At 40.8% G+C, this 57671-nt stretch carries 56 protein-coding genes (1 of these 56 running past the window's edge); 27 read left to right on the top strand and 29 right to left on the bottom strand.

Going from position 1 to position 57671, the window contains the following annotated elements; all coding sequences use genetic code 11:
• The 7 genes from mnmG to VRK28_RS15820 form a co-directional block, all read right to left on the bottom strand.
• Positions 1 to 1448, bottom strand: partial view of a tRNA uridine-5-carboxymethylaminomethyl(34) synthesis enzyme MnmG gene (mnmG, locus tag VRK28_RS15850; RefSeq protein WP_332394141.1) — the 5' portion only. It extends 442 nt beyond the left edge of the window; only the first 1448 of its 1890 coding nucleotides appear in the window; it begins with the start codon at positions 1446 to 1448; its stop codon lies off the left edge, out of view.
• 429 nt (positions 1449 to 1877) lie between these two features.
• Entirely contained in the window at positions 1878 to 2327 is a 450-nt protein-coding gene (mioC, locus tag VRK28_RS15845) for an FMN-binding protein MioC (protein WP_054554800.1), read from the bottom strand.
• A gap of 586 nt (positions 2328 to 2913) precedes the next feature.
• The gene (locus VRK28_RS15840) at positions 2914 to 3654 is read right to left on the bottom strand and encodes an isocitrate lyase/PEP mutase family protein (protein WP_332394140.1); all 741 of its coding nucleotides are present in this window, start codon (positions 3652 to 3654) and stop codon (positions 2914 to 2916) included.
• Between the two features lie 287 nt (positions 3655 to 3941).
• On the bottom strand, positions 3942 to 4274 hold the full coding sequence (locus VRK28_RS15835) for an excisionase family DNA-binding protein (RefSeq protein ID WP_332394139.1): 333 nt from the start codon (positions 4272 to 4274) through the stop codon (positions 3942 to 3944).
• 64 nt (positions 4275 to 4338) lie between these two features.
• Entirely contained in the window at positions 4339 to 6030 is a 1692-nt protein-coding gene (locus tag VRK28_RS15830) for a DUF927 domain-containing protein (protein WP_332394138.1), read from the bottom strand.
• A 436-nt stretch (positions 6031 to 6466) separates the two neighbouring features.
• The gene (locus tag VRK28_RS15825) at positions 6467 to 6829 is read right to left on the bottom strand and encodes a hypothetical protein (protein WP_332394137.1); all 363 of its coding nucleotides are present in this window, start codon (positions 6827 to 6829) and stop codon (positions 6467 to 6469) included.
• Between the two features lie 29 nt (positions 6830 to 6858).
• Entirely contained in the window at positions 6859 to 7059 is a 201-nt protein-coding gene (locus tag VRK28_RS15820) for a hypothetical protein (RefSeq protein ID WP_024601501.1), read from the bottom strand.
• A gap of 285 nt (positions 7060 to 7344) precedes the next feature.
• On the opposite strand from VRK28_RS15820, the gene VRK28_RS15815 reads away from it, so the two are divergent.
• Entirely contained in the window at positions 7345 to 7494 is a 150-nt protein-coding gene (locus VRK28_RS15815; RefSeq protein ID WP_006793968.1) for a hypothetical protein, read from the top strand.
• A gap of 69 nt (positions 7495 to 7563) precedes the next feature.
• Here VRK28_RS15815 and VRK28_RS15810 read toward each other — a convergent pair whose 3' ends face one another.
• The 6 genes from VRK28_RS15810 to mnmE all read right to left on the bottom strand — a co-directional run bounded on the left by VRK28_RS15810 (position 7564) and on the right by mnmE (position 14389).
• Positions 7564 to 8430, bottom strand: coding sequence for a phage integrase N-terminal domain-containing protein (locus VRK28_RS15810; protein WP_290219148.1), 867 nt, complete (start codon positions 8428 to 8430; stop codon positions 7564 to 7566).
• A gap of 517 nt (positions 8431 to 8947) precedes the next feature.
• Positions 8948 to 9835 carry a hypothetical protein gene (locus tag VRK28_RS15805; RefSeq protein WP_332394136.1) on the bottom strand — a complete coding sequence of 296 codons (888 nt, stop codon included), beginning with the start codon at positions 9833 to 9835 and terminating at the stop codon, positions 8948 to 8950.
• Between the two features lie 9 nt (positions 9836 to 9844).
• On the bottom strand, positions 9845 to 10444 hold the full coding sequence (locus tag VRK28_RS15800; RefSeq protein WP_332394135.1) for a hypothetical protein: 600 nt from the start codon (positions 10442 to 10444) through the stop codon (positions 9845 to 9847).
• Between the two features lie 2 nt (positions 10445 to 10446).
• Positions 10447 to 11310 carry a TIGR04255 family protein gene (locus VRK28_RS15795; RefSeq protein WP_332394133.1) on the bottom strand — a complete coding sequence of 288 codons (864 nt, stop codon included), beginning with the start codon at positions 11308 to 11310 and terminating at the stop codon, positions 10447 to 10449.
• Between the two features lie 404 nt (positions 11311 to 11714).
• Positions 11715 to 12848, bottom strand: a complete 1134-nt coding sequence (locus VRK28_RS15790) for a tyrosine-type recombinase/integrase (RefSeq protein WP_332394132.1) — start codon at positions 12846 to 12848, stop codon at positions 11715 to 11717.
• 176 nt (positions 12849 to 13024) lie between these two features.
• Entirely contained in the window at positions 13025 to 14389 is a 1365-nt protein-coding gene (gene mnmE / locus VRK28_RS15785) for a tRNA uridine-5-carboxymethylaminomethyl(34) synthesis GTPase MnmE (protein ID WP_332394131.1), read from the bottom strand.
• A gap of 209 nt (positions 14390 to 14598) precedes the next feature.
• Between mnmE and VRK28_RS15780 the strand changes: the two genes are divergently transcribed.
• Positions 14599 to 16746 (top strand): TonB-dependent siderophore receptor, encoded by a 2148-nt coding sequence (locus tag VRK28_RS15780; protein WP_130166142.1) that lies wholly within the window; start codon positions 14599 to 14601, stop codon positions 16744 to 16746.
• Positions 16747 to 16755: 9 nt separating this feature from the next.
• Complete coding sequence (locus tag VRK28_RS15775) at positions 16756 to 17961, top strand: PepSY-associated TM helix domain-containing protein (protein ID WP_062564599.1); 1206 nt, start codon at positions 16756 to 16758, stop codon at positions 17959 to 17961.
• 57 nt (positions 17962 to 18018) lie between these two features.
• Here VRK28_RS15775 and yidC read toward each other — a convergent pair whose 3' ends face one another.
• The 4 genes from yidC to rpmH form a co-directional block, all read right to left on the bottom strand.
• Positions 18019 to 19650, bottom strand: a complete 1632-nt coding sequence (gene yidC, locus VRK28_RS15770; RefSeq protein WP_130166141.1) for a membrane protein insertase YidC — start codon at positions 19648 to 19650, stop codon at positions 18019 to 18021.
• An 8-nt stretch (positions 19651 to 19658) separates the two neighbouring features.
• Positions 19659 to 19931 carry a membrane protein insertion efficiency factor YidD gene (gene yidD / locus VRK28_RS15765; RefSeq protein ID WP_054563758.1) on the bottom strand — a complete coding sequence of 91 codons (273 nt, stop codon included), beginning with the start codon at positions 19929 to 19931 and terminating at the stop codon, positions 19659 to 19661.
• A 128-nt stretch (positions 19932 to 20059) separates the two neighbouring features.
• Entirely contained in the window at positions 20060 to 20482 is a 423-nt protein-coding gene (rnpA, locus tag VRK28_RS15760) for a ribonuclease P protein component (protein ID WP_058583673.1), read from the bottom strand.
• Between the two features lie 7 nt (positions 20483 to 20489).
• Complete coding sequence (gene rpmH / locus VRK28_RS15755) at positions 20490 to 20624, bottom strand: 50S ribosomal protein L34 (RefSeq protein WP_008488847.1); 135 nt, start codon at positions 20622 to 20624, stop codon at positions 20490 to 20492.
• A gap of 506 nt (positions 20625 to 21130) precedes the next feature.
• On the opposite strand from rpmH, the gene dnaA reads away from it, so the two are divergent.
• The 7 genes from dnaA (at position 21131) to VRK28_RS15720 (ending at position 30815) form a co-directional block, all read left to right on the top strand.
• Positions 21131 to 22528, top strand: coding sequence for a chromosomal replication initiator protein DnaA (gene dnaA / locus VRK28_RS15750; RefSeq protein ID WP_058583674.1), 1398 nt, complete (start codon positions 21131 to 21133; stop codon positions 22526 to 22528).
• A 13-nt stretch (positions 22529 to 22541) separates the two neighbouring features.
• Positions 22542 to 23645 carry a DNA polymerase III subunit beta gene (gene dnaN, locus VRK28_RS15745; RefSeq protein WP_054563760.1) on the top strand — a complete coding sequence of 368 codons (1104 nt, stop codon included), beginning with the start codon at positions 22542 to 22544 and terminating at the stop codon, positions 23643 to 23645.
• Positions 23646 to 23651: 6 nt separating this feature from the next.
• Positions 23652 to 24746 carry a DNA replication/repair protein RecF gene (gene recF, locus VRK28_RS15740; RefSeq protein WP_054563761.1) on the top strand — a complete coding sequence of 365 codons (1095 nt, stop codon included), beginning with the start codon at positions 23652 to 23654 and terminating at the stop codon, positions 24744 to 24746.
• Positions 24747 to 24758: 12 nt separating this feature from the next.
• Complete coding sequence (gene gyrB / locus VRK28_RS15735) at positions 24759 to 27185, top strand: DNA topoisomerase (ATP-hydrolyzing) subunit B (protein WP_054563762.1); 2427 nt, start codon at positions 24759 to 24761, stop codon at positions 27183 to 27185.
• 141 nt (positions 27186 to 27326) lie between these two features.
• Positions 27327 to 28226 (top strand): glycine--tRNA ligase subunit alpha, encoded by a 900-nt coding sequence (gene glyQ, locus VRK28_RS15730; RefSeq protein ID WP_054554789.1) that lies wholly within the window; start codon positions 27327 to 27329, stop codon positions 28224 to 28226.
• 8 nt (positions 28227 to 28234) lie between these two features.
• The gene (glyS, locus tag VRK28_RS15725; protein ID WP_332394130.1) at positions 28235 to 30304 is read left to right on the top strand and encodes a glycine--tRNA ligase subunit beta; all 2070 of its coding nucleotides are present in this window, start codon (positions 28235 to 28237) and stop codon (positions 30302 to 30304) included.
• A gap of 61 nt (positions 30305 to 30365) precedes the next feature.
• Complete coding sequence (locus VRK28_RS15720) at positions 30366 to 30815, top strand: hypothetical protein (RefSeq protein ID WP_332394129.1); 450 nt, start codon at positions 30366 to 30368, stop codon at positions 30813 to 30815.
• A 377-nt stretch (positions 30816 to 31192) separates the two neighbouring features.
• Here the strand turns inward: VRK28_RS15720 and VRK28_RS15715 are convergent, their stop codons facing one another.
• The 4 genes from VRK28_RS15715 to fadB form a co-directional block, all read right to left on the bottom strand.
• Positions 31193 to 31717, bottom strand: a complete 525-nt coding sequence (locus VRK28_RS15715) for an REP-associated tyrosine transposase (protein WP_332394128.1) — start codon at positions 31715 to 31717, stop codon at positions 31193 to 31195.
• Between the two features lie 135 nt (positions 31718 to 31852).
• Positions 31853 to 32092 carry a sulfurtransferase TusA gene (tusA, locus tag VRK28_RS15710; protein ID WP_054554785.1) on the bottom strand — a complete coding sequence of 80 codons (240 nt, stop codon included), beginning with the start codon at positions 32090 to 32092 and terminating at the stop codon, positions 31853 to 31855.
• A 153-nt stretch (positions 32093 to 32245) separates the two neighbouring features.
• Positions 32246 to 33412, bottom strand: a complete 1167-nt coding sequence (gene fadA, locus VRK28_RS15705; RefSeq protein ID WP_054554784.1) for an acetyl-CoA C-acyltransferase FadA — start codon at positions 33410 to 33412, stop codon at positions 32246 to 32248.
• A gap of 5 nt (positions 33413 to 33417) precedes the next feature.
• Positions 33418 to 35577, bottom strand: coding sequence for a fatty acid oxidation complex subunit alpha FadB (gene fadB / locus VRK28_RS15700; RefSeq protein WP_054554783.1), 2160 nt, complete (start codon positions 35575 to 35577; stop codon positions 33418 to 33420).
• Between the two features lie 195 nt (positions 35578 to 35772).
• Between fadB and VRK28_RS15695 the strand changes: the two genes are divergently transcribed.
• From VRK28_RS15695 to VRK28_RS15655, 9 genes are all read left to right on the top strand, one after another.
• A complete protein-coding gene (locus tag VRK28_RS15695; protein WP_054563767.1) occupies positions 35773 to 37659 on the top strand; it encodes a transglycosylase SLT domain-containing protein in 1887 nt (628 codons plus the stop codon).
• A gap of 93 nt (positions 37660 to 37752) precedes the next feature.
• Positions 37753 to 39075: a Xaa-Pro dipeptidase gene (gene pepQ / locus VRK28_RS15690; RefSeq protein ID WP_058583681.1), complete on the top strand. Its 1323-nt coding sequence runs from the start codon at positions 37753 to 37755 to the stop codon at positions 39073 to 39075.
• 57 nt (positions 39076 to 39132) lie between these two features.
• On the top strand, positions 39133 to 39750 hold the full coding sequence (locus VRK28_RS15685) for a YigZ family protein (protein WP_062564605.1): 618 nt from the start codon (positions 39133 to 39135) through the stop codon (positions 39748 to 39750).
• A 95-nt stretch (positions 39751 to 39845) separates the two neighbouring features.
• Complete coding sequence (locus VRK28_RS15680; RefSeq protein WP_054563770.1) at positions 39846 to 41297, top strand: TrkH family potassium uptake protein; 1452 nt, start codon at positions 39846 to 39848, stop codon at positions 41295 to 41297.
• Between the two features lie 38 nt (positions 41298 to 41335).
• Entirely contained in the window at positions 41336 to 41992 is a 657-nt protein-coding gene (locus VRK28_RS15675) for a flagellar brake protein (RefSeq protein ID WP_332394127.1), read from the top strand.
• Positions 41993 to 42460: 468 nt separating this feature from the next.
• A complete protein-coding gene (locus VRK28_RS15670; RefSeq protein WP_054563772.1) occupies positions 42461 to 42670 on the top strand; it encodes a calmodulin in 210 nt (69 codons plus the stop codon).
• 67 nt (positions 42671 to 42737) lie between these two features.
• The gene (locus tag VRK28_RS15665) at positions 42738 to 42950 is read left to right on the top strand and encodes a calmodulin (protein WP_054554776.1); all 213 of its coding nucleotides are present in this window, start codon (positions 42738 to 42740) and stop codon (positions 42948 to 42950) included.
• A 140-nt stretch (positions 42951 to 43090) separates the two neighbouring features.
• A complete protein-coding gene (locus VRK28_RS15660) occupies positions 43091 to 43306 on the top strand; it encodes a calmodulin (RefSeq protein WP_055022185.1) in 216 nt (71 codons plus the stop codon).
• An 86-nt stretch (positions 43307 to 43392) separates the two neighbouring features.
• Positions 43393 to 43611: an EF-hand domain-containing protein gene (locus VRK28_RS15655; RefSeq protein WP_054554774.1), complete on the top strand. Its 219-nt coding sequence runs from the start codon at positions 43393 to 43395 to the stop codon at positions 43609 to 43611.
• Positions 43612 to 43693: 82 nt separating this feature from the next.
• On the opposite strand, the gene trkA is transcribed toward VRK28_RS15655, so the two are convergent.
• The 4 genes from trkA to def are packed head-to-tail and all read right to left on the bottom strand — an operon-like array spanning position 43694 to position 47845.
• Complete coding sequence (gene trkA / locus VRK28_RS15650) at positions 43694 to 45070, bottom strand: Trk system potassium transporter TrkA (RefSeq protein WP_054563775.1); 1377 nt, start codon at positions 45068 to 45070, stop codon at positions 43694 to 43696.
• A gap of 12 nt (positions 45071 to 45082) precedes the next feature.
• Positions 45083 to 46369: a 16S rRNA (cytosine(967)-C(5))-methyltransferase RsmB gene (gene rsmB, locus VRK28_RS15645; protein ID WP_063527767.1), complete on the bottom strand. Its 1287-nt coding sequence runs from the start codon at positions 46367 to 46369 to the stop codon at positions 45083 to 45085.
• Positions 46362 to 47315, bottom strand: coding sequence for a methionyl-tRNA formyltransferase (gene fmt, locus VRK28_RS15640; protein ID WP_055199321.1), 954 nt, complete (start codon positions 47313 to 47315; stop codon positions 46362 to 46364). The genes rsmB and fmt overlap by 8 nt, the downstream gene beginning before the upstream one ends.
• 20 nt (positions 47316 to 47335) lie before the next feature.
• Positions 47336 to 47845 (bottom strand): peptide deformylase, encoded by a 510-nt coding sequence (gene def, locus VRK28_RS15635; protein WP_054554770.1) that lies wholly within the window; start codon positions 47843 to 47845, stop codon positions 47336 to 47338.
• A 118-nt stretch (positions 47846 to 47963) separates the two neighbouring features.
• Between def and VRK28_RS15630 the strand changes: the two genes are divergently transcribed.
• The 6 genes from VRK28_RS15630 (at position 47964) to hemF (ending at position 52871) form a co-directional block, all read left to right on the top strand.
• On the top strand, positions 47964 to 49082 hold the full coding sequence (locus VRK28_RS15630) for a LysM peptidoglycan-binding domain-containing protein (protein WP_054563778.1): 1119 nt from the start codon (positions 47964 to 47966) through the stop codon (positions 49080 to 49082).
• A gap of 30 nt (positions 49083 to 49112) precedes the next feature.
• Positions 49113 to 50210 (top strand): DNA-processing protein DprA, encoded by a 1098-nt coding sequence (gene dprA, locus VRK28_RS15625; RefSeq protein ID WP_332394126.1) that lies wholly within the window; start codon positions 49113 to 49115, stop codon positions 50208 to 50210.
• On the top strand, positions 50203 to 50676 hold the full coding sequence (locus VRK28_RS15620) for a DUF494 family protein (protein ID WP_054563780.1): 474 nt from the start codon (positions 50203 to 50205) through the stop codon (positions 50674 to 50676). The genes dprA and VRK28_RS15620 overlap by 8 nt, the downstream gene beginning before the upstream one ends.
• 71 nt (positions 50677 to 50747) lie before the next feature.
• A complete protein-coding gene (locus VRK28_RS15615; RefSeq protein ID WP_062564609.1) occupies positions 50748 to 51317 on the top strand; it encodes a DNA topoisomerase family protein in 570 nt (189 codons plus the stop codon).
• Positions 51318 to 51351: 34 nt separating this feature from the next.
• Positions 51352 to 51918, top strand: coding sequence for an L-threonylcarbamoyladenylate synthase (locus tag VRK28_RS15610; RefSeq protein WP_062564610.1), 567 nt, complete (start codon positions 51352 to 51354; stop codon positions 51916 to 51918).
• 2 nt (positions 51919 to 51920) lie between these two features.
• The gene (gene hemF / locus VRK28_RS15605; RefSeq protein WP_304637641.1) at positions 51921 to 52871 is read left to right on the top strand and encodes an oxygen-dependent coproporphyrinogen oxidase; all 951 of its coding nucleotides are present in this window, start codon (positions 51921 to 51923) and stop codon (positions 52869 to 52871) included.
• Here hemF and VRK28_RS15600 read toward each other — a convergent pair.
• The 3 genes from VRK28_RS15600 to VRK28_RS15590 form a co-directional block, all read right to left on the bottom strand.
• Positions 52868 to 53320, bottom strand: coding sequence for a hypothetical protein (locus tag VRK28_RS15600; RefSeq protein WP_332394125.1), 453 nt, complete (start codon positions 53318 to 53320; stop codon positions 52868 to 52870). The genes hemF and VRK28_RS15600 overlap by 4 nt on opposite strands.
• Positions 53321 to 53386: 66 nt before the next feature.
• Positions 53387 to 54982 (bottom strand): methyl-accepting chemotaxis protein, encoded by a 1596-nt coding sequence (locus VRK28_RS15595; RefSeq protein WP_063529457.1) that lies wholly within the window; start codon positions 54980 to 54982, stop codon positions 53387 to 53389.
• Positions 54983 to 55063: 81 nt separating this feature from the next.
• Positions 55064 to 55495, bottom strand: coding sequence for a group II truncated hemoglobin (locus VRK28_RS15590; protein WP_054554758.1), 432 nt, complete (start codon positions 55493 to 55495; stop codon positions 55064 to 55066).
• A 41-nt stretch (positions 55496 to 55536) separates the two neighbouring features.
• Here VRK28_RS15590 and aroE point away from each other — a divergent pair, with 41 nt between their 5' ends.
• Together aroE and VRK28_RS15580 are read left to right on the top strand one after the other, a co-directional pair.
• The gene (gene aroE, locus VRK28_RS15585) at positions 55537 to 56361 is read left to right on the top strand and encodes a shikimate dehydrogenase (RefSeq protein ID WP_332394124.1); all 825 of its coding nucleotides are present in this window, start codon (positions 55537 to 55539) and stop codon (positions 56359 to 56361) included.
• The gene (locus VRK28_RS15580) at positions 56358 to 56612 is read left to right on the top strand and encodes a DUF1488 domain-containing protein (protein WP_054563787.1); all 255 of its coding nucleotides are present in this window, start codon (positions 56358 to 56360) and stop codon (positions 56610 to 56612) included. Before aroE ends, VRK28_RS15580 begins: the two co-directional genes overlap by 4 nt.
• On the opposite strand, the gene VRK28_RS15575 is transcribed toward VRK28_RS15580, so the two are convergent.
• On the bottom strand, positions 56609 to 57142 hold the full coding sequence (locus VRK28_RS15575; protein ID WP_332394123.1) for a gamma carbonic anhydrase family protein: 534 nt from the start codon (positions 57140 to 57142) through the stop codon (positions 56609 to 56611). The genes VRK28_RS15580 and VRK28_RS15575 overlap by 4 nt on opposite strands.
• Positions 57143 to 57671: the final 529 nt, after the last annotated feature.

Below are 57671 nucleotides of genomic sequence, written 5' to 3'. Positions count from 1 at the left end.
GTTTCTTTTAAACGTTGCGTTTCTTTTTCGATGATTTCCATTTTTTCGTTAAATGCAGCCCAACGAGCATCGTCAACTAAGCCTAGTTCACGACCTTTTTCAGTTAAACGAATGTCGGCATTATCTTCACGAAGTAATAAACGGTATTCAGCACGGCTAGTAAACATACGGTACGGTTCTTTAGTACCTAATGTTGCTAGGTCGTCAATGAGTACACCTGTGTATGCTTCATCACGACGAGGTGTCCAAGACTCTTTACCTTGTACTTGTAATGCGGCGTTCATACCCGCAATTAAACCTTGCGCGCCGGCTTCTTCGTAACCGGTTGTACCATTGATTTGGCCTGCGAAGAATAAACCATTAATAAACTTAGTTTCTAATGATTGCTTTAAGTCGCGCGGATCAAAGAAGTCATACTCAATAGCATAACCAGGACGACAAATATGTGCATTTTCAAAACCAGTGATTGATTGCACAATTTCAAGCTGTACATCAAACGGTAAGCTCGTTGAAATACCATTTGGATATAATTCGTATGATGTTAAACCTTCAGGCTCAACAAAGATTTGATGTTTGTCTTTATCAGCAAAACGTACGATCTTATCTTCGATTGAAGGGCAGTAACGTGGACCAATACCTTCAATTACACCTGAATACATAGGTGAGCGATGTAAGTTATTGCGGATCACATCATGTGTTTTTTCATTTGTATAAGTGATGTAACACGGGATCTGCTGTGGGTGATCCGATTGTTTACCCATAAATGAGAATACAGGCGTAGGGGTATCACCAGGCTGTTCTTGCATCTTGCTAAAGTCAACAGTTCGCGCATCAATACGAGGAGGCGTGCCTGTTTTTAAACGATCAACACGGAAAGGTAATTCACGTAATCGCTCTGCAAGTGCAATTGAAGGTGGATCACCTGCACGACCGCCTTTGAAGTTCTCTAAACCTATATGGATCTGACCACCTAAGAAAGTACCTACGGTAAGAACCACAGAAGGCGCACTAAAACGTAGACCCATTTGCGTTACAACACCGATTACTCGATCACCTTCAACGATTAGATCGTCACATGATTGTTGGAAGATCTTTAAGTTTTCTTGATGTTGTAAAGTGTGTTGAATAGCTGCTTTATACAAAGCACGGTCAGCTTGAGCACGTGTAGCACGTACAGCAGGGCCTTTAGAAGAATTTAAAGTACGAAATTGAATACCGCCTTTATCAATAGCCTGAGCCATTGCACCACCAAGTGCATCGATCTCTTTAACTAAATGGCCTTTACCAATACCGCCAATTGCCGGATTACAAGACATTTGACCAAGGGTATCCATATTATGAGTTAGCAATAGGGTATTCATGCCCATGCGAGCAGATGCTAATGCAGCTTCAGTACCTGCATGTCCACCACCTACAACAATAACATCAAAACGTTCGTGAAAAATCATTTATGGGATCCTACTTAATCGACCAGCAAAACTTTGTAAAGGGAGCGTATTCTACCTAGAAATTTAGAGAAGATAAATGATTAAACAGTGCTCAAGATCTAAGTGGGTGATCTCTAATAATATAAAGGATCTTTTAAAGAGATCTTTTATTACTCTTACTACTAGTAACGGCTAGATCTGTTGATAATGTTCGCTTTACCATTTAAAACATGATCTTAACGCAGACCTAAAGGTGTTAATATGATCGGATCTTCCCGCGTAAAAGCTTTGATCAAAAGGGCTATTTATACACAGGGCAATATCGATTGGATCTTATCCAAGGGATAAACTAGGTTAAAATCGCAGTTAGATCAGTGTTTATCCACAATACGATCTAAATTATCAGTAAATTGTGGGTAACTTTTATAACAACGATCAACGCCGATCGGCTTAATTGAGCCCTGCTGATTCGATCCAGCTTGGTAACCAGGCTAATGCCGTGTCTTCTGGCAATGCTTCATCAAGAATATTTAGCTCTAAGCGTTCTGCCACGCGGTTTGCGCCTTTATTAGCTAATAACTCATCTAGATTACGGCCTGCATAGTTATAGGTGTCGTAACTAGTGTCACCTAATCCGATCACACTGTAGTTTAATCCTTTAAGATCAGCCTGTTGGTTAATAGACTCAACAAATGGCAGTAGGTTCTCTGGGTAGTCTCCCGCGCCGTATGTAGAAGTACATAACAACCAAATAGTATCTTGCTGATCAATATCATCAAATACAGGCTGTTCATGAAGCTGGACTTGGATCCCTTGTTGTTCAAGGGCTTCTGCTAGTTGCTCAGCCACGTATTCTGCAGATCCCATTTGGCTGCCAACGATGATATTTACTGATTGCATGTGATTGATCATGTATAGAAATAAGTGGCCACATGATAACTAAGTTAGGGTGTGAGTAAAGCGTTGAATTACGATCTGAATAAGTTTTTCTGCTTAAAATGACAGCTTTAATTTAATACTTTTTATAATCTACTGTTTTTAATAGTTTTTTATATTTATTCATAAATTAAACCCTTTGATCAAGCTGTTAATAAATTTGGGGAAAGTTCTGATCAAGCTAAATATTGGAAACTGTATAACTTTGCTAAGTTGTTGATCTTTAATTATGTGTAAGCGCTTAATTTTTCAGATCTGATAAAAATAGTGAGTATGATCGTTTTGTGGATAGATCGCTTGTTGATAACGATCGGTTTGCAATTTGCGATCAATAAAATAGATCGGAAAAAACTTAAATAAGCGCTAATAAAGGCTGTTTTTAAGAAAATTAGTTATCAAAAAGGGCTGTTGTATGAAAATAAATTCAAATTTCCGCGTTTTTTTATGATCAAATCAGCCTTTAGATCTAAAAAAGCCCCAAATGTGGATAACATTTTTAGCTAGATTCGATCTTAAAAGCTGTTTTGATCTAATTTTTTAGCTCGCTAAGTTAGTTTTCGATCTGAGTTAAACTGGTTTTTATTGTATTACCGACTAGATCATAGAGTGAATTACCCAATGAAAACCGTTTTGCACCACCAGCGAAAGCGGCTTTTGCTGAGTTAAAATTGCTCATTGCCATAACATTTAATGGCATATCTACTGTGTTAGCTAAGCTGGTTATGTGCTCTATGTTAGTTAAGCCGGGCACAAACAGACCGTCTGCACCTGCATTTTGATACGCTTTTGCTCGCTTTAATGTTGCTTGAAAAGGGGAGTCACTAACAAAGTAGGTATCGGTTCTGGCGTTTATAAATAAACCACCGAAGCCATTTTCGTTAAGTACTTTCTTTATTTCACTAATAATAGTGCATTGCTGTTCGATAGATCTCAGTGCGTTAGTGTCTTTATCTGAGTCCTCTATGTTGATGCCTACAACTCCTAATCTTGCTAACGCTAAAACGTTTTCGCTAATTTGCAGCGGATCGTTACTGTAGCCTGACTCTATATCCACAGAGAGTGGAATATAAAGGTGTTCGGTTAAGCTTTTAACCAGCGCTAATTGAGTTTTAAAAGGGATGTTTTCACCATCAGCTAATCCTAAACTGGCTGCAATTCCCCAGCTAGTTGTTGCGACGGCTTTAGCTCCCGCAGCTTGGATGAATTGTGCTGAACTAAGATCCCACGCATTAGCAAGTACAAAGCCCCTATGCTGGTGGTGTAATTGGTGAAAGAGTTGATATTTGTCCATGATGTCCTCCGTTTAATGACATCGCTAGACTAATTGATATGAGGTTAATTACTGGCTGGTTTCGGCCCTGAACCGATAATTGCTTACTGGACTAAATACAAAAAAGAGTCTTGCGACTCTTTTTTATAATATTGATGACCGGAATTTATTTACCGATACAATAAGTGAAAAAACCAATAAAAACAGTAGGTTTATATTTTCTAGGTGGGTCTGTGGTGGCCCACTTTCGCATTAGAAAATATCGTGCAAGTAAACTAAAGGAAAGTAAGCCCGATCACCAAGTTTAATCATCGATAGTTTATAGATGCTTTTCTGTTAAGTGCTTTTGCCGCGTGTTTGATGAAATCATTCAGATCATCACCACTTTCAACCTTATTACTAAATAGCCAGTCATCTAGTTCTAATCGATTAAAAATGATTCTTCTGCCATTAGGCTTTGAATGAGGGATGATCCCTGCGTGAGTGAGTTTATAAATATAGCTTTTAGCTAACCCCGTATAGATCACACATTCATCTACGGTAAGATTGGATACAGTACTTAGATAGCTTTTTATCTGTACTTTTTCTAGTAAAGTCATCTTTTCAACATTACTTGGTCTGTCATTATTGCTCACGTTCATGGTCTACTCTCTTAAATCTTTTGGGAAAACGGGAATTTTGGGAAAATTAAATTTATTCATAACGTTAAGTTGGGAAATAAACTTGGGAAAGTGCTTCATCTAAAGCTAAATCAGCCACAATTTGTTGTGGTAGCACTTTAAAGTAGCGACCACCAGGTGGCCCTCCTGCGATTACTTTCTTGAATGTTCCTCGACCTTCACGGCTTTCCAACCAATGATTTTTACACATTAATTTAATCGTATGAGAAATATCATTTCTATAACTAACCTTTAAGCCTTCCATAAATGCATCACGAGTTACGAACCAAGCAAGCTGACCATCTTTTTCTATTGCGTAGCCGTAGTTATCACCTAAAAACTTACCTTCAGGTAATAATTTTCGACGCCAAAGTTTTAATGCATAGGGTAATTGTTTTATTAACTTGTCATCTTCTGAATCACTAGAAGAGCCACGTATTTCGAGCCAAGCATCAAATGCTTCTTTTGCGCTTTTTTCAGCAAGGCCTTTAGGCCAAGGCATAAGCCCAGCTGAAGCCGCTAATTCACCACTCACACCATGTAACGCAAATCTTTTTGCTGCTTCAATAACCTGATTGCCATTATTTTCTTTTGTTATTTCCCAATGGGTTAACATTGCTTTGATATTGCGATTTAAAAGAGTAGGGAGATCGTCAATAGTGCTTAAGTATTCAACCCATTTTGGCATAACAGTGCCATGATTTTCGTTAACGGCTTTCCAAATAGATTCAGAAAAGTCATTCATGTTGTTATGACCATAAAGATCGTCATAGGCACCATACTGCCTTTGGGCTGGTACTTCTAAGAAGCGGATTTCTTGACCTGCTTTTACGCCTTTGTGTATTGATGAAAGTTTTTCTTCAAGTCCCATTTCTCCTGTACTTAAAAAAATAAGTCGCCACTTTTTTCGCTGACTTTGGGAGCCATCTTTATTACTGCGTGATTTTGACATTCCATTAGCTATTGTATAAATGGATTGGTCTACCACCTCAGGGTCAACCTGATGCAGTTCATCTAAGCAAAGCAGTAAGTTATTGTGTTCAACCGCTATTGCTTCTAACCCATTAGCGGTGCTTCTCCATGCATAATAGAAGTCAGTACCTGAGTACAAGCTTGCAGCCATGATTAAGATCGTTGTTTTAGATACTTTGGACTTACCAAACAGGTGAACACCACAACTAGGCCAATTTAACCAGTGAAGTAGAGGGGCACATAAGCCAGTGCAAACAGTAAATGCAAGTAATGGGTTATTTATACAGAGACTACCAACCTCTTTCTGCCAACTAGATAAAGTACCTGCGGAACTTAAAAAGTCAGCTTCTTTTGTGCCTGAGTAAATAACTTGTTCTGCTCCATTACTTACACACCAGCTGGGCGTGACAAAGCTATTATTAAGCCAGCCTGTTTGAGTCGAGCTTTTATATCTTTTCTCTGGCCTTGCTTGAATCAGGTAAGATGTTATTGGGTCCCATATACCTTTACGACTTGATAGTGCAAGGCCTGTATCTACAAGCAATTCTTTTAACATTTTACCTTGATCATTAATTATGTGGCGTCGTGGTATCAGCTTGCGTATGCAAATACCGTCTAAGTTTTTCCACTCAACAAGCAAGCCGTAGTCTCGAGTACTGTTACCTCCTCTTGAAATGCCAAGCACTTGAATTGGGCCACACAAGAACCTCGGTTCCGAGTCAGCTGTTGGGGTGTAAAATAAACCTGAATCTCTTAATTCATACATGATATAGGTTACCTTTTGCTTTCTATTGGTTTCGGTTGTTTTCTCAAAACCAATTCAACCACGAAGGCAACTCTTAATTCCCTGAAAAGGGGGGGTTAGTGAAAGCGGGTTTTTTTTGGGTACGGAGTTAAAGGCTAAAATGTATGCTCTAGCAGGGTAGAATTAGGCATGCCTAATTTATTTTTATAATAAAAAAGTATTAACTATAGGGTTGAGTATTATCTTTTAACCTTAAAATGGAATAGAACAGCAAAAAATATCACTGTCGTTAGAATTAGAGCACACCCAGTTAGTAAAGGAGCCATAGCTATATTTTCCCCTTTTTAATTGCGTCAAATAAATCATGCTTAAGTTTGTCGTAGTGTCGGGTAGCGCGTATAGCAAGCACCATTAACACCCACATTTGAAAACAATCATAATCAGTCATAAGTACACCTTAATGTTTCGTATTACCCAAGTAGATATTACCTTCCCAATTGCAAAGTTCTAAAATCCAGTTACTAATCTTCAACCGTTTAGTTGGGTTAAGGCCTGTGAAAGGAAAGAAAACCTGATCGCTGCGACTTTTAAACGTGGAAAAGGGCTCCAGTCGAATATCCCAAATATCGTCATGTTCATTCATAACATCAAATGCAAACGCTTTTTGTGTGGTTAAAGCAACGAACATCTCTTCTTCCGTTTCATTGCGAAGATTAAGCTCTAAACCTAATGGCTCACACTCATCCTCGATACCAGCTAAGCGGATCTTCAGCTCATCGTATACAGACTTAAATGGCCAAAGCTCTTTATTTGTCATCATTTCCCCCTTTAAAATTAGGCATGCCTAATTTACAGATAGGTATCGTAGAGCTCGCCACGCGCTTTAGCGTCTTCAGCTTCTGCGCGAGTCATCTCTTCACCATCAGCTATAATGTTACCCATACCATCATCCAATTCATCTAGCTGATCATTTTCTTCAGAAACTGATAGCAAAACATCAACAACGCCTAATGCCACCAACCCTGTTACTTTTAACGCTTTTTTCCACATAGGAGACTCCTAAAATTAGGCATGCCTAATTTGGTTGATAATTGAGCTTGCTTTTAGTTAAGCCAATAAATCCTTTTAAATCAATATGGAAGATGTCTCACACGTTAAAAATTGAAACACTAAAAACAATAACTTTCATGTGGTTATAGTAAATTATTCAAAATCTATACTTTTACTTTTTCAAAAAATAAGAATAAATAACTAGCTTTTTGCTCAATAATTGCCATCCTATTAATGCTTAACTTATAAGCGTTAATTTTTAAATCAATCTGATGGAGTAGAATTATGGCTGTTAAACATGTGCCAACTGGAATTGTTCACAAAGGAAGTAAAGGTGGAACAACAGGATGTGGTTTTGATACTAAAAAGGAAGCTACCCATTGGGTAGACTCCCACTCTAAAATCAATTGCGATAAAAACGGATGTAAAAACTGAGGGTTAGTAGATCAATAAACTAGGGCGATGTTAGTGTATTCGCCCATTCAAAATTAGGCATGCCTAATTTTAACTTCCCAAGTAAGCATAGGTTATCTTTAAACGTTCATGACCTAACTCTTGGCTAATTTGTTCACGGACTTTAGTATCGTGTTCATAATCGGTTGGCGAGAGCTCTCTTCTATGCGGGCCGCCGTCGGCAGGGCATTTCCAACCTGTAAGCTCTAAATAACGCTCCCTTGCGTAATGGTGACGTAATCCGTGATTTTTATTTAATCCTACACGAACAGTTTCTCTGTCATACTCGCGCATTTGATCCACATACATTCGCTCAGGTTCAATTAGTGCGCCTTTGGTAACGACAGCAATATCACGTATGAGCTGTCGTTGAGATTCTTTTAAGATCGGAATTTTGCGGTATTTACCACCTTTAGCCCATGAGCCTTTTATTTGCAGAGTGTTAGCATCTATCAAAGCATAAGATAAGCTAAATTTCATACACTCCTCTTTTCTAAGCCCAAACTCTTGCTGCAAACGCAGGGAAAGCTTGATTAAGTCACTTTTGATCTTGGCATGCTTATCCATGTCTAACGTTTTTGACTTGCCAATAGGGTTGTTGCGAACTCTTGGAATGCCGTAATCATCATTGCTGCGTGAACAGATATTAGGTTTACCAATTTTTTCGGCAATCCAACGTAAGGCGGCCATTCTGTTTTTAATCGTTTTTGGTGCTAAACCTTCATCTTGCCAACGCGTTACAAGGTGATTGATATGTTTGGTTTTAAGACCTGATGGATCTCTTAATCTATAACCATGGCTAAGTAGTTGTGCTGCCGCAAGGTTTAATACTTTGCTACGGGTAGCTCTAGTGCTAAAGCTACTTTCGCGGTGTGTGTCGTTTACCATTTGGTGAAGTCGATATCCTAATTGGCTCATTTCATGTTCCTCATAAATTTAAAAAGTAATTTTGAAAGTATTGAGAAAAACACCAAACCGAAGACCAGGGGGCGAAATGCCAAAATAGGTAAGTTTTAAAGCCATATGAACGGTGCGTAACCGAGCATATTGTCGAAAGACATAAAGGCTAACTGGTCTAAAGCAACAAAGCTGAGCCGTGTGATTTCTGTTGAAATACAGCGCGAACTACCGTGGTTTATATTTGTGTTGTTTATAGTGGGGTGGTCGTGTGACCCATAATGCTGCGAATGCAGATCCTCAGGAACGTGTTGCGGGCAGTGAATACGCCCTTTTTCTTTGTGCTCATTTCGAGCTAGTTCATAAATAAAATTATCACAGTGATCAGAGATTGCAACACCTTTTTGACGCGCTCAAATCTCCATCCCTCTTCTGGCCCTGCAATTTTTCAAGGCGGATTGGGTATCGAGGCATCATGAGCAGTGGCCTCGACGGGCGACTCTGCGAGTCGTCCCTACCTCTTTCGAGTAGGGACGACTTATTCTGTAGGCTTTATTTTATTGTCACCATTTGACAGTGAATGATTATCTAAATTTAGACGAACGAATTGAGTAAGGTAGGAAACATAGGTTGATTTTGCTCTACCAGCATAAATATCACTATCATCAGTATACCCAGCTTGTTCTTCCAATTCTTCAGCTATACTTTCAAGTATATCTTGGATGTCAGGAATGACATTATCAGGTGTTTCATCCCTTAGTAAGGCAAAAAGCCTAAAATTGTAATTAGCTTTCTCTTCATCAGAGTCTAAATGTATATAAATAGCCCAAATGTAGCTTGAAAAATCCTCATTATGTAGCGGAATTGCTCGCTTCTCTAATTCACCAATGTGTTTATCTAAAATGTGCCCGAAATTATCATTAAAGTTATCGGGTAAAGCACTACGCATGTAACGATTTGAACGCCATACAGGTACTGATTTTGAGTATTCATCGGTTAATTTTATTAATTCAAACTCATCTATAGACTCTATAGTGCTTAGTAGTTCTTTTTTATTAACACTTAATATGTATTCTATATTCGCTTCATACCAATTTGAGCCAGCTTTAAAGTGTAGCTTTCTAACACTTTTAACAAATGAGTTTCCAGGAAATACATCAGATTCTTTAATTTTTTTGCAAACGGCAATTTCAACTGTAGAGTCAAGCGAATCATTTCTACACGCTATGTCACAGTTTTGAGAGAGAATTAAAAAAATAGAGCTATTTTTTATTTTTTTTAAGGAATCTCTATATTCCGGTTTGTGGAAAGACTTAGACCAATTTTTCTTAGTTTCATCAGAGATCAAACTTGCAGAAAAGCAAGAGGCTTGTACAAGCCTCTTGTCATGAAGTAAAATTTGTCCAGATGAATGCATATCACTCATTTAACTTTCTCATGCTGATTTTGTTAATTGGCGTAGTGATACTTCATTAGTTTCAGATAAGTTTGTGTTTTGAGAAACTAATATTTCAGCAATTTTATCCGCAAATTTATATATGCTGTTATGATCTAATTTTTGTTCAGATAGCAAATCTACTAATGATTTTCCATTCATCGTATAGTTTTTAGCAACTGCTCCTGGGCTGTACTCAAATTTAGATTGTAACTGTAACATAATGTCATGAAGCTCTTTTGCTCTTTCTCTCGTTGCTGTATTTGCAACTCTTTGCTCCAAAGATTGGTTTTGATATGAGTGCAAAGTCTGTCTTGAAACATCAAAAATTCTTGCAACATCCTTATTTGGTAAACCGATACCAATTTTTATTTGTTTTATAATGTCAGATAGGCTGACTAAATCATGCTTTTCTACAGTTGAGAGCTTTTTGCCTACTGAAGACCATGCTGAGCCCTTATCATTAGATTCATAAACCTCTTGGTGTTGAGACTCAATAATTTTATCAATATCAACAGCTCCGTAAGTATTGAAGCTCATTGCTCCTACAACAAGCATTGAAGTCATTGTTGTAGAGTTTCTTAATGATGTATACGACATTTTTATACTTCCTTATATCCCCAAGCTTTTTTTGCTTTTTCAGTAATTGTTTGCCAAAAAACATCACTTGCCAATTGATACAGCATATTCGTAGCAGTTTTTATTTCTAATAAATCAAACTTAGGGCTTCTTTCAAAGTGATAAGTGTGATCTATATCTAGAATACCATATGTTTCAGATTCAACCTCTAGCCATTCTTTTTGTCCATCAATAATTAGCCCACATTTCTCATCTGGCTCCATTAGGTTATCAGGTAATACTTTATGAATTCGTTTTGAAACTGTTGGTAACTCTTCAAAATTTAGCACAAGAACTTGATTCTCTGAAACTTTCATTGCTTTTAATGAATGACCTTGTAAGTGTTTTCCAAGATTTGCAAGCTTAGGAGGTTGAATCTCGCTGCTTACAAAGTCTTCAAGCGAAGAATGTCCTACTGGTGCAATAACATCAATATACCTTAGTCCAACAGATTTAAGTAACGTACTATCCAGTCTAGGAATTAGTTCAATACACCCTTTTAAGACTCTATGGAACTTGTCATAAAACTCAGAAAAAGTTGTATATGCTGTGGATTTTAAGATAATAGAGGATTCTGAGATTTCAACTATCTCCTTCTCCCCTGATGCACGAAAAAGCAAACGTTCCTTAGAAAGCTTTTTGTGTCGCATTTGTTGCGTTGCGTTGTCATAGTGCCATTCAGCGATATCCGCTTTACTCACTATTTTTTCCGCAAAGCCTTCTTCCATCATTCTCAGATGAAGAGTTTGTTGTAGCTCTTCAGTTATTGGCTGAAGAGTCGGCAAATCAGCAAACTTTAGATGAATAAGAGTATGCACGAGTGGTGCTTGTTCTAAAACTTTTTTCATTTGATTTACCCAGATTGTTAATAAAATTTATTGGATGTGGATTTTACACTTTTTTTGACACTTAAAAATAGATAATAGTTCATCTTTTACACTTTTTTTTACTTATCTTATACAAAACCACTCCTTTCAAACCCTGTAAAGCCATAAATCGGAACCCCGCAAGCGGGGCCCCCTTGCTTCGCAACCCTGCGGGCGATTTCTAGCTTGACTGGATTTTCTCTGCGTAGTGAAGGTTATCCAAGAGGTATGCGGCGCTCTGAGTGGCAAGCACTCGACGCTTTCACACCTCCTGGATACAACTGGCTTTTCAAATAAAAACGGGAAAGAGGGAAGGTAAATAAAATTATATTTAACTGTTTTTATTAAACTTTCCCAGTTTCCCATATTTCCCAACCTAATATCCTTTATTGAAATAGACTAGGTAGGGTGGTCATCGCCTCTTTTCGCTTACGCTCAACTATATCAGAGTAAATTTGTGTTGTTTTTAACTCTGAGTGGCCTAGTAGCTTTGATACCGTATAGATATCGATATCATTAGTTAACATACGGACTGCAAATGTGTGTCTCGCGCAGTGAAAGGTTATGTGCTTTGTAATACCTGCTCTGAGCATCCATTGGGTTAGGGCTACGTTAGTATAGCTCGAGTATCTTAAGCCTTTAAAAACACGTTCATGGGCTTCTCCTTGCGAACCTAATAAGCTGATCGCATCGTCGGGTAAATCAAGGTACTGGAGATGTTTTGTTTTCGTATGTCTGAACGTCGCGCGTTGCTCTTTTAAAGCTATTCGATCCCACGTTAGTTTTTGAATATCGCTCCAGCGCATACCTGTCAGGCATCCGAATAAGAATGCTCGCTTTAGTACATCATATCGGCACTCTGTTCTATAAAGAGCTGTTACTTCTTCCTCTTCTAAGTAATTACGAGGGTTTTGTTCTATCTTGATGCTTTTTACTTCGTTTACAGGATTTCGGCGAATAATGCCTTCGTGAAATGCTTTGTTTAAAGCCGCTCTCACTTTATTGAAATAGCATGATGTAGTATTTGAAGAAAGTAGCTTATCTGATTTTGTTCGTGCATGTTTTATTAAGTATGTTCTGAACCCTAATAATACATCAGCATCGAAGTCTGCAAATGATAAAGGGTTACCCTCGCAATATTTTTGCAAATGGATTAACGCTGATTCCCACAGCGATACATTTGAAGGGCTATCCGTGTGTTCTTTGTCATTAATTATTTGCTGCATGTAGCTATAAAAGCTTTCTTGCTGTTTTTCTGAGTCTTCAAAATGATGCTTGTTGTTAGCTAAATCAACAATCGCTTGTGCCCTTATCTTTTCTGAAATATCTAGGGTCTTTTTATTGTGATCTCGTTCAAACTTGTCTTTAGGAGTGGCATAAATAAACAAGTCTAATGATTGTCTTTTACGGCGTTTTACTCGTTTGCCATTTTCATTTAGGTAAGAACCATAATTTCTGGTTAACAGTAGTTGTTGGCGGCCTGTGCTATCAGGTGATTTTTTCTCGATGGTTAGTTTCATAATAACTTCCTCTTTGGTGGACCAATAGTGGCCCACAACAAAGAAGTAGGTGGGCCATTCGAGGCCCATATTATGAAACTAAAGGAAGCTAGAGAAAGATAAAAAAGTTATTAAATGTATGAATGTATTAGGTATTTTAACTTTAATTGGATGTTTGTTTCCTTTGGTTTACCTTGTTATTTACCGATACAGAACGAACTAAAGATTTTCCCTAGCAAGTCATCAGAGGTAAATTCACCTGTTATCTCATTTAAGAACTGTTGAGTTAGGCGTAACTCTTCAGCCAAGATCTCACCAGCAATATGCATCTCTAATTGCTCTTTGCCTGTGTTTAAATGATAGGCTGCATGATCAAGTGCATCTAAGTGACGACGGCGTGCCATGAATCCACCTTCTGTGGCACCTTGGAAACCTATACATGCCTTTAAGTGAGTACGAACTAACTCTATACCCTCTGCATTTTTAGCGCTTAAGCGGATCACCGGATATTGTTCATGTTCATCCATACCGACATTTTCACCGGAAATATCGGCTTTATTTCGGATCACAGTAACACCCATACCCTCTGGTAACTTGGCCATAAACTCTGGCCAAATATCATGAGGATCAGTGGCTGATGTATCAGTGCCGTCTAACATAAATAGTACGCGATCGGCTTGGTTAATTTCATCCCATGCGCGTTCAATACCAATTTGCTCTACTTTATCTGGGCTTTCACGCAGGCCTGCGGTATCAATAATATGTAGTGGCATACCATCAATGTGGATATGTTCGCGTAATACGTCACGTGTTGTACCAGCTATTTCGGTAACGATGGCAGCATCACGGCCAGCTAACGCATTAAGTAGGCTTGATTTACCTGCGTTAGGGCGACCCGCAATAACAACACGCATACCTTCACGCATGATGCTACCTTGTTTAGCTTGCTGAGTTACATTCTCTAACTGATCAATAATGGCATTGAGATCTGTTGATACTTTACCGTCTGATAAAAAGTCGATTTCTTCATCAGGAAAATCAATTGCAGCTTCAACATACATACGTAGGTGAATAACTTTCTCCACCAGCGTTTCGATGTGCTTAGAGAATTCACCTTGCAGTGATTGGAGGGCGCTTTTTGCTGCCTGTTCACTGGTTGCATTAATTAAATCGGCAATTGCCTCTGCTTGAGTTAAATCAAGCTTATCATTCATAAATGCGCGCTCAGAGAACTCACCTGGTTTTGCTAAACGTACACCGTCAATTTGGCTAATTTCTTTTAATAGCATATCTAATACGACAGGGCCGCCGTGACCTTGTAGTTCTAGTACGTCTTCGCCGGTAAATGAATTTGGCCCTTGGAAGTAAATAGCAATACCTTGGTCAAGCTGTTCACCGCTCAAGCTCTTAAATGGTACATAGTCTGCGTAACGTGTTTTAGGACAACAGCCAATAATCTGTTCTGCCACTGTTTTAGCTAAGCTGCCAGAGACGCGAATAATACCAACCCCACCACGTCCTGGTGCGGTCGCTTGTGCTGCAATTGTGTCTTGATTAATCATGCGATGAAATAATGCCAATAAAAGAATGAATGCTGGCTCTATTGTAACCTATGGCTTAATTTCATGCGAATAGCTGTTTGAGTAATGAAGTAGCAAAAGTTTGATGTAAGTAATACTTTATTTAGCTTTAATTAATAATAAACGACCATTGCAAATGATAATTATATTCATTACCATGTTGCGCATTCTAAATCTTATCGTTTTTTATTATGCGTCTTTCTGCTGTTTTTATTGCACTTGCTGCTGGTTTTTCGGGCGTTGCCCATGCTCAAACTGAAGTGACTACTTCTGATCAAAGTGATTCTAAAGAACTCGAAAAAATAGAAGTTGTTGGCCGTGCGTTTTCTTTATATCGCCCAACCGAGTCTAGCTTTGCTACTCGTACCAATACACCTTTAGAGAAAATTCCTCAGTCAATTCAAATTTTGCCGCAGGAGCTGATCAGTGATCAGGCTGCTCGCCAAATTACCGACCTTTATAGCAATATAGCTGGTGTTAATGCCTTTAGTTATTCAGGCGTGACATTCCGTGGCTTTCGCCAAGATGAGATTTTATATGATGGTGTAAAGGGCGACCCTTTCAATGGCTTTGCTGTACCGCAATTATTTAATATTGAACAAGTTGCGGTTTTAAAAGGACCTGCTGGCGCTATATACGGTAGTGGTAATCCGGGTGGTATTATTAACTATGTAACTAAGAAGCCTAAATTCACCAGTGAACATAGTATTGAAGTTGAAGTAGGTAATGATGACTTCTTCAGTGGTGCATTAGAAAGCACTGGAACATTGAGTGAATCACTTGATAATCATGCTTACCGTGTTGGTCTTTACCGTGATACTGAAAAGCCATTCCGTGCTAATACTAGCAGCGATAATACCATTGTTGATCTTGGTTATACGTGGCTTATCAACAGTGCAACCGAATTGACCACTCAGTATACCTATATAGAGCAAGAGTTGGGTGGGGCACGTTTACGTGGTGTACCTGCTGATGATAATGGCAATTTTTTAACTGATATTAGCTGGAATCATAACGAGGCGACAGACTTTCAAAATGTTGAAGCCCATGTCTATCAGGCAACTTTAAAACATGAGTTTAATGATGTTTGGCGCACAGATGTCACAGCACGTTATTTTGATAACAAAGAAGTGCAAAACTACCATGAACCAAGAGGCCTCGTTGATACAGATGACGACGGTATTGTTGATTGGAGCCATCGTGAGTTTCGTGATCAAGTACGTGAGAACGAAGGCTTTAGCTTAACAGCTAATGCGATTGCAGAATTTATAGTTGCAGACATGCAGCATCAAGTGCTGTTTGGTAGTGATTGGTATGAACATGATTTTGAAAGCGTCTACCGTACAGCTACGCAACAAAGTAAAGGTGGCCCAGTACCAGGACTTGATCTTAACAACCCTGAGTATGGTTTAACCTCTGCAGATGATTATGATCTTGATAGTATTACCCCACGGCTTGGTAAAACGAATAGCACCCGCTTTGGTGCTTACTTGCAAGATCAACTAGATATCACCGCTAATTGGAGTGTGACAGCTGGCTTAAGGTATGATCGTTTTGAAGATAAAGATCTGTTAAATCAAACCGAGTTTTCTGATAGCGACTTAACCTACCGTATTGGTACCAGCTATAATATTAATAATATGTTCTTCCCTTATGCGCTACATGGCACTGGCTTTGTGCCGCAAAGTGCGAGTAATCAAGAAACAGCAAAGGGCGGTCCGTTCTCGCCGGAGACTAGCCGCATTAACGAGTTAGGTTTAAGAACCAAGCTATTAGCAGACACACTTGCTGTTAATATGGCTGTGTACGATATTGTCCGCGAAAACATCCTGCAGCCTAGCTTATTAGGTGATGTTGCAGGTGACGGCGTTGATGACCTAGTTGCTGTTGGTGAAGTACAAAGTAAGGGCTTTGAACTTGAAGTGGTTGGTGACATCACTGAGCGCTGGGTAGTTACTGCAAGCTACGCTTATAATGATACCCGTATAACTAAAGCCAACGACAGCATTCGTAACCAAATTCCAGATAGCGATAAATTTGCTAACGCGCCGCAAAATACCCTAGGTATATGGACACGCTATGAGCTACCTAGCTTATCGTCATCTATTTCTGCTGGCTTAGATTATGTTGATGAACAGCTTAGTTTAGGTGGTCAACGTGTTAAACCTTACACTGTTTACAACATGGCGTGGCAAACAACCGTTGATAACTGGCAATGGCAGCTATCAGTTAAGAACCTATTTGATAAAGAATACGCAAGCAGTGGCTTTATCGAGCGAACAGGGCACTTTCCTGGTGAGCCACGCCGTGTCTATTTAAGTGCTAAATACAGTTTTTAATGGTGGCGTGTGAACGCTAAAAGTTGGTTTAACTTACATTCTTGGGCAGGACTCTTCGTTGGAGTCCTGCTTTTTGTTACCTGTGTATCGGGAACACTCGCTACGTTAAGTCATGAACTCGAGTACTTAACAGACGCTAAATACCGTGCTTTAACTTCTTCTGCTTCGACTAACTACCCAGCTCTCGAAAACACTCTTAATAAGCATTATCCGCAAGCTCAGTTACTTTATATCCAACGTCATAAGCAAGATTACCTTGCCATTGAAGCGGCTCTTAAAGTCGGTGATTCATTTCGCTTTGTTTATTTAGATGCTGCAACGGGTCGCTTACTAGGTGAAGGAGAGTGGGCGCGGATATCGCGGTTTTTACGTAACTGGCATATGAACTTGTCGATGGGCTGGATGGGTAAACTAATCGTCACCAGTTTGAGTATTTTACTCGTTATTTTATTGGTCTCGAGTTTTTATGTGTATCGGCGCTGGTGGCAAGGCTTTATGAAAAAGCCTGCTGCGCTAAGCCTAGATAAACGTAGTAGTTGGTCTGATTGGCATAAGCTGTTAGGGCTTTGGAGTTTATGGTTTATTGCTGTGATGGCCATCACAGGGATTTGGTATCTGGTAGAACATGGGCTGCAAACCGCGAAGGTACCTCACTATGTCTCTAGTCCACCAGCCGTGAGTGAGTTTAAGAAACAAAGCCCTCGCAAAGATCTATCGCCAATTAGTTTAGCTACAGCTTATACAGCTGCTCAACAGGCATTTCCTAGCCTTGATATTCGCTATATTCGTTATCCTAATAAAGCGGAACAGCCTATTGAAGTACGTGGTTATAACGATGATATTTTACTACGCCTTCGTGCTAACCGGGTTTATTTAAAACCAAGTTCCGGTGAAGTTCTAGGCATACAAAAAGGGGAAGAACTCAACCTGCTTCCACGAATTAAAGACACCGCTGATCCGCTGCACTTTGGTAACTTTGCAGGAATTGGTACCAAGCTTATTTGGGGGCTATTTGGTGCATTGATGAGCTTTGTAAGCGCTGCTGGCATCTATATGAGTTGGCTTAGGGTTAAGCGTAAATCAACGGCTGTAAAGTGGCTTGGTTTATCTGGGGTGGTTGCAATCGGTTTGGTAGTTGCTTCGTTACTAACAACAAGTTTGAGCTTTACTGAACGCAGTGTGCCCAATCAAGTTTATTCTCCTATTCTCGGTTAGTTTTTTTTCAGGCATTAAAAAAGGCGCAGTTAGCGCCTTTTTTATTGGGTTAAGAGTTTAGCCTCTTACCTTAATACCTTTTTTCTCCATACCGCGGTAGATGATTAGCATCTGTGCGATTGAGATAAGGTTCGATACTAACCAGTAAAGTACTAGGCCAGATGGGAACCATAAGAAGAAAATAGAGAATACAACTGGCATAAAGGTCATCATTTTTTGCTGCATAGGGTCAGTAACCGTCATAGGTTGCAGCTTTTGAGTGATGAACATACTTAAACCAAATAAAACAGGTAATACGTAGTATGGGTCCATTGCTGATAAGTCATTTAACCATAAAACGAATTCAGCATGACGTAGCTCAGTTGATTCTAAGAATACGTAGAATAACGCTAAGAAGATTGGCATTTGTAGTAACAGTGGGAAACAGCCACCCATAGGGTTCACTTTTTCTTTGCGGTACATTTCCATCATAGCTTGACCGAATTTTTGACGGTCATCACCATACTTCTCTTTTAGTGCAGCCATTTTAGGCTGTAAGGCACGCATCTTAGCCATTGACGTGTATTGTGCTTTAGTAAGCGGGTACATTGCCGTTTTAACGATAACCGTGATTGCAATGATAGCTAGACCCCAGTTACCTAGGATGCTGTGTAACCACTTAAGTAGTACGAATAATGGTTGTGAGATAAACCATAACCAACCATAGTCTACAGTTAGGTCTAAGTCTGGGTGGATTGCTTCTAGTACGTCAGACTCTTTCGGGCCCATGTAATAAGTTGAGCTAAGTGTTGCTTGCGTACCAGCTTGTACGTTAACTGCTTCACCTTTAGTACCAATAATTGCCGCATTACCAGCAACTAATTTGCTGTAAAGGGTATTTTGTTGGTCTTGCTTTGGTACCCACGCACTTACAAAGTAGTGTTGGATAAATGCAATGTAGCCGCCAGCTGTAGTGATGTTAAGGTTTTTATCAGCCATGTCTGAGAAGCTGTACTTTTCGTATGGCTCTTCTTCAGTACCAAATGCTGCGCCTAAGTAGTTTTGATCTACTAAGCTACCTTTTTCTTGTACTGTGCGTTTTACTTGCGTGTATAACTGAACTTGAATTGGATCAGCTGTTACGTTGTTTACTGTGTACTCTAAATCTACAGCGTAGTCGCCTTTTCTGAAGATATAAGTTTTAGTAAACGTCACACCTTTACTGTCAGTAAACTCAAGTGGTACACGTAGCTCATCACCCGTTAAAGTAAATGCTTTTTGTGTGGTTTTATAAACAGGGCGACCAGCAACAGTTGCGTCAGGACCATTTAAACCAATTAAGCCACTTTGCGAGAAGTATTGCTTACCATCGAACTCACCTAATAGCATGTAAGGTGTGTTACTGCCTTTTTCTTCTTCGTACTGAAGTAAGTCTGTTTCAATGATGTCACCACCACGGGTGTCAATTTTAACAGTGAATACGTCAGTTGTTACATCGATAACTGAGCGCTTTGCTGTCGTTACAGCTGGAACTTCACCGTCAGATGATGCAGGAATAAAGTCATCAGATTCTGGTGTTGTTGCGCCTAGTGTTTGTGTTGTGGCACTTGGATCAGCCTTTGGTGCGTTGTAGTCGTTATTCCATTCTTGAAATAATAAAAACGACACAAGCATCAAGCCGATTAATAAAAACGTGCGTTGCGATTCCATAACAGCTCTTATTTCTCGTGTTGGTGGTTAATATGATTTTTTGCCGGTACGGGATCATCCCCTCCAGCATGTAAAGGGTGGCATTTTAATATGCGTTTAACAGCTAACCAACTGCCTTTTACACTTCCATGCAAATTAATTGCTTGAATAGCGTAACTAGAGCAGGTTGGATTAAAACGACAATGCGGGCCTAATAGTGGGCTTATCCATTTTTGATAGCCGCGTATTAGCATGACTAAACAGCGCTTTGGAATAGCAACAAGTGGTTTAAGTAACCTCATGATGTGTCTGCCCCTGCGTTAATTTAGTCAATGGATACCATGAATTTAAATTCCCATCGTAGAATTTTAAATGCATGATTAAAAGGTGAGCTAAAGATACCTTAATTAAGCCTGTAATTCTATTGCTATCAGGCTTGTTTATTAGATTTAGCTGATTTATTCGGGCGTTTTTTAAATGGTGGTGGTTTAGGTGCACCAGGCTTGCAGCGTTCGTTAATTTTTCGCCACAATTTATTTAGTTGCTTTGTTAGCTCTTCGTTGGACTGTTCATCAATACCACTTTTAACCATAAGCACAATATCAATGTTATCGAGTTTATGTTGATTTAAACGGAAACTTTCGCGAGCAAGTCGTTTAATTCGATTACGTTGACAGGCTTTTTTAACTCGTTTTTTTGCGACCGTAAGACCTAATCGAGGATTAGTTTGGTCATTGCGTTTAGCTAATAGGGTAAAGAAAGGAGTCGCAGCGCGTGCTGGTTCATTAAAGATTCGAGAGTAATGCGAGGGAGTTAACAGACGTAACTCCCTGCTGAAGCTAAAGTCTTCCACTTATATATTAAGCAGAAAGAACTTTACGGCCTTTAGCACGACGACGAGCTAATACTTTACGGCCATTTGCTGTTGCCATACGAGCACGGAAACCGTGTGTACGTTTGCGTTTTAAAACGCTAGGTTGAAAAGTTCTTTTCATAACAATTCCATCCGATCGGTTAAGGTTAAAACATCCTATGCAGGTCGCGATCCTGGCACAGGTGCCATTGCGAGCGCGAGATATTATAGATGAAGACAACAAAAGTCAATCATTAAAACGCTGCAGAGGCCGTAATTATAAAGGATCCTTTTAACTGATCATATAGGATCATCATAAATAAGAAGTTTTCCACAGCCTCTGTATAAAAAGTGAATAAAAGCTTGGGAAAAGCCAATTCGATCGTAGAATTTGATCGCGATCTGGCTGCAGATTTGTTATGATCACTGTTCGAGCTTAAAAAATAATTTTCTTAAAAATCAGTGTTTTATTGTTTTATGTTGCTGAGATCATATTTTTCATAAAAATCAATCTTGTACTTGTGGATAAAGTACCTTCATAATAGTCGGTCTGGGCCAAGAAAGTTGGTCAAAGATTAGCAATAAATGTTTGATTTTCCATCATTAAAGATGAACGGGAATAAAAATTAAATCTCTGGGAGTTTAACTGTGTATCTGTCGGTTTGGCAAAGTTGTTTATATGTATTGCAAGATGAATTGCCTTCACAGCAATTCAGTATGTGGGTAAGACCACTTCAAGCAGAAAGTACCGAAGATACGTTGACTATATATGCACCTAACCGTTTTGTTTTGGATTGGGTGAGAGAAAAGTATTTAAACCGTATTAATGAACTACTCGTTGAAATTTGTGGTGATGAAGCACCTGAATTACGTTTTGATGTTGGTAGTAAACCTATTTTAAATGCCCAAGTGGCATCTGCACCGGCTGCAGCAGAAACAAGCGCATCTGTTCCACAACAAACTGCTGAAAAGCAACAGCCAAAACCTGAAAAAGCAGCGGTCGAACCTGCACCAAAATCAGGCTATAAATCAAACATTAAAGAAAATTATACCTTTGATAGCTTTGTTGAAGGTAAATCAAACCAATTAGCAAAAGCTGCAGCGACTCAAGTTGCAGATAACCCAGGTTCAGCATTTAACCCTGTATTTATATACGGTGGTACTGGCTTAGGTAAAACTCACTTATTACACGCTGTTGGTAACGGTATTATGGCTAATAAGCCAGACGCGAAAATTGTTTATATGCACTCTGAGCGATTTGTGCAAGACATGGTTAAAGCGTTACAAAATAATGCTATCGAAGAATTTAAACGTTATTACCGAAGTGTTGATGCATTGATGATCGATGACATTCAATTTTTCGCTAATAAAGAACGCTCACAAGAAGAGTTCTTTCATACCTTCAATGCTTTACTTGAAGGAAATCAACAAATTATCTTAACTTCAGACCGCTATCCAAAAGAGATAGAAGGGGTTGAAGATCGCCTTAAGTCACGTTTTGGTTGGGGCTTAACAATTGCTATTGAGCCGCCAGAGCTTGAAACGCGCGTTGCTATTTTGATGAAAAAAGCGCAGCAAAGTAAAATCAATTTACCTCACGAAGTTGCCTTTTTTATCGCTAAAAAGTTGCGTTCAAACGTGCGGGAATTAGAAGGGGCGTTAAACCGCGTTATTGCTAATGCAAACTTTACTGGTCGTCCGATTTCAATCGACTTTGTAAAAGAAGCGCTACGTGACTTACTTGCGCTGCAAGATAAACTGGTAACGATAGATAATATTCAACGCACTGTTGCTGAGTATTACCGTATTCGTGTGTCAGATTTACTCTCTAAACGCCGTAGCCGTTCAGTAGCAAGACCACGTCAAGTGGCCATGGCATTATCAAAAGAACTTACAAATCACAGTTTACCTGAGATTGGCGACGCCTTTGGCGGTCGCGATCACACAACTGTATTACACGCTTGTCGTAAAGTTAAATCACTACGTGACGAAAGCCACGAAGTGAAAGAAGATTATCAAAACTTAATAAGAACCTTGTCATCTTAAGGCCGACTTTATTATGCAAATAACAATATCAAGAGAGCAATTTTTAAAACCTTTAGTTCAAGTGTCTGGTGCGATTGAGCGTAAGCACACCTTACCTATTTTATCGAACGTACTGTTAGTTGTTGAAAACGGGCAACTTTCGATGACGGGTACTGATCTTGAAATTGAGTTAGTGGCGAGTGTGTTTGTCGGTGAAGATACCACAGATACGCAACTCACTTTACCAGCTAAAAAGTTACTCGATATTTGTAAAAGTTTACCTGATGGCTCAGACCTTACGTTAAGTAGCCAAGATCATCAGTTACTACTAACAAGTGGTAAAAGCCGTTTTTCTTTAACTACGCTGGCCGCTGAAGATTTTCCGAATCTTGAGCAGTGGGATGGTGAAGTTGAGTTTCAACTAACGCGTTTAGAGTTGCGTAAACTTTTAGAGAGCACGCACTTTTCTATGGCGAATCAAGACGTACGTTATTACTTAAACGGTATGTCATTTGAAGTTGATAACGCAGATATCAAAACAGTGGCTACAGATGGCCACCGTTTGGCAATTGCACAAAAGCAATTACCGCAGTCTTTAAATACACAGCGTCAGTTAATTATTCCACGTAAAGGTGTGCAAGAAATTATGCGCCTAATGGTGGCTGATGATGAGCTAGTAACCATTCAATTTGGTGCTAACCATATTCGCATTATTGATACTGAGTTTACATTTACTAGTAAACTAGTTGATGGTCGTTTTCCTGATTATCGTCGAGTATTGCCGCGTGGTGGTGACAAAGTGATTACTGCTAATCGTGAATGGCTTCGTAGTGCTTTCCAACGTGTGTCTATTTTATCGAATGAAAAGTTTCGTGGTGTACGTTTAAATCTGTCTGAAGGTTTATTAAAAATTACAGCAAACAACCCTGAGCAAGAACAAGCTGAAGAGGTGGTTGAAGTAATGTACCAAGGCGGCGAACTTGAAATTGGCTTTAACGTTTCTTATGTGCTTGATGTACTGAATACATTAAAAACAGAAGATGTAACCTTTACGCTTGCAGACTCTAATAGCAGTGCGCTAATTGAAGGTGCAGGTGACGAAGAAGCTATGTACGTTGTAATGCCGATGCGCCTATAAGCTTATATGAGTTTAAGTCATTTAAGCCTCAATAATTTTCGGAATATTGAGGCGCTGACACTTGAGCCGGTTAATGGCATAAACATTATCTATGGCGAAAATGGCAGCGGAAAAACCAGTCTCCTTGAGGCGATATATTTCCTTTCTCACGGTAAATCATTTCGTACCGCCAAACATAAAAATATCATTCAGCATCAACAAGACAAGTTTGTGATTCATGGTCGCAAAGCGCTGCATGATTTGTCTATTCCGATTGGTATAAGTAAAAATCAAGCGGGTGAAACGTCTTTAAAGATTCAGGGAAAAACGAGCCGTAAAATCTCTGAATTAGCTCAACTAGTGCCGGTGCAAGTTATTACTCCAGAAAGCTATTCGTTGTTTTTTGGTGGCCCAAAAGAGCGTAGAAAATTTCTCGATTTAGGATTGTTCCACGTGGAACATGACTTTTTTTACTTGTGGCAGTCTTTTAATAAAGTACTGAAACAACGTAATGCTTTATTAAAAAGTAAACCTCGAGATTATTTCGAACAGATCAAGTTTTGGGATAAAGAATTTGTTAGACTAGCTGAACAAATAAATAATCTAAGAATCGCGTATATAAGTAGGTTTAAGCAGCAGTTTTTTGATAAAATGTGTGCAGAATTAACGCTTGTAAGCGATTTAGAAATTAACTTTCATGCGGGTTGGAAAGAGAGTGAAACGCTCTCAGAGGCGCTTGAGCAAAGCTTTGAACGTGATGCCAAACAAGGTTTCACAAGTAAAGGTCCGCATAAAGCTGATTTTAGTTTTAGTGTTTCTGGTAACAGTGTAGAAAATACCTTTTCTCGCGGTCAATTGAAGCTCTTGCTTTATGCGTTAAAAGTAACGCAAAATAGCTTAATTGAGTCAGAAACAGATAAGCAATCTATATTGCTAATAGATGACTTACCTTCAGAACTAGGTGAAGATACAAAAGAAAAAGTGGGTCAACTTTTGACTCATTGCGATTCGCAACTTTTTATCTCTTCAATTTTATCTGAAAGTATTTCTGCTGTGGTGGAACCCATGCAACGAGAACTAAAAATGTTCCACGTGAAACATGGCAACCTAATAACAAGATAAGTGGGATTAACCATGTCTGAGAATTACGATTCGTCGAGTATTAAAGTACTTAAAGGATTAGACGCAGTAAGAAAGCGTCCAGGAATGTATATAGGGGACACCGATGACGGTACAGGCCTTCACCATATGGTGTTTGAGGTTGTTGATAACTCTATCGATGAAGCCTTAGCTGGTCATTGTGATGATATTTTTGTAACGATTCACTTAGACGGTTCAGTCTCTGTAAGAGATAACGGTCGTGGTATTCCTACGTCTATTCATGAAGAAGAAGGTGTTTCAGCGGCTGAAGTTATCATGACGGTACTTCATGCTGGTGGTAAGTTCGATGATAACTCATATAAAGTATCTGGTGGCTTACACGGTGTAGGTGTTTCGGTAGTAAATGCACTATCTGAAAAGCTGCAACTGACCATTCGTCGTGAAGGAAAAATTCACCAACAAACATATACTATGGGTGTACCAGATGCGCCATTAGCTATAATTGGTGATGCAACAGACACAGGTACTGAATTACGTTTCTGGCCAAGTGGTGAAACATTCACTGACCTTAACTTCCACTACGATATTTTAGCAAAGCGTTTACGTGAGCTTTCGTTCTTAAACTCTGGTGTAAGTATCATTCTTACTGATGAGCGCGAAGAATCTAAGAATGACCACTTCAAATATGACGGTGGTATCCAAGCATTCGTAGAATATCTAAACCGTAACAAAACACCTGTACATAAAAGTGTTTTCCACTTTACCCATGAGCGTGAAGAAGACGGTATTAGTGTAGAAGTTTCAATGCAGTGGAACGATGGTTTCCAAGAAAGCATTTACTGTTTCACAAACAACATTCCACAACGTGATGGTGGTACGCACTTAGCTGGCTTTAGAGCAGCATTAACACGTACGCTAAATAACTACATGGAAAAAGAAGGCTTTAATAAAAAAGCGAAAACAACAAGCAATGCGACGGGTGATGATGCTCGTGAAGGCTTAACTGCGGTTGTAAGTGTTAAAGTTCCTGATCCTAAGTTCTCATCACAAACTAAAGACAAACTAGTATCAAGTGAAGTTAAGTCTGCTGTAGAACAAGCAATGGCAGAAAAACTAACAGAGTTCTTATTAGAAAACCCTGTTGATGCTAAAACAGTTGTTGGCAAAATTATTGATGCAGCACGAGCTCGTGAAGCAGCACGTAAAGCACGTGAAATGACACGCCGTAAAGGTGCAATGGATTTAGCTGGTTTACCAGGTAAATTGGCAGACTGCCAAGAAAAAGATCCAGCACTTTCTGAACTATACATAGTGGAGGGTGACTCTGCAGGTGGTTCAGCTAAGCAGGGTCGTAACCGTAAAAACCAAGCAATTTTGCCACTTAAGGGTAAGATTCTTAACGTAGAAAAAGCACGCTTTGATAAGATGCTTTCTTCTCAAGAAGTGGCAACTCTAATCACTGCATTAGGCTGTGGTATTGGTCGTGATGAATATGACCCAGAAAAACTACGTTATCATCGTATCATTATCATGACCGATGCGGACGTGGATGGTTCTCACATTCGTACCTTACTACTGACTTTCTTTTACCGTCAAATGCCAGAGATTGTAGAAAAAGGCTTTATCTATATTGCGCAACCACCACTTTATAAAGTGAAAAAAGGTAAGCAAGAACGCTACATTAAAGATGACCCAGCGCTTGTTGATTACTTAACGTCATTAGCATTAAACAATGCTGCGCTTTATACAAGCGAAGGTGCATCTGCACTTGAAGGTGAAGAGCTAGAAAGAATCGTTCACGACTATCAAAATACAGTTAAAGTGATTGAGCGCTTAAAACGTAAATATCCAAACTCGGTTATGGAACGTTTAATTTATCAAAGCGAAATTACCGAAGCTGATTTAGCAGATGAAGCAAAAGTTAAAGAGTGGACTAATACTCTAGTTGACGACTTAATTGCACGTGATGAAGATGCAACTATCTTCCATGCGGGCACTGAGCACGATACTGAGCGCAACATGTATTATCCTGTTGTGAATATTCGTCAGCATGGTGTGGATAAAGCTCATGTACTAAACCATGACTTCATCACATCGCGTGACTACAAACGCATTGCAGCGACAGGCGTAAACATTGCTAACTTACTTGAAGAAGGGGCATATGTTCAACGCGGTGAGAAAACTCTTGCTGTTGATAACTTTGTGGATGCATTAGAGTGGTTAATCAATGAATCGAAGCGTGGCCTTTATATTCAACGCTATAAAGGACTTGGTGAGATGAACCCAGATCAGCTTTGGGAAACCACTATGGACCCAGATGCTCGTCGTATGTTGAAAGTAACAATTGAAGATGCAGTAGCGGCAGACCAATTGTTTGCGACTCTAATGGGTGACCAAGTTGAGCCGCGTCGTGACTTCATCGAAACGAATGCGCTACGTGTAGTTAACCTAGACGTATAACGCGAAATTAAGAATTAAAAAGGAGCCAACTGGCTCCTTTTTTTATTGCTGAAAAAGCACAAACTGCTTAAAACCTTACTGCACACAAGGTATACTGAGAGCAATTTTCAGACTAAACGCACCAGATACTATAAGCCAAATATGCAAAAATATGACGTTAAAACCTTTCAAGGTTTGATCCTGGCTTTACAGGACTATTGGGCACAGCAAGGCTGTGTGATTGCTCAACCACTCGATATGGAAGTGGGAGCAGGGACATTTCATCCGTTAACTTTCTTAAAGTCGATTGGCCCAGAGCCAATGTCGAGCGCGTATGTTCAACCATGCCGCCGTCCAACTGATGGTCGCTATGGTGAAAACCCGAACCGTTTACAGCATTACTACCAATTCCAAGTTGTATTAAAGCCATCACCAGAAAACATTCAGGAGCTCTATTTAGGCTCTTTAGCTGCTGTTGGTATTGATACACTAACTGATGAAGTTCGCTTCGTAGAAGACAATTGGGAGTCGCCTACATTAGGTGCATGGGGTTTAGGTTGGGAGATCTGGTTAAACGGCATGGAAGTAACTCAGTTCACTTACTTCCAGCAAGTAGGTGGCTTAGAGTGCTCACCAGTAACCGGTGAAATCACTTATGGTCTTGAGCGTTTAGCTATGTATATTCAGGGCGTAGATAGTATCTATGACCTAGTATGGGCAGACGGTCCTATGGGTCGTGTGACATACGGTGATGTATTCCATCAAAATGAAGTAGAGCAGTCAGCTTATAACTTCGAACAAGCGGATGTTGAGTTCTTATTTGCACAGTTCGATCACTGTGAAAAAGAAAGCGAAAAGCTAATTGAAGCAGGCTTACCATTACCAGCTTATGAGCAAGTAATGAAAGCATCACATGCGTTTAACTTATTAGACGCTCGTCACGCTATCTCAGTAACAGAACGTCAACGTTATATCTTACGTGTTCGTGCTTTATCTAAAGCATGTGCGCAAAGTTACTATGATGCCCGTGAAGCTCTTGGTTTCCCGCTTTGTAAGGATTAAGAATTAGCATGTCAGCAGAAAATTTATTAGTAGAAATTGGCACTGAAGAGTTGCCACCGAAAGCACTTCGTAAACTTGCTGAGTCGTTTGCTGAGAACTTAGCAACTGAGCTTGCAAGCTTAGAATTAAATCACCAAGGCGTTAACTGGTACGCATCACCACGTCGTTTAGGTTTACGTGTTACTGCACTTGAAGCAAAACAAAGTGACAAGGTTGTAGAAAAGCGTGGTCCTGCAGTTGCAGCAGCTTTTGATGCCGATGGTAATCCAACTAAAGCAGCAATGGGTTGGGCTCGTGGTTGTGGTATCGATGTAAGCGATGCACAAACACTTGAGACAGATAAAGGCGCTTGGTTATTACATAAAGCACAGGTTGAAGGTCAAGCAACTACATCGCTTATGTGTGATGCAGTAAACAAAGCTCTTGCAAAATTACCTATCCCTAAACCAATGCGTTGGGGGGCAAATAAAACACAATTTATTCGCCCAGTACACACTGCAACTATTTTGTTTGGTAGCACGCTAATTGAAGGCGAAATCCTTGGTAAGCAAGTTGGCAACCAATTACAAGGTCACCGTTTCCATCATCCAGAAAAAGTCACAATCAACCACGCTGACGATGTGTTTGATGTGCTGAAATCTGCTTACGTTGTCGCTGACTTCGAAGCACGTAAAGCACAAATTCGTGAACAGATTGAAGCAGCAGCTAGCGCTGTAAATGCAAAAGTAGCCATGGATGAAGACTTACTAGAAGAAGTAACATCGTTGGTTGAATGGCCAGTAACGCTGACTGCAACATTCGAAGAAGCATTCTTAGATGTTCCTTCAGAAGCGCTTATCTATACCATGAAGGACGACCAAAAGTACTTCCCGCTATTAGACCAAGATGGCAACTTACTTAACAAGTTCCTATTTGTTTCTAATATCGAAAGTAAAGATCCAAGCGTGGTAATTGCTGGTAACGAAAAAGTTGTTCGTCCTCGTTTAGCTGATGCGCAGTTCTTCTACGAAACAGATAAGAAGAAAACGCTAGAGAGTCGCTTAGAGTCTCTAGATACTGTTTTATTCCAAAAGCAACTTGGTACGCTGAAAGACAAATCTGAGCGTATTAGTGAACTTGCAGGTTACATTGCTGAGCAATTAGGTGCTGATGCCGAGCTGGCTAAGCGAGCAGGTTTATTAAGTAAGACAGACTTAATGACCGAAATGGTTATGGAGTTTACCGACGTACAAGGTGTAATGGGTATGCATTACGCTCGTCACGACGGTGAAGCTGAAGAAGTTGCACTCGCGCAAAACGAACAATATATGCCTCGCTTCGCGGGTGATAACTTACCAACAAATGTGATCAGCTGTGCGGTAGCTATTGCTGATAAGTTTGATACGCTGGTGGGTATTTTTGGTATTGGTCAAGCACCAAAAGGCGACAAAGACCCATTTGCACTTCGCCGTGCAGCAATTGGTGCATTACGCATCATGGTTGAAAAATCATTACCGCTAGATATCTTAGACCTTGTTGCTAAATCACAAACGCTATTCGGTGAAAAGCTAACGAACCTAAACGTATCAACAGATGTGTTTGAGTTTATGCTAGGTCGTTTCCGCGCATGGTATCAAGATGAAGGTATCGAAGTTGATGTCATTCAAGCAGTGCTAGCACGTCGCCCAACTAAACCAGTTGATTTCGACCGCCGTGTTAAAGCGGTAAGTCACTTCCGTACATTAGACGCAGCAGAAGCGCTTGCAGCAGCAAATAAACGAGTAAGCAACATCTTGGCTAAGAATGACATCACAACACAAGGTGATGTGAATGAGAGCCTATTAAGCGATGACGCAGAAAAAGTATTAGCGTCACACGTTGCTAAGTTTGCAACTGAGCTTGCTCCTTTATATGCAAATGGCGATTACCAAGAAGCATTGTCACAACTTGCGGGTATCCGTGAGAGTGTTGATAACTTCTTCGATAACGTCATGGTAATGGCTGATGACGAAGCGGTTAAACAAAACCGTTTAGCATTGTTAAGCCAACTAAGCCGTCTGTTTTTAGATATTGCTGATATTTCTGTACTTCAGAAGTAAGCAGTAGCCAATTAATAAAAGCCAGCTCTGTGCTGGCTTTTTTGTAGCAAAAGGAACAGTAATGAAACGTGTAATTACTCTAGCTTTTGCAGGCTTATTAACAGCCTGTTCTAGCCAAATGCAAATGCCAAGCATTGACGATATTCTGCCAAGCAAAGACCTCGACCGTACTATGTATTTACGTGGTGACTTTACTTTGTGGGATGCTGAACCTCAGTATCAATTAGAGCAAGTTGCACCGGGCATATTTCAAACCGACGTTAAGTTTTCAACACCAGGTAAGGTTTATGAATTCAAAGTAGCGGATGCTGATTTTAGCGAAGGCTATAACTGTGGTTACAGTGATATGGACCCAGCAGGGCAATCATTAGTGCTAGGCCAAGCCGCCAATGCCGACTGTAATACCATCTACAATTATTTCAGCTTTAAACCCGCTGCAAAAGGTGTGTATGTAGTGAGCTTTGATTACCGCAATAGTAATCAACCAAAAGTGACAGTAACAAAGAAATAGCTTTAATCTGGTAGGTTGGGTAGAGCGGAGCGAAACCCAACGCATACACTCACCTTGAAGATTAGCTGGCGTATCTAACTCTGCAACTGATTAGCTATCGGGTGTGTTGGATTTGCCAGCAATCACGTTGGGTTTCGTTGCTCTCAACCCAACCTACGTACTCAAACCCGCTGCAAAAGGTGTGTGTAGAGCGGAGCGAAACCCAACGCATACACTCACCTTGAAGATTAGCTGCGGTATCTAACTCTGCAGCGGATTAGCTATCGGGAGTGTTCGATATATCGCAGAAGAAAAGTACCTACAACATGTTGGGTTTCGTTGCTCTCAACCCAACACACTGGTTAGGCTAGCGTTAGAACAAAGCGCCAGCCTTCTCATCAATCTTCATATAGATTAAGTGCGATATCTAACTCATCATCTGACAAATTAAAAGCAGATGACTTACTCAATTTCCTATAAGACGAAAATGGCCAGTCTCCGACTTGATTCACGTATTTATGTTTCACAGGGTTGAAGTAAATATAATTAATATGGTTCATTAGGTCTTGCTCGTCCTTTATATAATGCTCCCAATACCGTCTCTGCCAAATACCTCGTTCACATTTCTGAATACGGCTAGGCGATTTATGCTCGCAATTATTTAGCTGTCTAGAAAAATTAGACTTAATTAACCGCCACCGTTTTGCATAATCACAATCCCCAGCGGGTAGTTGCCAAATAGCGTGTAAGTGATCTGGAAGAATGACAATGGCAAGCGTTGTAAAAGGGTGTGACTTAAACACACTTTTATAAGCTGAGCGTAGCAGAGTGATGTTTGAAGTTAAAAGTGCTGAGTTTCTTTGCGCTATCGCTAGAGTAAAGAAATAGGTGCCACCGGGGACTAGTACTCTTCTGTATCGCATACATTCATCCTTGAATGTTAAATGATAAGAGTAGCTTAATTTCGATTAAAAGTTGAATTTCACGAACTTTAATTTGTTGCCATCAACTTGCAGTTACGTTGGGTTTCGCTTCGCTCTACCCAACCTACGAACTAGTTATAACCCTTTCTTCACTAAGTATCTATACGGTGCTTGTTCTACATCTTTAGCCACGAGAGTGTGATCCATAAAAGTACAAAAGCTTGGGATATCGCGGGTGGTTGATGGGTCGTCGGCGATGATAAGTAATGTTTCGCCATCTTTCATTTTTCGTACTGCGCCACGCACCATCATCACAGGTTCTGGACAACGTAGGCCAAGTGCATCTAATTGGTGATCGGGATTATCAAAACTCATGGCTGACCTTTTAGGTGAAAGAGACGATTATTAAGCGGCTATTTTAACTTTCTATTGCCGCCAGTTTCAATAAGTGAAAGCAAAGCAAATAAAAAAGGCGCACTGAGCAATTCAGTGCGCCTTTTTATCACCAAGATGTTTGGTGTGAGCTCGTTATTCTACGCGCTCAAATACAGTTGCAATACCTTGGCCTAAACCAATACACATAGTTGCTAGACCGTATTTAGCGTTCTTGTCTTCCATTAGGTGAACAAGCGTTGTGCTAATACGTGAACCAGAACAACCAAGTGGGTGACCAAGTGCAATTGCACCACCATTTAGGTTAACTTTTTCATCTACCACATCCATCAGACCTAGGTCTTTTAACACTGGTAGAGATTGTGCTGCGAATGCTTCGTTAAGCTCTGCAACATCGATATCGTCAATAGTGATACCTGCTTGTTGAAGTGCTTTTTGCGATGCAGGAACTGGGCCGTAACCCATGATTGATGGATCGCAACCTGCAACAGCCATTGATTTAATACGCGCACGAATAGGTAAACCAAGTTCTTTTGCTTTCTCTTCGCTCATTACAAGCATTGCTGACGCGCCGTCAGATAGTGCAGAAGAAGTACCTGCCGTTACGCTGCCTGATGCTGGATTGAATACAGGGCGTAGTTGCGATAAGCCTTCAACAGTTGTCTCTGGGCGGATTACTTCATCGTCTTCAACTAAGATTAAAGAACCATCTGCATCGTGACCTTCCATTGGCAGGATTTCACGACGGAAACGACCTTCAACAGTTGCTGCGTGTGCACGTTGGTGTGAACGGTAAGCAAATTCGTCTTGTTGCTCGCGGCTAATGCCGTGCAGCGTAGCAAGGTATTCGGCAGTTAAACCCATTACGCCAGCAGCTTGTGCTACAGACGTTGATAAACCTGGGTGAAAATCATTACCGTGAGTCATAGGTACGTGACCCATGTGCTCAACACCACCAATGATGTAGGTATCACCAGCGCCAGTCATAATAGCGCGTGCTGCATCGTGTAATGCTTGCATTGATGAACCACATAAACGGTTAACTGTGACAGCTGGTACTGAGTGAGGGATACCGGCTAGTAGTGCTGCGTTACGAGCAATGTTAAAACCTTGCTCTAAAGTTTGTTGTACACAGCCCCAGTAAATATCATCAATTGATGCTGGATCAACGGCTGGGTTACGGTCTAACAAACCTTTCATTAAGTGAGCACTTAAATCTTCCGCACGCTTGTTTTTGAATACGCCGTTCTTTGAACGACCCATTGGTGTGCGGATACAATCTACGATTACTGGATTATTCATGTTTCTTATCCTTCCACCTTATAGAATACACGGCCTTCTTCGGCCCACTTGCGAGTTTCATCTGATACTTGGTAAATCGCACCTAAATGAGCGTACTTGTCTGCTGTCGCAACAAAGTTCGCTAAACCAGTTTGATCTAAGTAACGGAATGCACCGCCTCTAAATGGAGGGAAACCAATGCCGTAAATTAGCGCCATGTCAGCTTCTTGTGGAGACGCTACGATACCTTCTTGTAAACAAAGTAGTACTTCGTTGATCATAGGGATCATACAACGGTCAATGATTTCTTGTTTGTCGAAATCTTTAGGTGCATCAGTGATAGCACTTAGTAACTCTGTTGCTGTTGCATCTTTTGCTTTTTTCAGGCGACCACGACGGTCTGGCGCGTATTGGTAGAAACCAGCACCATTTTTCTGACCAAAGCGTTTTTCGTTTGCAAATACAGTAACAGGGTCTTTATCTTGGCGAGCCATACGCTCAGGGAAACCGTCAGCCATTACACCTGTACAGTGGTAAGCTGTATCGATACCTACAACATCAAGAAGATATGCAGGACCCATAGGCCAACCAAATACATTTTCCATCACTTTATCAACTTTAGTGAAGTCAGCACCTTCAACAACAAGTTTGCTGAAACCTGCAAAGTAAGGGAATAGTACGCGGTTTACAAAGAAACCAGGACAGTCGTTTACAACGATTGGTGATTTACCAAGTTTTAATGCGTAATCAACAACCGCATTAATAGTAGCTTCTGATGTTTTTTCACCACGAATGATTTCTACTAATGGCATTTTTGGCACTGGGTTAAAGAAGTGCATACCACAGAAGTTTTCTGGTTTTTCAAGTGCCGATGCTAACTCGTCAATACGAATTGTTGAGGTATTTGAAGTTAGGATAGTGCCCGCAGGTAAGTCTTTTTCAAGGCCCGCAAGAACAGCTTGCTTCACTTTAGGGTTTTCAACCACAGCTTCAACAACGATGTCTGCGCTTTGTAGGTCCGCATCGTTTAGTGTTGGTTTGATCTTGCCTAAGGTAGCAACCATCTTATCCATCGCCATATGGCCACGTTGTACTTTTTTGCCAAGTAGCTTAGATGCTTCACCCATACCTAAATCAAGTGCATCTTGGTTGATGTCTTTCATGATAATAGGTGTACCTTTATAAGCAGACTGATATGCAATACCGCCGCCCATAATACCTGCGCCTAATACAGCTGCTTGTTTGATCTCAAGTTCACTGTGTTTAGCTTGCTTCTTCGCTTTACCTTTAATGTATTGGTCAGCTAAGAAAATACCTGTTTGTGCAGCAGCTTCGCTTGTTGCTGCTAATTTAGCAAAGTTAGCGTTTTCAATCGCCATAGCTTCAGCGCGTTCACAGTTTGCTGCAGCTTTGATTGTTTTTACAGCCATAACAGGTGCTGGGTAGTGACCTTTTGTCTGACCCATTACCATGCCTTCAGCCATCGCAAAGCTCATACCTTGCTCAACACGGTTCATTTTCAGTGGCTGTAATTTTACTTGTCGTTTTGCTTGCCAATCTAGCTTGCCAGCAATTGCTTGCTCAAGTGTTGCTATACTTGACTCTAAAAGTTTGTCAGCACTAACTACTGCGTCAAAAGCACCTACTTTTAAGGCATCAGCAGCACGGTTTTCTTTACCTGTAGTAATCCATGTCATCGCATTATCAGCGCCAATAAGGCGTGGAAGGCGAACTGTACCACCAAAACCAGGCATGATGCCTAGTTTAACTTCAGGTAGGCCAATTTTAGCGTTAGAGCTAGCAACGCGGTAATCGGTAGCAAGTGCCCACTCACATCCACCGCCAAGCGCCATGCCGTTTACAGCACTTAGCGTTGGGAAAGGTAAATCTTCAATTGCATCAAAAACGTCAGTTGCATTTTTGATCCATGCAACAAGTTCTTCTTGAGGTTTAGTGAAGGTAGGTAAAAATTCGAAAATGTCGGCACCGATAATGAAATGATCTTTATCGCTGGTGAACACCATGCCTTTGATATCTGAGTTTGTTGCCAATTCTTTTAATGCTAAAGCGCAATCTTGCAAGGTTTGCTGCGAAAGTTTATTTACTGAGCCGTCTGCACAGAACTTAAACTCGGCGATGTTGTCCTTGATGAAAGCAACTTCAAATGAATCGCTTTTATATAACATTATTATTCTCCCTAGTTTATTAACTAAGACTGGTACGATGAGTTTGCATTTCAATCAGTGTGCTTGCTTTAAAATGAAAATGCAACGAAAAATTTACTGCGCTTTATCGCGATTGGTTAAAATATAGCTGGTTTGGTGCTAAGGTGTAGGAGAAGTTTTTTGTTATTAATTCTTTAATTTTTGTTAAAGGTCATCATGAAAAAACAACTCCTTGGTTGGACAGCTGCCGCATTACTTTTTCCTTTTTTTGCAGCTGAAGCCAACGATAAACATGACGCTTTTTTAAAAGCAGAAAAAAAGGCGCGTTACGGTGATTATCAAGACATGAAAGAGGCGGCAAGTGGGCTTGATCACCCTTTGAAGCCTTATGTCGAAAAGGCTTATTGGCAACGTAATCCGAGCCTTAAACACCAGACAGAAATCGAAAACTACCTCAATGTTTACCAAAACACGCCACTAGAGTGGCCTGTACGTAAGGCATGGCTTAATTACTTAAAAAAGTACAACAAAAAAGCGGCTTATATTCGTAACTATCGCGAAACAAGCAATAACGAATTGACCTGTCCTTATTTAAGTTTTCAATTGGACTTAGGTGCGCCTGAAAAAGCCATCATGAATCAAGTGACTGATTTATGGGTGGTAGGAAAATCACAACCAAAAGAGTGCGATAAGTTGTTCTCTCTTTGGAAGAAAAAAGGTTACCAGACCGAAGAGCGGGTTTGGCAGCGCATTAGCTTGGCTGCCGAAGGGGGCTCATCAAGTTTAATTCCATACTTAAAAACATTACTGCCTCGTGCTGACCAATATTTAGCTGATTTATATTTAAAGGTACGCAAAGATCCGAGTGCTTCAGCGGGCCTTTATCGCTACAAGAAAAAATCTGCTAAAGAAGGGCAGATTGCGATTTATGGAGTTAAACGCCTAGTATGGCGAGATAAAGACCTTGCACTGCGTGCCTGGGAAAAGCTCGAAACCATGTTCGATTACACAGACGAGCAAAAAGCGGATGTTTACTACAGTTTTGCCTTGTCGCTTGCTTCAAGTGGCCACCAACAAGCGCGCTTTTGGTTAAATAAAGTGCCTAAAGACCGTCAAACTAGAAAGTTAATGCAATGGCAACTTGGCAATATGTTAGAGAGACAAGATTGGTCTGGTATTGTGGCGTTTTTTACAGGCAAAGAAAACCTGAGCCTAGGTCAACAATATTGGTTGGCATATAGCTTAAACCAACGTGGTGAAGTCGAGCGTGCTCGTGAAATCTGGCAAACAGTGGCTAAAGAGCGTGATTATTACGGCTTTTTAGCATCTGCACGCTTAGGTATTCCGGTTAGCTTAAATAACAAAGAGATAAATATTAGTAATAAGCTAAAGCTTGAAGTGGCGAATGCTCCAGGCTTTAAGCGAGCTCGTGCTTTATATGAGCTTGAGCGCTTTACATCTGCGCGTCGTGAGTGGAATTATTTAACGGGTACATCAACCAAAGAAGAAAAGCTTGCTGCCTCATTGCTTGCTGCTGAACTTGATTGGTACGACAGTACTATCTACACCTTGGCGCAGTTAAAAGAGTGGGACTATGTCGACTTACGTTTCCCATTTGCGTTCAAAGATGTATTTGCAACATATAGCAGTCGCAGCCATATTGATGTTGCTTGGAGCATTGCAATTTCACGCCGTGAAAGTTCTTTTGCGCCCGACGCGCGTTCTCATGCCAATGCCCATGGTTTAATGCAGTTGTTGCCAAGCACTGCTAAGTATATGAATAAAAGCTCTGTATCACGAAAACAGTTATACCAGCCTCGTACTAATATTCGTCTAGGTAGTGAGTATTTGCAGTATTTGAAAAAGAAAAATCATGGCAACGAAATCTTGGCAACGGCTTCTTATAATGCGGGTTATCATCGTATTAAACGTTGGATCCCAGAGCAAGCTATGCCAGCTGAGCTGTGGATTGAGTTAATTCCTTATACAGAAACACGAAACTACGTTAAGAATGTATTTGCTTACAGACAGGTTTATCACACTCGATTAGGACGCGATGGCAATGTTCTAGCGCCAATTCTTGATATGTCGATGGGTGGTTAAACTCGATTTGTCACACTATCCTCCCTCAGTTGGGGGATAGTGCTGGCTATGATAGACTGCTAACAAGTTAAATTTACTAAAGATGGGTTTACTATGGATAAATTAGCGGTGTTATACGCCGAACATATTGCAACCTTGCAACAACGCACTCGAACAATTACAGAGCGTGAAGGTTTAGAAGGGTTAGTAATTCACTCAGGTCAGGCTAAACGTCAGTTTTTAGATGACATGTATTATCCGTTTAAGGTGAATCCGCAATTTAAAGCTTGGTTACCAGTGATCGACAACCCACATTGTTGGATTGTGGTTGATGGTGCATCTAAGCCGAAACTGATTTTTTATCGTCCTGTGGACTTTTGGCATAAAGTGCCTGACGAACCACGTGATTTTTGGGCTGAGTATTTTGATATTGAATTATTAGTACAGCCAGATCAGGTAGAAAAGCTACTGCCTTACGATAAAGAAAAGTTTGCCTATATCGGTGAATACCTAGAAGTAGCGCAAGCGCTGGGCTTTAGTATTATGAACCCAGAGCCAGTTATGAACTACCTTCATTTTCATCGTGCTTATAAAACGCAGTATGAGCTTGAGTGTTTACGCCAAGCTAACCGTATCGCGGTAGATGGCCACAAAGCAGCACGCGATACGTTTTTTGCTGGTGGTTCAGAGTTTGATATTCAGCAAGCTTACCTCATGGCTACCCGCCAGAGTGAAAACGAGATGCCTTACGGCAATATCGTTGCACTAAATGAGAATTGTGCAATTTTACATTACACGCATTTTGAGCCTAAAGCGCCGCAAACGCATCACTCTTTCCTTATTGACGCAGGTGCAAACTTTAATGGTTATGCTGCTGATATCACACGTACTTATGACTTTAAAAAGTCAGGTGAGTTTAGCGACTTAATTAAAGTAATGACTGAGCATCAAATCGCTTTAGGTAAAGCATTAAAGCCTGGCTTGTTATACGGTGAATTGCATTTAGATTGTCACCAGCGTGTAGCGCAAGTACTAAGCGACTTTAATATTGTGAAGTTACCAGCCGCTGAAATTGTTGAGCGTGGTATTACGTCGACGTTCTTCCCGCATGGTCTTGGTCATCATCTTGGTTTACAAGTTCACGATATGGGTGGCTTTATGGCTGATGATACAGGTGCGCACCAAGCACCACCTGAAGGTCATCCGTTCCTACGTTGCACTCGCTTAATCGAAAAGAACCAAGTATTTACTATTGAACCTGGTTTATACTTTATCGACTCGTTATTAGGTGACCTTGCGCAAACTGACAACAAACAGTTTATTAACTGGGAAAAAGTTGAAGAGTTTAAGCCATTTGGCGGTATCCGTATTGAAGATAATATTATCGTTCATGAAGATAGCCTAGAAAACATGACTCGTGATCTACACTTAGATTAACGATAAAGGTTAGTGAATATTGGGGCCAATAGGCCCCATTTTTTTAGATAAGCAATTATGTCTGAATACCAATATCCGGCTGAGCCGGTTTTTTACCAAGAAGAAATCAAGAAAAGCACCTTTATTGTGCATATTGCCCACACCCCAGATCTTGCGGCAGCAAAAGCCTTTATCAAAGAGATTCAAGATAAATACAGCGATGCTCGTCATAATTGCTGGGCACATGTTGCGGGTAATCCCGGTGGTAGTCATGTGTATGGCTTTTCTGATGATGGTGAGCCCAATGGCACAGCAGGTAAGCCAATGCTTAATGTATTAACAGGCTCTGGTATTGGTGAAATTACAGCGGTGGTAACCCGTTATTTCGGGGGCATCAAGCTTGGTACAGGTGGGCTAGTTCGCGCTTACGGCGGTAGTTTAAATAATGCCATGCGAGAGCTTAAAACCATTACCAAGGTACCGAGTGTTGAACTAGTTGGTCAAAGTGATTACAGCGTACAAGGTGCAATTGAGCAGTTATTAAAAAATCAGTATCAGGTGCTTAATATCGAAAAACAATTTGCAGAGAACATCACATGGCAAATTGAAATCGATAGCCGTCAGGCAGAGCAAGCGATTGATGATATCCATGAATTGACTCATGGCGAAGTTAGCCTAAAAGTCAGAAAAGTTTGAAATGTAAAAATAATACATTCCGTTTACTTACAATTAAGGCTGTAAGACAATAAACTGTATTAGCTAAACATTTAATAAGAAAGCGATACGCCTAGATGCAATTTCGTACCATAATAAAAATTCTCGGCCAGCTGGTGGCGCTATTTAGTATCACTATGGTGCCACCGGCACTGGTGTCTTTGATCTACAAAGACGGTGGTGGTGTGCCATTCGTTCTCGCTTTCATTTTTAGTGTTGTAATTGGTTTAGCAGCTTATTATCCAAACCGTCATGAGCATGGTGATCTTAAAGCCCGTGAAGGCTTCTTGATTGTAGTCTTGTTCTGGTTGGTACTAGGTACCTTCGCTGCGGTGCCTTTAGTGTTCTTACAAGAGCCTAATCTTTCCTTAGCTGACTCCGTATTTGAGGCCTTTTCTGGGCTGACAACAACAGGGGCTACCGTACTTACGGGCATAGAATACTTACCTAAATCAGTCCTCTTTTATCGCCAGCAACTGCAATGGCTAGGTGGTATGGGGATCATCGTACTCGCAGTCGCGGTACTGCCTATGCTAGGGGTCGGTGGTATGCAGCTGTACCGTGCAGAAACACCTGGTCCGGTTAAAGACTCAAAAATGACACCGCGTATTGCCGATACCGCAAAGCATCTTTGGTATATCTATGTATCGCTGACAATAGCCTGTACGCTTGCGTATTGGGCTGCAGGAATGGATTGGTTTGATGCAATCTGTCATGCGTTCTCTACGATTGCGATAGGCGGCTTCTCTACCTACGATGCATCAATGGGGCAGTTTGATAGCCCATTAATTAACTTTATTTGTGTAGTGTTTTTGCTGATTGCAGCCATTAACTTCTCGCTGCATTATGCGGCGGTAGCTTCACGCAATATTCGTGTTTATTTACGCGACCCTGAATTTAAAGTGTTCTTATTGATTCAATTAGCATTGGTCATTGTCTGCTTTACTGTACTGTCTTCAAATAATATTTATGCCGATGGTGACGAGACTCTCGACCAAGCTATGTTTCAAGCGGTATCAATGAGTACCACCGCGGGCTTTGCGACAGACAACTTCTCAGCATGGCCATTGTTCTTACCTATTTTACTTATCTTCTCAAGTTTTATTGGCGGCTGCGCAGGCTCTACCGGTGGTGGTATGAAGGTCGTGCGAGTGTTCTTACTTTACTTACAAGGTATTCGTGAGCTCAATCGTCTTGTGCACCCAAGAGCTATTTATTCAATTAAATTAGGCCGAAAAGCACTTCCAGATAAAGTTGTAGAAGCTGTTTGGGGCTTCTTCTCTGCGTATGCGTTAGTGTTCGTCATTATTATGTTGGCGCTGATGGGCACCGGCATGGATAACATCAGTGCATTCTCAGCAACAGCTGCTTGCTTAAATAACTTAGGCCCAGGTTTAGGTGAAGTCGCTGCTCATTACGGAGCGATTTCTGATACGGCAAAATGGCTACTTACTATTGCGATGGTATTTGGTCGTTTAGAAATATTCACCCTGTTAGTGTTGTTTACGCCAACCTTCTGGCGAGGCTAACCATAGTAAGGTGATTATCTAGAAGTGGAGGCATTACTGTGCCAAAAACTCAAAAACAACGTAATCTAGAAAAGCTAACCTGTATCCCTGCGGGTAGCTTGGTAGATGTTGAAATTACCACACCAACCGACAGTAAACGCGTAAAAACAGAATTTATTGGTTTGATGAATGATCAGTACATCATTATCAATTACCCATCAGCAAAGCGTTTAGCAAATGGTAGTGATTTCATCAAAGATGGGGTGATGGTCGTTATACGCGCGGTACTTGAAGCGGGTGGTGGGCAAGTAATTGCTTTTCGTCAGCAAATAAGCGCCTTGGCATCGCATCCTCACCGTTTAATTTTTCTCGAGTTTCCTAAGCAAGTGCAGCTTTATAGCTTACGTAGTGAAGCACGTATTCCTACGTTATTCCCTGCAAACTTAGTCATTGCAGAGCAAAAATTGGCTGGGCTTATTAAAGATATTTCACTAACAGGCGTGCAGTTTGATCTTAATAGCAAGGAGAACTTAAGCGCTTTTAAAGGGCAAAGCTGCCAAATCACACTTAGTAAACGTGAGTTTAATGGCACAGTATGTAGCGTGCGCAAAAGAGCAGGCGGCTTTATGTTCGGTGTACAGCTTGATACGAGTGAAGATGAAATGAAAGCGTTTATGAAAGAGCACTTAATTGACCTTTCAGTGTTGGATAACTAATACCAATTCGCCATTTTGCAACAAAATGGCTATTTCCCCCGATTTAACCCTATAAATATCAAAATTAATTTATTAATAAATTCAAATAACCAATTAAATCAATGTTTTATTAATTAAATTAATTTCGATTTTTTTCTTTAAGTTTTGTTGTTCAGATAGAGTTTATTTTCAAATTTCTAATTTTTCTGTTTTCTAATCCGAGTTAATCGCTATTGTCTCCATTTTAATCTTGGTAACTTATTGATTTTAAAAGAAGCGTAAAACCAACCACCGAGCTTGTTGCAAAACAGCAACAAAAAAATCGCGTTATTTCCCCCTAATTCTCGATATTTTAATTTAATGCACTGATTTTATTGCTCTTTTTAACTTTGGCATCGAAGTTGAAATAGTTTTAGCGAACACAGAGAAAAACTGATTCAGGAACATATCCTTTATCACAGTTGAGACAACATTGAAGGAATAGTGATTATGAAAACGTTACACAAAACTTTAGCACTTGTAGCCCTTGCAACTTCATCAGCAGCGTTTGCCGCTGACTTTGACACACTGGATGTTAATGGCGATGGCGCTATCAGCAAAAGCGAAGCATCAGTAAGCGAAACGTTAATGAGCCAATTTAAAGAGCTTGATACAGACGGCAACGGTGAGCTGTCTAAACAAGAGTACTCAAAAGCTTAATTTCATTGTAAGGACACGCTGAAAAGGACTTCTAACTCAAGACAACACATTTTGAAGGAATGACATTATGAACACAGTAAATAAAACACTAGCACTTATGGCACTTGTATCTTCATCTGCAGCGTTTGCGATGAGTGATTTCGATACTCTAGATGTTGATGGCAATGGTGTTATCAGCCAAAGCGAAGCATCGGTAGATGCAGAGCTAATGAGCAAATTCAGTGAATTAGACACTGACGGTAACGGTGAGTTATCGAAACAAGAATTTTCAAAAGCTTAATGTGATTAAGCAAAACCAGTTTATTTAGCTGATTAGTTCTGAGCTGCCAAAGACAGCCTAAATGGATAAGGGAATCCATGACAAAGGATAACACTGGAAGTGTGATCAGCTAACACTCTTAAAATTGAAGGAATATGATTATGAAAACAGTAAACAAAACATTAGCTTTAATCGCCCTTGCATCTTCTTCAGCAGCTTTTGCAGCAACTGATTTTGACACCTTAGACGTAGACGGTAACGGCGTGGTTAGCAAAAGTGAAGCAGCCGTTGACGCAAAAATTATGTCGCAGTTTAAAACATTAGACGTGAATGGCGACGGCGTTCTTACAGAAGCTGAGTTCTCTGAAGCCGAATAACTGAATTAATACGTAGTTATACCAATTTCCACTAAACAGGGATCTCAGAAACGGATTTCACTCTTTTCAAATTTAAGGTAGTTATTATGAAACAGTTAAGCACAACAATCGCAATTTTAGCACTAGCAACGTCATCAGCAGCCTTTGCACAAGGCGTAAGCTTTGCAACGTTCGATACTGACGGTGATGGTGTGATCAGCAAAGAAGAAGCGTCTGCAAATATGCAGCTTGAAAAGTTATTTCCAGAGCTAGATAGTGACGGTAATGGCGAACTTTCAAAAGAAGAGTTCGCTCAAATTCAATAGAATCTTTTAGAAAAGTTAGGTACTTTCACTTCAAGAGTCGTAAAGCAGCTGTCATGGCTGCTTTTTTCGTTTATAAGCTTTTTTACAAGAAGATAGCACTTACTTGGAACAGCTTTTCAACAACTGTAATGTGCTTTTTATCAATCAAGAACATGATTACATGGTCACCCGACTGAATAACCGTATCGTCATGGGCAATCAGTACATCATCGTTACGCACAATTGCACCAATGGTTGTTCCAGCTGGTAGTTTGATATCAGCAATTGCTCGGCCAACAACTTTAGAAGTATGCTCATCACCATGAGCGACAGCCTCAATGGCTTCTGCTGCGCCCTTACGTAACGAATAAACATTAACAATGTCACCACGGCGAACGTGTGTTAACAGCGCCGAGATAGTGGCTTGCTGAGGTGAAATAGCAATATCAATTTCACCGCCTTGTACTAGGTCAACATAAGCGCCACGCTGAATAAGCACCATGGTTTTTTGTGCGCCCATACGCTTTGCCAGCATCGCAGACATAATGTTTGCTTCATCGTCGTTAGTCACTGCGATGAACACATCCACTTGTTCAATATGTTCTTCAGATAGCAGCTCTTGATCAGAAGCATCGCCACAGAACACTACGGTGTTATCAAGCATTTCAGAGAGCTGTGCTGCGCGCTCTTTATTGCGTTCAAGCAGCTTCACACTGTGGTTTTTCTCAAGTGAACGCGCAAGGCCCGCACCGATATTACCACCACCAGCAATCATGATCTTTTTGTATGAACGTTCGAGCTTTTGCAGCTCATTCATAACTGCTCGAATATGCTTTGTTGCAGCGATAAAGAACACTTCATCGTCCGCTTCGATAACCGTTGTGCCAAGCGGTTTAATCGCTTTACCTTGACGATAAATAGCCGCTACCCGGGTTTCGACATTCGGGATGTGCTCTTTCAAGGCTGAAAGTGCATAACCCACCAGCAAACCACCGTAATAGGCTTTCACCGCAACTAGCGATAACATGCCATCGGCAAATTGTAATACCTGTAAAGCACCCGGATAGTCGATTAAGCGACGAATATACTTAGTTACCAGCGCTTCTGGAGCAATGTAGTGGTCAACAGGTAAGTCGTCGTTATGAAATAGCTTTTCACGGTACTTTAAGTATTGCTCTGAGCGAATACGGGCAATTTTGGTTGGCGTGTTAAAAATACTATAAGCAACCTGGCAAGCAACCATGTTCACTTCATCTGAACTGGTTACGGCAATAATCATATCGGCGTCTTCTGCGCCTGCGCGACGCAATACATCGGGATGCGCACTGTGGCCAGTAACACCTTGTAAGTCGTACTTATCTTGTAGCTCACGCAAACGGTTACCGTCGATATCGACAACGGTGATCTCATTTTGCTCACCTACGAGGTTTTCTGCCAGTGTGCCACCAACTTGTCCGGCACCGAGTATGATTATTTTCATAGCTTGTTCTTATTAGTGTTTTTTAACTAGCTTTGCATAATAGAAACCGTCACTTTCACCAGGCAGTAATTGCAGGCCAGGCATCGTTGGGGTGTCGTTTTCATGCAAAGGTATGTGTTCAGCACTTGGATTATTGGCAAGGAACTTAGCAACTTGTTGTTGGTTCTCTTGCGGTAATACTGAGCAGGTCGCGTAAACTAACGTACCACCAGGCTTAAGTAGAGGCCAGATGCTATTTAAGATATCGCCTTGTAAATTAGCCAGATCTTCAATATCAGATGCACGACGTAACCATTTAATATCAGGGTGACGACGGATCACGCCAGTTGCTGAACAAGGCACATCAAGCAAAATACGGTCAAATTGCTGCTCATCCCACCAGATGTGAGGTTGTGAAGCATCGGCACATTGTAAATCAGCAGCTAAACCAATACGCACTAAGTTTTGTTTAACGCGTTCTAGGCGCTCGCTGTCGCTATCAAGTGCTAATACGTCGGCATCAGCAAGCTCTAGGATATGACACGTTTTACCACCTGGCGCTGCACACGCATCTAAAATGACATCATCATTTTGTGGATCTAAAAAGCGTGCTGCTAATTGTGCCGCAGCATCTTGAACTGAGCAGGCACCGGTATCAAATTCTGGCAGTGCGTACACATCACACGGTTTAGCTAGTTTAATACCATCAGGAAAATCAGCATTAAGGGTATGCTCAATATCATTTGCTTTAAGCATTTCGCTGTATTCTTGGGTGCTATATTGCGCTTGGTTTACACGTAACCACATAGGTGCTTGCAGCTGATTCGCTTCAAGAATTTCTTGCCAGTTATCAGGGTAAGCAGCGGTTACTTGTTTGATAAACCAACCTGGGTGGTTAAATTTGCAAACAGGAATTTGCTTTGCTTTTTCTTCAAGCTCAGCTTGTTCACGTTGGAAACTGCGTAAAATAGCGTTAATCAGGCCTTTTAAACCCAGTGCACGCATTTGCTGAAGCGCATTAACCGTTTCGCTGATTGCTGCATGAGGCGGTACGCGCATGTGTTGAAGTTGGTAAATACCCACATACAACAAGAACTGGAAAATACGGCGCTTACCTTTTAGTGGTTGATCTAAAAGTTGCTGACAATAATTTTCTAGGCTAGGTAAATAGCGCAGCACACCGTAGCAAATTTGTTGTAGTAGGGCTTTATCTTTCGGCGATAATCCTTGACTTGCAAAAGGTAGTTCTTGATTTAGCGATGCACCTTTATCGACCACGTTATAGAGGGTTTCAGCAGCAAGTGCTCTTACATTACTCATTGCTTTGACCTAATACTGAGCCAGGTTCAACCCAATCACTGCGACCATTTAAAAAGTCAGTAACAGCCATTGGTTTTTTACCTTGTGGTTGAAGAAGGGTGATTTTAAGTGCATCTTGCCCACAGCCAACGGTAATACCTTGCTTATCAGCAGCAATGATTTTACCGGCTTGTGCAGTTTGCGATACAACTTCGGCTTGCCAAATTTTTACCGTTTGTCCTGCCATTTCAGTAAAGCAAACAGGCCATGGATTAAAGGCACGGATATTACGCTCAATTTGCGCAGCATCCATTGACCAATCAATATTGGCTTCGTCTTTTGATAGCTTCTTGGCATAATTTGCTTGTGCGTCATCTTGCTTTTCTGGGGTGATTTCACCTGCAGCAAGACGATTGATTGTACTGATCAGTGCATCAGGACCCAGTGCAGCTAATTTATCGTATAAAGAGCTACTGGTTTCTGTGCTATCAATCGGGCAACGGCTGATATGCAGCATATCGCCGGTATCTAAGCCTTCATCCATTTGCATTATTGTTACACCGGTTTCATTGTCACCAGCCCAAATAGCACGTTGGATCGGTGCAGCACCACGCCAGCGCGGTAAAATAGAGCCATGCACGTTTAAGCAGCCTAAGCGCGGTGCATCTAAAATCGCTTTTGGTAACAGTAAGCCGTACGCCACCACAATCATAATATCGGCGTTCAGGCTGGTAAGCTCTGCAAGTGCTTCATCTGATTTTAGTGATTGCGGTTGAAATACAGGTAAATCATGAGCAAGTGCCAGTTCTTTAACTTCACTGGCTTTTAGCTTTTTACCTCGGCCCGCTGGTCGATCCGGTTGGCTATATACACCAACAACTTCGTGCTCTGAGTCAATCAGTGCTTGTAAATGGCGCGCAGCGAAATCCGGCGTACCAGCAAAAATAATGCGTAATGGTTGTGTCACAGATATTCCTATTGATTAACTTATGATTTAGCAGCCAGCTTAGCTTCTTTTTCAAGCTTTTTACGGATACGTTGGCGCTTTAAAGGCGATAGATAATCAATAAATAGGGTGCCTTTAAGGTGATCAAGCTCATGCTGAATACAAATCGCTAATAGCTCGTCAGCGTCAAGGCTAAACTCTTCACCGTTTTCATTAAGCGCTTTAACAGTAACTGTTTCTGCGCGGTCAACTTTTGCGTATGAGTAAGGAACAGATAAACAGCCTTCTTCACTCACAGTTGAACCATCTTTTTTGGTGATTTCTGGGTTGATTAACACTAACGGTTGGTCGCGCTCTTCAGATACGTCGATCACCACAATTCGCTGGTGGATATCTACTTGCGTCGCTGCTAAGCCGATACCGTTTTCGTCATACATAGTTTCAAGCATGTCTTTGACGATTTGACGAACTTCATCGTTTACTTCTGGTACTTCTTTCGCGATTGTACGTAAACGCTCATCCGGAAATCTCAAAACTTCTAACCTAGCCATAGTTACCTTTTACACTTGTGATTCATTTAGGGTATTGTATGCTCTTATTTTAGCCATTCGTGTTCACCTTTAACAGGTTTTGGTCGATAATAATCTAAAAACAACTCAAGGAAGCCAAATGAGATACCCACTAGTTGCGGCTTTGTTAGCCATTAGCTGTGCTTTTCCGGTAGCTGCTGATGTTTTAACAATTAAAAAAGATGCACCAAAACAATATGTTGTCAAAAAAGGCGATACGCTTTGGGATATCTCGGGCGTGTATCTTGATGAACCTTGGCAATGGCCTGATTTATGGCAAATGAACCCGCAAATTGCGAATCCGCATTTAATATACCCGGGTGATGCGCTCACTTTAATTTACGATAAAGACGGAAATCCTCGTTTAGTTAAAAATGCGCGTTATAAAAAACTCTCTCCAGAAGGGCGAATTACACCAAAAGGCAAGCAAGCAGTGCCGACGTTGCCTTTGGAGTTGCTGCGCCCATATTTGAGTTATGAGCAAGCGATTAGCGCCGATGTTATTGCACAAAAACCATATATTTTGGGTGCCAGTGTTAATACCAAAATGAATACTATGGGCCATACGCTTTACGTTAAAGGTGACTTAACACTTAACGAAGCTTATGGCGTATACCGTAAAGGCAATGATCTTGTTGATCCAAATACCAATGAAGTACTAGCGAATAAAGCGGAATTAGTGGCGATTGTTCGCGCATTTAGAAGCGGTGACGTAGAAAACGGCGTACCTGCCTCAGTTAAAGTTGAACTGGTAAAACAAGAAATTAAGCCGCATGACTTTTTAATGCCGGCGATGGAAGGGCAAATGTTGCCAGCCTATTTCACTATGAAACGCCCTGAAGCTACTTTAGATGGCACTATTATCGCCGCAGCTAATGAAATGCGTGAATTTAGTACCATGGACATTGTTGTACTAAACTTAGGTTCAGACCAAGTGAAACCAGGTTTTGTACTTGATATTCAGCGTCAATCACCTGAAGTGTATGACGGCCGCAATGGTCCGCGTTACCGCGAAGATTCTAACAGTCTTGAGAAATTCATGACTGATGCAAATGATGTGTTAGGAATTGAAAGCGATGAAGACAGCAATGTATGGCACATGCCAAAGGAAAAAGTCGGTGAGTTAATGGTGTTTAAGGTATATGACAACGTTAGCTACGCATTGATTGTGAAGAATCAGCACCCGATCCGAGTTGGAGATTATGCAGTTATAAACTAACTCACAATTTGGGCGCTCTAAGGAGGGAGCATGGCACAGGTTTCAGGCAAGCTATCCCATTGGCTTGCCTTTTATTTATGTAAAGGGCTTGGAATAAAAAGCCTTATTGCATTAAGTCAAAGACGGCCACTGGATGAGCTATTTAAGCTATCTAGTTTAGAGCTTCAGCAGCTGGGTTTATCACAAAGCCAAGCCGATAACTTAGTTAATACTGACTGGCAGTTAGTAGCCCACTACCAAGAGTTAATAGCAAGACTTAAAATCAAAGTCATAAGCTATTTTGATAGCAGCTATCCGCCTTTACTCAAACAAATAGCCAGTGCACCTATCTTATTATTTTGTTTAGGTAACACAGAACTATTACTGTCACCGCAAATAGCAATTGTCGGTAGTCGTAATGCCACACCGACAGGGCTTGAAGTCGCTGCTGAGTTTGCCCATCAATTATCTGCTGTTGGCATGACGGTGACATCAGGTATGGCTATGGGAATTGATGGTGCAGCCCATAAAGGCGCATTAGCAGGGTCAGGAAACACCATTGCCGTACTTGGTACGGGTATCGATATTGCTTATCCAAAACGCCATCGCTTACTCATTAAACAGGTTGCTGAGCGGGGCTTGTTGGTTTCTGAGTTCTTACCGGGAACGGCTGCTAATGCCGCTAATTTTCCGCGCCGAAACCGTATTATCTCTGGATTATCATTAGGAGTGTTGATTGTCGAAGCGCAAATTAAAAGTGGCTCATTGGTGACAGTGCGCTATGCGCTTGAGCAAAATAAAGAGGTGTTTGCCGTGCCGGGTTCGATAAAAAGCCCACTATCAGAGGCAAGCCATTTTTTAATTAAGCAAGGCGCTAAATTGACAGAAAATATTACTGATATTCTTGATGAAGTGAGCTTTTTCTGTGAAAACAGTCTATATAGTATAGAACAGCCTATTGCAGATGAACCCGACTGCCCAGTGTTCAAAAGTATAGGGTATGAGGTAACAAGTGTTGATCAAATAACACAGCGCAGCCAATTACCTGTAGACGAAGTACAAGCTCGGTTACTCGACCTAGAGCTCGCAGATAAAATCGAACGAGTACTAGATGGTTATATAAGACTAGGAGGACATAAACATGTTTGACATCCTCATGTATCTTTTTGAAAACTATATCCATAGTGAAGCTGAAATCTTTACTGAAGAGAACGAACTTACCGATGAGTTGGTTCGTGCTGGCTTCAATAAACCTGAAATCTACAAAGCCCTTGATTGGCTAGAGCAACTTGCTGACTTACAACAAAGCGATATCTACCCGTACCTTAATGCCCAACCACAACATGCTATGCGTATTTACACTGATAGTGAATGCCAAATGTTAAGTGTTGAGTGTCGCGGCTTTTTAATGTTTATCGAGCAAATAGGTGTAATTAACACCGTAACTCGCGAAATGGTGATAGATAGACTTTGTGCTCTAGATAAACCATTTATTTCTTTGGAAGACCTAAAGTGGGTGGTGCTAATGGTGTTATTTAATGTACCAGGGTCAGAGCAAGCTTACGCACAAATGGAAGACTTAATATTTGACGAGCCAGCCGATGTATTACATTAATTCGACTTTGCTTGTATCTTTGTTGAGTTTGGGTATATTAGGCGAAAATTAGCCAACCCCACAGGAATCTTATGAGTAAAATCGACCATTCTCTTTTTTCTGCAGATAAACATGCACTCGAAAAAGAGTATGAGGTTTGCCCTAAATGCGGTTCTGAATTGGTTATGCGCAACTCAAAGTCAGGGCCGTTCTTAGGCTGTGCCAGTTACCCAAAGTGTGACTTTATCCGCCCATTAGCTCATCACGATAGCCAACAAATAAAAGTACTCGAAGACAGTGCCTGCCCAGAGTGTGGTAAGCCATTAGTAATTAAAAATGGCCGCTACGGTATGTTTATTGGGTGTACTGGCTATCCTGAGTGCCACTATATTGCTCATGATGAAGAGCCTGACGATGCTCCTCAATTACCTGCTTGTCCTAAATGCAAAAAAGGCCAGCTGGTTGCTCGTAGTAATAAGTTTGGCAAAACCTTTTATTCTTGTGATGGCTATCCGCGCTGTAAATATACCCTTAATCACAAACCTGTGGCGACCGAGTGCCCGGCCTGCCAGTGGCCAATTATGACCGAAAAGAAAACAGCTTCAGGTGTTGTGTTACAATGCCCGCAGAAGTCGTGTATGCATAAGTTAGTCGAATCTTAATGCACTTGTAATTTGTTTATTTAGGAGAGTTTCTTTGTCTGATCCTGTTGCACAACCAGCCAATGCAATTGACGCTTTGCAGCAAGGCGGTGTAATTGTTTACCCAACCGAAGCTGTTTTTGGTCTTGGTTGCGATCCTGATAACCAAGCTGCGGTTGAAAAGCTTTTAGCCATCAAACAACGCCCTGTAGAAAAAGGCTTAATTTTAATTGCTGACAATTATGGCCAGTTATTAAAGTATGTAGATGATGCCAAAATCCCCATGGATAAACGTGCTGATATCTTTTCACAATGGCCAGGTGCTATCACTTGGGTGATGCCTGCAGCAAAAGAAACGCCAAAGTGGCTAACAGGCCAGTTTGATACTATTGCGGTACGTGTTACTGATCATCCAACGGTAAAAGCCCTGTGTCAGCAATTTGGTAAGCCGTTGGTTTCAACAAGTGCAAACTTAACCGGTCAAGAAACGGTAATGACTATCGCACAAGCGAAAAGCGAATTTGCAGACACAGTAGATTTTTATGTTGATGAGCCGTTAGGTGGCAACAGCCAACCAAGTGTGATTAAAGACGCAGCGACCGGTAAAGTATTTAGAGGATAAACATGCAAAGCGAGCTACTCGAACAAGTTAAAACCTATTTAATGGCCTTACAAGATACAATTTGTCAGGGCCTTGAAAATGCTGACGGCAAAGCAAAGTTTGTTGAAGATAATTGGCAACGTGCAGAAGGCGGCGGTGGCCGTACGCGTGTTATCCAAGGTGGTAATGTCATCGAACAGGGTGGGGTAAACTACTCGCATGTGTTTGGTGCTTCGATGCCAGCATCAGCAACAGCACATCGTCCAGAGCTCGCTGGTCGTAGCTTTCATGCATGTGGTGTGTCATTAGTGATCCACCCTAATAATCCACATATTCCAACTAGCCATGCCAATGTCCGTTTCTTTATTGCCGAAAAAGAAGGTGAAGAGCCAATTTGGTGGTTTGGTGGTGGTTTTGATTTAACCCCTTATTACCCTGTTTTTGAAGATGTACAACATTGGCATCAGGTGGCTAGCGATTTATGTCAGCCATTCGGTGCTGAGGTTTACGATAAATATAAAAACTGGTGTGATGATTACTTTTATCTAAAACACCGCAGTGAAACACGTGGTGTTGGTGGCTTGTTCTTTGATGATTTAAATGAGCTGGGCTTTGAACAAAGCTTTGCCTTTATGCAGGCGGTAGGAAATGGTTTTTTAGATGCTTACCTTCCTATAATTGAGCGCCGCAAAGACACGCCAACAACCGATCAGCAACGCGATTTCCAACTGTATCGTCGTGGTCGTTATGTTGAGTTTAATCTTGTTTGGGACCGCGGCACATTATTTGGCTTACAAACAGGTGGACGTACTGAATCAATTTTGATGTCGATGCCACCATTAGCTCGTTGGGAATATAACTATGTACCAGCTGCAGATAGCCCAGAAGCTAAGCTATATCAGTACTATTTACGCCCGCAAGATTGGTTAAATAGCAAAGAATCTGATTTAGTTGCACGTCAATGGCAGCTTTAATCAAGTATTGAAACCACTCGAACCAACATTGCGTTGTCACCCTCTACGAGGGTGGCAACACTGTCACTGCTAGGCAGCTCTGCCAAGACACTAAATAGCACTTCTGCTTTTAATATTTCTAGCTTATCAGGTGTTGTATCAATGGGGGCGCTAACCTGTGTTAAGCATTGACTGATATCACAGGCATAGAAATCAAGTTTCACCTGAAAATATTCTGGGTGCTGAATAAGCTTATCAAAACCATCAACAATACTTTGTTCATACTTATCGCTTTGTGAAGTTTTATCTTGGCTGAGAAGAGATTGAGCAATCTGTTGAATATCATCACGTTGTATATATTCATTAACAGTGCTTATTTGATCAGCAGATTCATTCACGCTGTGTTGATAGGTAAATAGTAACGCCGCAATAACCCCAATACAGACTAAAAGAGTTGTTAAAAATTTCATTTAAATATCCTTATTTACTATGAAATGCATATAACAACTCTAGCAGTTGCACGAAAAGCGCGCAATTTAGCTTAATTTAAAGCGTCTTACTTGCTCATCAAGTGAACGAGCTAACGACAACAGCTCTTCGCTGACTTTTTGGTTTTCATGGGCATCGACTAATGAGTGCTCGGCATTATCACTAATTGCAATAACGCTCTGGTTAATTTCTTCAGCCGCGAGGTTTTGCTGTTCAGTGGCATCAGCAATTTGCACGTTAAGTTGGTTTATCTCACTCATTTGTGAAGAAATATCACGTAATGCTTTAGCTACTTGCTTAACTTGAACTGCTCTTTCGTCTGCTTCTTCGCAAGAGTTATTCATGGTATTAACGGTTTGTGCCGCTTCACTTTGTAGCTTGTCGATAGTGCGGCGAATTTCATCCGTTGAGTCATGAGTGCGGGTCGCTAAAGTACGTACTTCATCGGCTACCACAGCAAAGCCTCGGCCAGCTTCACCAGCACGAGCCGCCTCAATGGCTGCATTAAGTGCAAGTAAGTTTGTTTGTTCGGCAATGCTACTGATCACCTCGAGTACTTTACCAACGTCTAACGTTTGGGTTTGCAGTTGACTTACTTGCTCGGCAGCCGCTCTAACATCTGCCGCAAGTTGATTAATACTTTGCTCAGTGTGCTCAGCAACATGTAAGCTTTGCTGCGCAAGTTGATTACTGTGCTCTGACTTTTCAGATGCAAAATGGGTGGTGTTTTTAACTTCGCTTGATGAGCTTTCTAGTTCATTAATGGCGGCAGCGACCGAATCTGTCCCTTGCTTTTGCTTTAAAATCGCTTGCTCGGTAGCATCCGCTGAGGCATAAATGCTTTCGGCAGAGTGGATCAATACCTTAGAAGAATGAGAAACTTGAGCAATATTATCTTTAAACGCACCAATCATGTGATTAAAGCTGGTGGCAAGAGAACTAAGCTCGTCATTATTACTATCATCTACCGTGAGGCTTAAATCTTTATTGGTGGTTGCCAAGTGCATGGTATGGCTAATGACTTTTAAGCGTTTGATGAAAATTTTTCTAAACATCACTGCTAGTAGTGAGAAAGCCGAAATGAAAATAGCCGCTAATAGTAGCGTGTTCATTAAGGTGTTTTGCGATACTTCTTGCTCAATATCAGCCAACGAATAACTAATTTTTACTACACCTAACACATCGCCTTCTTGTGCTTGATGGCAGCCTAAGCAGTTTGTTCCTTTATAATCACTGCGAGCAAACATAGGCTTTAGATAAGTCATCGTACTTTTTTGATTATCAATAAATAGTGCTTCAGTGCCTGTTAGTGCATTTCGCTCAGCATCGTTAGTCGCAACTTGGTTGGCATTTCCTGGCCCATAAATTTTATTAACGATTGGACTACGAATGATATGGGCATCTTCAATATTAGGATGACTTCTTAATTTAGTACTTAGAATTTCGCGATTAGCCATAGTGCCTGTCAGCATCATGGTATTAATAGAATCAAAGTAATTATCGGCAAGCAGTTTTATGTTACTTTCAACGGTATCTCTTGCTAATTCATGTTGTTGCTGGGCACTACTAAATATACTGGCAAATAATACCAATACCCCTGTTAGTGCTAACAAGGCATAAATTTTAAATTGGATAGACTTCATTCGACGACGCTTTTTCTAAATTAAGGAAAATTTATTATCTTTATTTAGAAAAAGCGTACATTGATATAGCGCAAAGCTTAGTTAGTTTTGATTGATCATATGGCTGGCGAGTTGTGATAATGACTGTCTTAACCCTTCGCGAAGTAGTGGGTTATCAATCTCGATATCAAGCGTTTTATTCATACAATGCATCCATTGGTCACGTAAGTCTTGATCAATAGGGAAAGGCATGTGACGCTTTCTTAGCATTGGGTGACCATATTTTTCAACGAATAGGTCAGGACCGCCCAGCCAGCCAGATAAAAACTCAAAGAAGACTTGGCGAATTCTATCTAAAGGCTGCGGATGCATATCATATAATGGTTTGGCGTATTCATCTGTGGCCATTATGTCGTAAAATCGATTTGCAATTGCTCGAGCTCCTGCTTCACCGCCAATAATTTCGTAAGGTGTTTTTTCTGGGGTAGGTGTTTCAGGCGTTGGTTTCGATTTAGAAAAAAGTCGTTTAATCATAATATTAATAAAGCTCTACAGGGCGAAGAGGTTGCTTCACTATGGACAAATACGCGGTTTTTGGAAATCCAATAAAACATTCGAAATCACCCGCAATACACGCACAATTTGCTGCATCATTAAACGAGCAAATACAATACAGCGCCATTTTAGCACCAACAGATGCATTTGAAAAAACTGTCGCTGAGTTTTTCGCTGCTGGTGGTAAAGGGGCTAATGTCACTTTGCCGTTTAAAGAACAAGCGTTTGCCATGGTCGATGAACTCACAGAGCAAGCGAAAATTGCTGGAGCCGTAAACACTATTAAACAGCTTGACGATGGCAGCCTACTGGGTGATAACACCGATGGTGTAGGACTTGTTAAAGATCTTTTAGCTAATAATGTCACCTTAAAAGGGCAGCGAGTTCTTCTTGTTGGCGCCGGTGGTGCAGCGCGAGGTGTCATTCAGCCATTATTGAATGAGCATATCGAAAGCTTAACAATAGCCAACCGTACCGCCGAAAAAGCAAAGGCGCTAGCGAGTCATTTTAATGGTGAAATAAATGTGCAGGGCTTTGCTTTAAATGATATCCCAGCAAACAACTATGATGTGGTGATTAATTCAACCTCAAGTAGTGTAACTGGAGACCTGCCGGGTATAGCTGAAGACCATGTTGCTAAGTGTCAGTGCGCTTACGATATGTTTTACGCCAATGACGATACCGCATTTATCAGTTGGGTTAAGTCGATTAACCCAACATGTTTAACACTCGATGGTTGTGGCATGCTAGTTGGCCAAGCAGCACAAGCTTATTTTGTATGGCGCAATAAAATGCCAGAAATTATTCCCGTTGTTACCGCACTTAAAGCAGGAGAAATTGCGTGAATCAAGCTATCCAATTTATAGACAGACTCGAATTTAAGCCTGAAGAAAAACAGTTGGTATTCTTCGCACAAGTAAGTGGTTTGATGGTGGAGTGTGTTATTGATACCAGCAAGTATGATTTTGCAGATCAAAGCAGTGCGGTTAATTACTTTGAATCTTATCGTTTCGATTACGAAGAGCTCGCCGAGCAACTGATCGAAGATGAGCAGTATAACTCGGCAGGACAAATTGAATTAACCGAAGTGTTTTAGACCTCAGCTAAGTATTCATCTTTAAGCTGAACATAATTATCAGCAGAGATTTTTAAAAAGGCGCGCTCTTGCTCTGTTAAAGGGCGAGCCTGTTTTACAGGGCTACCTACATAAAGGTAACCAGACTCTAAACGCTTGTTAGGTGGTACCAGTGAACCACCACCAATGATCACATCATCTTCAACAACTGCGTTATCCATTACTATTGCGCCCATACCAACAAGTATACGATTACCAAGTTGGCAACCGTGTAGCATAACCTTATGACCAACAGTGACATCATCACCAATAATAAGAGGGTAGCCATCGGGGTTTGACTTAGAGGCACGGGTTAAATGTAAAACACTGCCATCTTGAATGTTCGTACGTTCACCAATACGTATATAGTTAACATCACCTCGCGCAGCAACAAGAGGCCATACACTTGAATCTTTACCAAGCGTAATATCACCTACTAAAACCGATGACTCATCAATATAAACACTATTATCGTATGTCGGAGTGATCCCTTTATAAGAACGGATAGTCATAAATTCACCTTTATTTTTAAAATGCGCTCAGTCTAGTGTAACAGCGAAGCAAATAAATACACCCAAACAGGCCTAAATTGACTGCAAAACACCCAGTTTTAGGGTGTTTAGTTCAAAAGCTGAGCGAACAGTACATTTTTTTAAATTTTATTGAAAAAAGTGCTTGCGTAAAAAATCCATCTCCCTATAATGCGACCCCACTGACACGGCAGGCAGCAACGAAAGGCGCTGAACAACGTAGCAGAGAGTTAAGTGAAACTTCGGTTTCAAATAATCGAAAGAAAGTTTGAAATTAAGTATTGACTCGAAAAATTAAGGATGTATTATACGCATCCCTAGCGACATCGTCGCAACGTTCTTTAACAATATAAAGCAATCATCTGTGTGGGCACTCGTACAGATTGAGTTCTAACAGCGAAGCTTAGTTTACTAAGTGACGCAAACAAATTTAGAGTCTCAATTTCTTATGAGTGACTATATAGTCAATTTATACAGAATTCATTGAGCACGAAACTTCGGTTTCAAAAAA

Origin of the sequence: Pseudoalteromonas sp. P80D2 (genome assembly GCF_036680945.1) — a bacterium.
In the GTDB taxonomy this organism is placed as follows: domain Bacteria; phylum Pseudomonadota; class Gammaproteobacteria; order Enterobacterales; family Alteromonadaceae; genus Pseudoalteromonas; species Pseudoalteromonas shioyasakiensis.
The sequence above is the reverse complement of the archived record's forward strand: the minus strand, read 5'-3'. Positions and strand labels throughout refer to the sequence as shown.

Bases quoted from the DNA above. Each gene is read 5' to 3' on its own strand.
- mioC (WP_054554800.1), bottom strand. From the start codon at position 2,327: ATGCAATCAGTAAATATCATCGTTGGCAGCCAAATGGGATCTGCAGAA.
- VRK28_RS15840 (WP_332394140.1), bottom strand. From the start codon at position 3,654: ATGGACAAATATCAACTCTTTCACCAATTACACCACCAGCATAGGGGC.
- VRK28_RS15835 (WP_332394139.1), bottom strand. From the start codon at position 4,274: ATGAACGTGAGCAATAATGACAGACCAAGTAATGTTGAAAAGATGACT.
- VRK28_RS15830 (WP_332394138.1), bottom strand. From the start codon at position 6,030: ATGTATGAATTAAGAGATTCAGGTTTATTTTACACCCCAACAGCTGAC.
- VRK28_RS15825 (WP_332394137.1), bottom strand. From the start codon at position 6,829: ATGATGACAAATAAAGAGCTTTGGCCATTTAAGTCTGTATACGATGAG.
- VRK28_RS15820 (WP_024601501.1), bottom strand. From the start codon at position 7,059: ATGTGGAAAAAAGCGTTAAAAGTAACAGGGTTGGTGGCATTAGGCGTT.
- VRK28_RS15815 (WP_006793968.1), top strand. From the start codon at position 7,345: ATGGCTGTTAAACATGTGCCAACTGGAATTGTTCACAAAGGAAGTAAA.
- VRK28_RS15810 (WP_290219148.1), bottom strand. From the start codon at position 8,430: ATGAGCCAATTAGGATATCGACTTCACCAAATGGTAAACGACACACAC.
- VRK28_RS15805 (WP_332394136.1), bottom strand. From the start codon at position 9,835: ATGAGTGATATGCATTCATCTGGACAAATTTTACTTCATGACAAGAGG.
- VRK28_RS15800 (WP_332394135.1), bottom strand. From the start codon at position 10,444: ATGTCGTATACATCATTAAGAAACTCTACAACAATGACTTCAATGCTT.
- VRK28_RS15795 (WP_332394133.1), bottom strand. From the start codon at position 11,310: ATGAAAAAAGTTTTAGAACAAGCACCACTCGTGCATACTCTTATTCAT.
- VRK28_RS15790 (WP_332394132.1), bottom strand. From the start codon at position 12,848: ATGAAACTAACCATCGAGAAAAAATCACCTGATAGCACAGGCCGCCAA.
- mnmE (WP_332394131.1), bottom strand. From the start codon at position 14,389: ATGATTAATCAAGACACAATTGCAGCACAAGCGACCGCACCAGGACGT.
- VRK28_RS15780 (WP_130166142.1), top strand. From the start codon at position 14,599: ATGCGTCTTTCTGCTGTTTTTATTGCACTTGCTGCTGGTTTTTCGGGC.
- yidC (WP_130166141.1), bottom strand. From the start codon at position 19,650: ATGGAATCGCAACGCACGTTTTTATTAATCGGCTTGATGCTTGTGTCG.
- yidD (WP_054563758.1), bottom strand. From the start codon at position 19,931: ATGAGGTTACTTAAACCACTTGTTGCTATTCCAAAGCGCTGTTTAGTC.
- rpmH (WP_008488847.1), bottom strand. From the start codon at position 20,624: ATGAAAAGAACTTTTCAACCTAGCGTTTTAAAACGCAAACGTACACAC.
- dnaN (WP_054563760.1), top strand. From the start codon at position 22,542: ATGCAAATAACAATATCAAGAGAGCAATTTTTAAAACCTTTAGTTCAA.
- recF (WP_054563761.1), top strand. From the start codon at position 23,652: ATGAGTTTAAGTCATTTAAGCCTCAATAATTTTCGGAATATTGAGGCG.
- gyrB (WP_054563762.1), top strand. From the start codon at position 24,759: ATGTCTGAGAATTACGATTCGTCGAGTATTAAAGTACTTAAAGGATTA.
- glyQ (WP_054554789.1), top strand. From the start codon at position 27,327: ATGCAAAAATATGACGTTAAAACCTTTCAAGGTTTGATCCTGGCTTTA.
- glyS (WP_332394130.1), top strand. From the start codon at position 28,235: ATGTCAGCAGAAAATTTATTAGTAGAAATTGGCACTGAAGAGTTGCCA.
- VRK28_RS15720 (WP_332394129.1), top strand. From the start codon at position 30,366: ATGAAACGTGTAATTACTCTAGCTTTTGCAGGCTTATTAACAGCCTGT.
- VRK28_RS15715 (WP_332394128.1), bottom strand. From the start codon at position 31,717: ATGCGATACAGAAGAGTACTAGTCCCCGGTGGCACCTATTTCTTTACT.
- tusA (WP_054554785.1), bottom strand. From the start codon at position 32,092: ATGAGTTTTGATAATCCCGATCACCAATTAGATGCACTTGGCCTACGT.
- fadA (WP_054554784.1), bottom strand. From the start codon at position 33,412: ATGAATAATCCAGTAATCGTAGATTGTATCCGCACACCAATGGGTCGT.
- fadB (WP_054554783.1), bottom strand. From the start codon at position 35,577: ATGTTATATAAAAGCGATTCATTTGAAGTTGCTTTCATCAAGGACAAC.
- VRK28_RS15695 (WP_054563767.1), top strand. From the start codon at position 35,773: ATGAAAAAACAACTCCTTGGTTGGACAGCTGCCGCATTACTTTTTCCT.
- pepQ (WP_058583681.1), top strand. From the start codon at position 37,753: ATGGATAAATTAGCGGTGTTATACGCCGAACATATTGCAACCTTGCAA.
- VRK28_RS15685 (WP_062564605.1), top strand. From the start codon at position 39,133: ATGTCTGAATACCAATATCCGGCTGAGCCGGTTTTTTACCAAGAAGAA.
- VRK28_RS15680 (WP_054563770.1), top strand. From the start codon at position 39,846: ATGCAATTTCGTACCATAATAAAAATTCTCGGCCAGCTGGTGGCGCTA.
- VRK28_RS15670 (WP_054563772.1), top strand. From the start codon at position 42,461: ATGAAAACGTTACACAAAACTTTAGCACTTGTAGCCCTTGCAACTTCA.
- VRK28_RS15665 (WP_054554776.1), top strand. From the start codon at position 42,738: ATGAACACAGTAAATAAAACACTAGCACTTATGGCACTTGTATCTTCA.
- VRK28_RS15660 (WP_055022185.1), top strand. From the start codon at position 43,091: ATGAAAACAGTAAACAAAACATTAGCTTTAATCGCCCTTGCATCTTCT.
- VRK28_RS15655 (WP_054554774.1), top strand. From the start codon at position 43,393: ATGAAACAGTTAAGCACAACAATCGCAATTTTAGCACTAGCAACGTCA.
- trkA (WP_054563775.1), bottom strand. From the start codon at position 45,070: ATGAAAATAATCATACTCGGTGCCGGACAAGTTGGTGGCACACTGGCA.
- rsmB (WP_063527767.1), bottom strand. From the start codon at position 46,369: ATGAGTAATGTAAGAGCACTTGCTGCTGAAACCCTCTATAACGTGGTC.
- def (WP_054554770.1), bottom strand. From the start codon at position 47,845: ATGGCTAGGTTAGAAGTTTTGAGATTTCCGGATGAGCGTTTACGTACA.
- VRK28_RS15630 (WP_054563778.1), top strand. From the start codon at position 47,964: ATGAGATACCCACTAGTTGCGGCTTTGTTAGCCATTAGCTGTGCTTTT.
- dprA (WP_332394126.1), top strand. From the start codon at position 49,113: ATGGCACAGGTTTCAGGCAAGCTATCCCATTGGCTTGCCTTTTATTTA.
- VRK28_RS15620 (WP_054563780.1), top strand. From the start codon at position 50,203: ATGTTTGACATCCTCATGTATCTTTTTGAAAACTATATCCATAGTGAA.
- VRK28_RS15615 (WP_062564609.1), top strand. From the start codon at position 50,748: ATGAGTAAAATCGACCATTCTCTTTTTTCTGCAGATAAACATGCACTC.
- hemF (WP_304637641.1), top strand. From the start codon at position 51,921: ATGCAAAGCGAGCTACTCGAACAAGTTAAAACCTATTTAATGGCCTTA.
- VRK28_RS15600 (WP_332394125.1), bottom strand. From the start codon at position 53,320: ATGAAATTTTTAACAACTCTTTTAGTCTGTATTGGGGTTATTGCGGCG.
- VRK28_RS15595 (WP_063529457.1), bottom strand. From the start codon at position 54,982: ATGAAGTCTATCCAATTTAAAATTTATGCCTTGTTAGCACTAACAGGG.
- VRK28_RS15590 (WP_054554758.1), bottom strand. From the start codon at position 55,495: ATGATTAAACGACTTTTTTCTAAATCGAAACCAACGCCTGAAACACCT.
- aroE (WP_332394124.1), top strand. From the start codon at position 55,537: ATGGACAAATACGCGGTTTTTGGAAATCCAATAAAACATTCGAAATCA.
- VRK28_RS15575 (WP_332394123.1), bottom strand. From the start codon at position 57,142: ATGACTATCCGTTCTTATAAAGGGATCACTCCGACATACGATAATAGT.